Source organism: Pseudoalteromonas piscicida (assembly GCF_002208135.1).
Taxonomy (GTDB): Bacteria; Pseudomonadota; Gammaproteobacteria; order Enterobacterales; family Alteromonadaceae; genus Pseudoalteromonas; species Pseudoalteromonas piscicida_A.
This window is the reverse complement of record NZ_CP021646.1, coordinates 355,001-412,671: the sequence shown is the minus strand read 5'-3', so window position 1 is coordinate 412,671 and position 57,671 is coordinate 355,001. Positions and strand designations below refer to the sequence as shown.

General features: G+C 43.3%; 56 protein-coding genes, 2 rRNA genes and 4 pseudogenes (2 of these 62 running past the window's edge). 15 read left to right on the top strand and 47 right to left on the bottom strand.

What is annotated here, in order from left to right; all coding sequences use genetic code 11:
- Positions 1–86, bottom strand: partial view of a DUF5610 domain-containing protein gene (locus B1L02_RS01955; RefSeq protein WP_088529715.1) — the start only. Its footprint begins 1,042 nt before the window's first position; only the first 86 of its 1,128 coding nucleotides appear in the window; its start codon is at positions 84–86; its stop codon lies off the left edge, out of view.
- A 164-nt stretch (positions 87–250) separates the two neighbouring features.
- Here B1L02_RS01955 and trmA point away from each other — a divergent pair, with 164 nt between their 5' ends.
- Positions 251–1,345, top strand: a complete 1,095-nt coding sequence (gene trmA / locus B1L02_RS01950; RefSeq protein ID WP_088529714.1) for a tRNA (uridine(54)-C5)-methyltransferase TrmA — start codon at positions 251–253, stop codon at positions 1,343–1,345.
- Positions 1,346–1,355: 10 nt separating this feature from the next.
- Here trmA and B1L02_RS01945 read toward each other — a convergent pair.
- From B1L02_RS01945 to ccoG, 5 genes and pseudogenes are all read right to left on the bottom strand, one after another.
- A pseudogene (locus B1L02_RS01945) lies at positions 1,356–1,813 on the bottom strand (DUF523 domain-containing protein).
- A 48-nt stretch (positions 1,814–1,861) separates the two neighbouring features.
- Positions 1,862–2,491 (bottom strand): thiol:disulfide interchange protein DsbA/DsbL, encoded by a 630-nt coding sequence (locus B1L02_RS01940; protein WP_088529713.1) that lies wholly within the window; start codon positions 2,489–2,491, stop codon positions 1,862–1,864.
- Between the two features lie 18 nt (positions 2,492–2,509).
- Positions 2,510–3,133 carry a thiol:disulfide interchange protein DsbA/DsbL gene (locus B1L02_RS01935; RefSeq protein ID WP_088529712.1) on the bottom strand — a complete coding sequence of 208 codons (624 nt, stop codon included), beginning with the start codon at positions 3,131–3,133 and terminating at the stop codon, positions 2,510–2,512.
- 16 nt (positions 3,134–3,149) lie between these two features.
- Entirely contained in the window at positions 3,150–4,124 is a 975-nt protein-coding gene (locus tag B1L02_RS01930) for a serine/threonine protein kinase (protein ID WP_088529711.1), read from the bottom strand.
- A gap of 49 nt (positions 4,125–4,173) precedes the next feature.
- Positions 4,174–5,631 carry a cytochrome c oxidase accessory protein CcoG gene (ccoG, locus tag B1L02_RS01925; RefSeq protein ID WP_088529710.1) on the bottom strand — a complete coding sequence of 486 codons (1,458 nt, stop codon included), beginning with the start codon at positions 5,629–5,631 and terminating at the stop codon, positions 4,174–4,176.
- Between the two features lie 249 nt (positions 5,632–5,880).
- On the opposite strand from ccoG, the gene B1L02_RS01920 reads away from it, so the two are divergent.
- Together B1L02_RS01920 and B1L02_RS01915 are read left to right on the top strand one after the other, a co-directional pair.
- A complete protein-coding gene (locus tag B1L02_RS01920; protein WP_223191984.1) occupies positions 5,881–6,240 on the top strand; it encodes a hypothetical protein in 360 nt (119 codons plus the stop codon).
- Entirely contained in the window at positions 6,240–6,443 is a 204-nt protein-coding gene (locus B1L02_RS01915) for a hypothetical protein (RefSeq protein ID WP_088529708.1), read from the top strand. Before B1L02_RS01920 ends, B1L02_RS01915 begins: the two co-directional genes overlap by 1 nt.
- Positions 6,444–6,445: 2 nt before the next feature.
- Here the strand turns inward: B1L02_RS01915 and B1L02_RS01910 are convergent, their stop codons facing one another.
- The 13 genes from B1L02_RS01910 to gspC form a co-directional block, all read right to left on the bottom strand.
- Complete coding sequence (locus tag B1L02_RS01910; RefSeq protein WP_088529707.1) at positions 6,446–7,015, bottom strand: UPF0149 family protein; 570 nt, start codon at positions 7,013–7,015, stop codon at positions 6,446–6,448.
- A gap of 147 nt (positions 7,016–7,162) precedes the next feature.
- Entirely contained in the window at positions 7,163–7,921 is a 759-nt protein-coding gene (locus B1L02_RS01905) for a type II secretion system protein N (protein ID WP_010378525.1), read from the bottom strand.
- A 2-nt stretch (positions 7,922–7,923) separates the two neighbouring features.
- Positions 7,924–8,397, bottom strand: coding sequence for a type II secretion system protein GspM (gene gspM / locus B1L02_RS01900; RefSeq protein ID WP_088529706.1), 474 nt, complete (start codon positions 8,395–8,397; stop codon positions 7,924–7,926).
- A complete protein-coding gene (gene gspL / locus B1L02_RS01895) occupies positions 8,394–9,599 on the bottom strand; it encodes a type II secretion system protein GspL (protein WP_088529705.1) in 1,206 nt (401 codons plus the stop codon). Before gspL ends, gspM begins: the two co-directional genes overlap by 4 nt.
- Positions 9,596–10,597, bottom strand: coding sequence for a type II secretion system minor pseudopilin GspK (gene gspK / locus B1L02_RS01890; RefSeq protein ID WP_088529704.1), 1,002 nt, complete (start codon positions 10,595–10,597; stop codon positions 9,596–9,598). The genes gspL and gspK overlap by 4 nt, the downstream gene beginning before the upstream one ends.
- Positions 10,594–11,232: a type II secretion system minor pseudopilin GspJ gene (gene gspJ, locus B1L02_RS01885; protein WP_010378515.1), complete on the bottom strand. Its 639-nt coding sequence runs from the start codon at positions 11,230–11,232 to the stop codon at positions 10,594–10,596. The genes gspK and gspJ overlap by 4 nt, the downstream gene beginning before the upstream one ends.
- Positions 11,232–11,609: a type II secretion system minor pseudopilin GspI gene (gene gspI, locus B1L02_RS01880; protein ID WP_010378513.1), complete on the bottom strand. Its 378-nt coding sequence runs from the start codon at positions 11,607–11,609 to the stop codon at positions 11,232–11,234. Before gspI ends, gspJ begins: the two co-directional genes overlap by 1 nt.
- The gene (locus B1L02_RS01875; protein WP_010604370.1) at positions 11,606–12,199 is read right to left on the bottom strand and encodes a prepilin-type N-terminal cleavage/methylation domain-containing protein; all 594 of its coding nucleotides are present in this window, start codon (positions 12,197–12,199) and stop codon (positions 11,606–11,608) included. The genes gspI and B1L02_RS01875 overlap by 4 nt, the downstream gene beginning before the upstream one ends.
- A 3-nt stretch (positions 12,200–12,202) precedes the next feature.
- A complete protein-coding gene (gspG, locus tag B1L02_RS01870; protein ID WP_026001105.1) occupies positions 12,203–12,628 on the bottom strand; it encodes a type II secretion system major pseudopilin GspG in 426 nt (141 codons plus the stop codon).
- Between the two features lie 64 nt (positions 12,629–12,692).
- Complete coding sequence (gene gspF / locus B1L02_RS01865; RefSeq protein ID WP_088529703.1) at positions 12,693–13,919, bottom strand: type II secretion system inner membrane protein GspF; 1,227 nt, start codon at positions 13,917–13,919, stop codon at positions 12,693–12,695.
- Positions 13,919–15,427, bottom strand: coding sequence for a type II secretion system ATPase GspE (gspE, locus tag B1L02_RS01860; RefSeq protein WP_174694569.1), 1,509 nt, complete (start codon positions 15,425–15,427; stop codon positions 13,919–13,921). Before gspE ends, gspF begins: the two co-directional genes overlap by 1 nt.
- Before the next feature lie 70 nt (positions 15,428–15,497).
- Positions 15,498–17,564 carry a type II secretion system secretin GspD gene (gene gspD / locus B1L02_RS01855; RefSeq protein ID WP_088529701.1) on the bottom strand — a complete coding sequence of 689 codons (2,067 nt, stop codon included), beginning with the start codon at positions 17,562–17,564 and terminating at the stop codon, positions 15,498–15,500.
- Between the two features lie 27 nt (positions 17,565–17,591).
- Positions 17,592–18,479 carry a type II secretion system protein GspC gene (gene gspC / locus B1L02_RS01850; protein WP_088529700.1) on the bottom strand — a complete coding sequence of 296 codons (888 nt, stop codon included), beginning with the start codon at positions 18,477–18,479 and terminating at the stop codon, positions 17,592–17,594.
- 276 nt (positions 18,480–18,755) lie between these two features.
- Between gspC and hslR the strand changes: the two genes are divergently transcribed.
- The 4 genes from hslR (at position 18,756) to B1L02_RS01830 (ending at position 22,180) form a co-directional block, all read left to right on the top strand.
- The gene (gene hslR / locus B1L02_RS01845) at positions 18,756–19,166 is read left to right on the top strand and encodes a ribosome-associated heat shock protein Hsp15 (protein WP_010378496.1); all 411 of its coding nucleotides are present in this window, start codon (positions 18,756–18,758) and stop codon (positions 19,164–19,166) included.
- 11 nt (positions 19,167–19,177) lie between these two features.
- Positions 19,178–20,023, top strand: coding sequence for an Hsp33 family molecular chaperone HslO (gene hslO / locus B1L02_RS01840; RefSeq protein ID WP_088529699.1), 846 nt, complete (start codon positions 19,178–19,180; stop codon positions 20,021–20,023).
- A gap of 263 nt (positions 20,024–20,286) precedes the next feature.
- On the top strand, positions 20,287–21,825 hold the full coding sequence (locus tag B1L02_RS01835; protein ID WP_010378491.1) for a phosphoenolpyruvate carboxykinase: 1,539 nt from the start codon (positions 20,287–20,289) through the stop codon (positions 21,823–21,825).
- Positions 21,826–21,985: 160 nt separating this feature from the next.
- The gene (locus B1L02_RS01830) at positions 21,986–22,180 is read left to right on the top strand and encodes a hypothetical protein (protein ID WP_010378488.1); all 195 of its coding nucleotides are present in this window, start codon (positions 21,986–21,988) and stop codon (positions 22,178–22,180) included.
- Positions 22,181–22,221: 41 nt separating this feature from the next.
- On the opposite strand, the gene B1L02_RS01825 is transcribed toward B1L02_RS01830, so the two are convergent.
- From B1L02_RS01825 to ompR, 3 genes are read right to left on the bottom strand one after another with little or no spacing between them, the layout of a single operon-like run.
- A complete protein-coding gene (locus B1L02_RS01825; RefSeq protein ID WP_223191983.1) occupies positions 22,222–22,950 on the bottom strand; it encodes a hypothetical protein in 729 nt (242 codons plus the stop codon).
- A 24-nt stretch (positions 22,951–22,974) separates the two neighbouring features.
- Positions 22,975–24,288 carry a two-component system sensor histidine kinase EnvZ gene (envZ, locus tag B1L02_RS01820; protein ID WP_088529697.1) on the bottom strand — a complete coding sequence of 438 codons (1,314 nt, stop codon included), beginning with the start codon at positions 24,286–24,288 and terminating at the stop codon, positions 22,975–22,977.
- 5 nt (positions 24,289–24,293) lie between these two features.
- Positions 24,294–25,013 carry a two-component system response regulator OmpR gene (gene ompR / locus B1L02_RS01815; protein WP_010378483.1) on the bottom strand — a complete coding sequence of 240 codons (720 nt, stop codon included), beginning with the start codon at positions 25,011–25,013 and terminating at the stop codon, positions 24,294–24,296.
- 214 nt (positions 25,014–25,227) lie between these two features.
- On the opposite strand from ompR, the gene greB reads away from it, so the two are divergent.
- Positions 25,228–25,713, top strand: coding sequence for a transcription elongation factor GreB (gene greB / locus B1L02_RS01810; RefSeq protein WP_088529696.1), 486 nt, complete (start codon positions 25,228–25,230; stop codon positions 25,711–25,713).
- An 82-nt stretch (positions 25,714–25,795) separates the two neighbouring features.
- Positions 25,796–28,108: a Tex family protein gene (locus B1L02_RS01805; protein WP_088529695.1), complete on the top strand. Its 2,313-nt coding sequence runs from the start codon at positions 25,796–25,798 to the stop codon at positions 28,106–28,108.
- A gap of 317 nt (positions 28,109–28,425) precedes the next feature.
- Here the strand turns inward: B1L02_RS01805 and B1L02_RS01800 are convergent, their stop codons facing one another.
- The 3 genes from B1L02_RS01800 to bioH all read right to left on the bottom strand — a co-directional run bounded on the left by B1L02_RS01800 (position 28,426) and on the right by bioH (position 30,454).
- Positions 28,426–29,310: a putative metalloprotease CJM1_0395 family protein gene (locus tag B1L02_RS01800; protein WP_010604361.1), complete on the bottom strand. Its 885-nt coding sequence runs from the start codon at positions 29,308–29,310 to the stop codon at positions 28,426–28,428.
- Positions 29,310–29,618 (bottom strand): hypothetical protein, encoded by a 309-nt coding sequence (locus tag B1L02_RS01795; RefSeq protein WP_010378475.1) that lies wholly within the window; start codon positions 29,616–29,618, stop codon positions 29,310–29,312. The genes B1L02_RS01800 and B1L02_RS01795 overlap by 1 nt, the downstream gene beginning before the upstream one ends.
- Before the next feature lie 104 nt (positions 29,619–29,722).
- Positions 29,723–30,454 (bottom strand): pimeloyl-ACP methyl ester esterase BioH, encoded by a 732-nt coding sequence (gene bioH / locus B1L02_RS01790; protein ID WP_088529694.1) that lies wholly within the window; start codon positions 30,452–30,454, stop codon positions 29,723–29,725.
- Between the two features lie 57 nt (positions 30,455–30,511).
- On the opposite strand from bioH, the gene B1L02_RS01785 reads away from it, so the two are divergent.
- Entirely contained in the window at positions 30,512–31,183 is a 672-nt protein-coding gene (locus B1L02_RS01785; RefSeq protein WP_088529693.1) for a ComF family protein, read from the top strand.
- Between the two features lie 88 nt (positions 31,184–31,271).
- Here the strand turns inward: B1L02_RS01785 and B1L02_RS01780 are convergent, their stop codons facing one another.
- Positions 31,272–33,797 carry a M14 metallopeptidase family protein gene (locus B1L02_RS01780; RefSeq protein WP_088529692.1) on the bottom strand — a complete coding sequence of 842 codons (2,526 nt, stop codon included), beginning with the start codon at positions 33,795–33,797 and terminating at the stop codon, positions 31,272–31,274.
- A 145-nt stretch (positions 33,798–33,942) separates the two neighbouring features.
- Here B1L02_RS01780 and nfuA point away from each other — a divergent pair, with 145 nt between their 5' ends.
- Both nfuA and B1L02_RS01770 read left to right on the top strand, forming a co-directional pair.
- Positions 33,943–34,518, top strand: coding sequence for a Fe-S biogenesis protein NfuA (gene nfuA / locus B1L02_RS01775; protein ID WP_010378467.1), 576 nt, complete (start codon positions 33,943–33,945; stop codon positions 34,516–34,518).
- Positions 34,518–34,796 carry a hypothetical protein gene (locus B1L02_RS01770; RefSeq protein WP_088529691.1) on the top strand — a complete coding sequence of 93 codons (279 nt, stop codon included), beginning with the start codon at positions 34,518–34,520 and terminating at the stop codon, positions 34,794–34,796. Before nfuA ends, B1L02_RS01770 begins: the two co-directional genes overlap by 1 nt.
- A 10-nt stretch (positions 34,797–34,806) precedes the next feature.
- Here the strand turns inward: B1L02_RS01770 and B1L02_RS01765 are convergent.
- Positions 34,807–36,073 (bottom strand): annotated as a pseudogene (locus B1L02_RS01765) (MATE family efflux transporter).
- Positions 36,074–36,100: 27 nt separating this feature from the next.
- Between B1L02_RS01765 and B1L02_RS01760 the strand changes: the two are divergent.
- On the top strand, positions 36,101–37,144 hold the full coding sequence (locus B1L02_RS01760; RefSeq protein ID WP_088529690.1) for a polysaccharide deacetylase family protein: 1,044 nt from the start codon (positions 36,101–36,103) through the stop codon (positions 37,142–37,144).
- A gap of 202 nt (positions 37,145–37,346) precedes the next feature.
- Here B1L02_RS01760 and B1L02_RS01755 read toward each other — a convergent pair whose 3' ends face one another.
- The 13 genes and pseudogenes from B1L02_RS01755 to B1L02_RS01695 all read right to left on the bottom strand — a co-directional run bounded on the left by B1L02_RS01755 (position 37,347) and on the right by B1L02_RS01695 (position 49,692).
- Positions 37,347–38,375: a protein-glutamate methylesterase/protein-glutamine glutaminase gene (locus tag B1L02_RS01755; protein WP_088529689.1), complete on the bottom strand. Its 1,029-nt coding sequence runs from the start codon at positions 38,373–38,375 to the stop codon at positions 37,347–37,349.
- A 9-nt stretch (positions 38,376–38,384) separates the two neighbouring features.
- Positions 38,385–38,999, bottom strand: a complete 615-nt coding sequence (gene cheD, locus B1L02_RS01750) for a chemoreceptor glutamine deamidase CheD (RefSeq protein WP_088529688.1) — start codon at positions 38,997–38,999, stop codon at positions 38,385–38,387.
- Positions 38,986–39,816 carry a CheR family methyltransferase gene (locus B1L02_RS01745; RefSeq protein WP_088529687.1) on the bottom strand — a complete coding sequence of 277 codons (831 nt, stop codon included), beginning with the start codon at positions 39,814–39,816 and terminating at the stop codon, positions 38,986–38,988. Before B1L02_RS01745 ends, cheD begins: the two co-directional genes overlap by 14 nt.
- A gap of 52 nt (positions 39,817–39,868) precedes the next feature.
- On the bottom strand, positions 39,869–42,556 hold the full coding sequence (locus tag B1L02_RS01740) for a methyl-accepting chemotaxis protein (RefSeq protein ID WP_088529686.1): 2,688 nt from the start codon (positions 42,554–42,556) through the stop codon (positions 39,869–39,871).
- Between the two features lies 1 nt (position 42,557).
- Positions 42,558–43,079, bottom strand: coding sequence for a chemotaxis protein CheW (locus B1L02_RS01735; protein ID WP_088529685.1), 522 nt, complete (start codon positions 43,077–43,079; stop codon positions 42,558–42,560).
- Positions 43,076–45,166, bottom strand: a complete 2,091-nt coding sequence (locus B1L02_RS01730) for a chemotaxis protein CheA (protein ID WP_088529684.1) — start codon at positions 45,164–45,166, stop codon at positions 43,076–43,078. Before B1L02_RS01730 ends, B1L02_RS01735 begins: the two co-directional genes overlap by 4 nt.
- 18 nt (positions 45,167–45,184) lie before the next feature.
- The gene (locus B1L02_RS01725; protein ID WP_010378447.1) at positions 45,185–45,547 is read right to left on the bottom strand and encodes a response regulator; all 363 of its coding nucleotides are present in this window, start codon (positions 45,545–45,547) and stop codon (positions 45,185–45,187) included.
- Positions 45,548–45,556: 9 nt separating this feature from the next.
- The gene (locus B1L02_RS01720) at positions 45,557–45,829 is read right to left on the bottom strand and encodes an STAS domain-containing protein (protein ID WP_088529683.1); all 273 of its coding nucleotides are present in this window, start codon (positions 45,827–45,829) and stop codon (positions 45,557–45,559) included.
- A 155-nt stretch (positions 45,830–45,984) separates the two neighbouring features.
- Complete coding sequence (locus tag B1L02_RS01715; RefSeq protein ID WP_088529682.1) at positions 45,985–46,578, bottom strand: SCO family protein; 594 nt, start codon at positions 46,576–46,578, stop codon at positions 45,985–45,987.
- On the bottom strand, positions 46,575–47,474 hold the full coding sequence (cyoE, locus tag B1L02_RS01710; RefSeq protein WP_088529681.1) for a heme o synthase: 900 nt from the start codon (positions 47,472–47,474) through the stop codon (positions 46,575–46,577). Before cyoE ends, B1L02_RS01715 begins: the two co-directional genes overlap by 4 nt.
- Positions 47,458–48,470 (bottom strand): annotated as a pseudogene (locus B1L02_RS01705) (COX15/CtaA family protein). The gene cyoE and the pseudogene B1L02_RS01705 overlap by 17 nt, the downstream one beginning before the upstream one ends.
- Positions 48,471–48,479: 9 nt before the next feature.
- Positions 48,480–48,971: a transmembrane cytochrome oxidase associated protein gene (locus B1L02_RS01700; protein ID WP_088529680.1), complete on the bottom strand. Its 492-nt coding sequence runs from the start codon at positions 48,969–48,971 to the stop codon at positions 48,480–48,482.
- Positions 48,964–49,692 carry an SURF1 family protein gene (locus tag B1L02_RS01695; protein WP_088529679.1) on the bottom strand — a complete coding sequence of 243 codons (729 nt, stop codon included), beginning with the start codon at positions 49,690–49,692 and terminating at the stop codon, positions 48,964–48,966. Before B1L02_RS01695 ends, B1L02_RS01700 begins: the two co-directional genes overlap by 8 nt.
- A gap of 12 nt (positions 49,693–49,704) precedes the next feature.
- Here B1L02_RS01695 and B1L02_RS01690 point away from each other — a divergent pair, with 12 nt between their 5' ends.
- A complete protein-coding gene (locus B1L02_RS01690; protein WP_088529678.1) occupies positions 49,705–50,001 on the top strand; it encodes a DUF2909 family protein in 297 nt (98 codons plus the stop codon).
- On the opposite strand, the gene B1L02_RS01685 is transcribed toward B1L02_RS01690, so the two are convergent.
- The 5 genes from B1L02_RS01685 to lexA all read right to left on the bottom strand — a co-directional run bounded on the left by B1L02_RS01685 (position 49,907) and on the right by lexA (position 55,041).
- Complete coding sequence (locus tag B1L02_RS01685) at positions 49,907–50,782, bottom strand: cytochrome c oxidase subunit 3 (protein ID WP_088529677.1); 876 nt, start codon at positions 50,780–50,782, stop codon at positions 49,907–49,909. The two genes, B1L02_RS01690 and B1L02_RS01685, sit on opposite strands and share 95 nt — an antisense overlap.
- Positions 50,772–51,350 (bottom strand): cytochrome c oxidase assembly protein, encoded by a 579-nt coding sequence (locus tag B1L02_RS01680; protein WP_088529676.1) that lies wholly within the window; start codon positions 51,348–51,350, stop codon positions 50,772–50,774. Before B1L02_RS01680 ends, B1L02_RS01685 begins: the two co-directional genes overlap by 11 nt.
- The gene (gene ctaD / locus B1L02_RS01675) at positions 51,350–52,924 is read right to left on the bottom strand and encodes a cytochrome c oxidase subunit I (protein ID WP_088529675.1); all 1,575 of its coding nucleotides are present in this window, start codon (positions 52,922–52,924) and stop codon (positions 51,350–51,352) included. The genes B1L02_RS01680 and ctaD overlap by 1 nt, the downstream gene beginning before the upstream one ends.
- A complete protein-coding gene (coxB, locus tag B1L02_RS01670; RefSeq protein ID WP_088529674.1) occupies positions 52,924–54,066 on the bottom strand; it encodes a cytochrome c oxidase subunit II in 1,143 nt (380 codons plus the stop codon). Before coxB ends, ctaD begins: the two co-directional genes overlap by 1 nt.
- Positions 54,067–54,426: 360 nt before the next feature.
- A complete protein-coding gene (lexA, locus tag B1L02_RS01665) occupies positions 54,427–55,041 on the bottom strand; it encodes a transcriptional repressor LexA (protein WP_088529673.1) in 615 nt (204 codons plus the stop codon).
- A gap of 245 nt (positions 55,042–55,286) precedes the next feature.
- On the opposite strand from lexA, the pseudogene B1L02_RS01660 reads away from it, so the two are divergent.
- Positions 55,287–55,478: pseudogene (locus B1L02_RS01660) on the top strand (transposase); the annotation flags it as partial.
- A 262-nt stretch (positions 55,479–55,740) separates the two neighbouring features.
- Here the strand turns inward: B1L02_RS01660 and rrf are convergent.
- A 5S ribosomal RNA gene (rrf, locus tag B1L02_RS01655) occupies positions 55,741–55,854 on the bottom strand.
- Positions 55,855–56,044: 190 nt separating this feature from the next.
- Positions 56,045–57,671, bottom strand: a 23S ribosomal RNA gene (locus B1L02_RS01650) (it continues 1,257 nt past the right edge of the window).

The window sequence follows — 57,671 nt, the reverse complement described above, 5'->3', positions numbered from 1 at the left end:
TGGATATTTGGTCCTATCCCTTTGCTCTTTCCAGGCTTATGCTGCATCGCTGGATTGAGCAACTGATTTAATTGCCCGATTTTCATGGTATGCCCTCCAATATACTAGTTAGATTATCGGCATATTTGCGCAAAGCTAAAGTATAATGATTAAAAAAACAGCAAACCAGACACATCAGTGATGCTAGACTGGACAAATTAGCAACGCTCCCTAAAATAGCGCCTCTTAATTCAACATAGATGGTTTTAGCATGGCAGTAATAAAAATTGATGATTCAGCATACGAGCAACAGTTAGCAGACAAAGCTGAGCGTATCACAACACAATTTGCACAGTTTAATGCACCAGCACTTGAAGTGTATGACTCTGCGACTCGCCACTACCGCCAACGCTGTGAATTTAGAGTATGGCATGACGGCGAAGATCTGTTCCACATCATGTTTGACCAACAAACAAAAGAAAAGATCCGTGTTGATAGCTTTGATCCTGGTGCGCCACTAGTCAATGAAATGATGCAGGTGATGATCCATCAGCTGAAAGGCAACGAAATACTGCGTCGTAAACTATTTCAGATCGACTATCTCACCACATTGAGCGGTGAAGTACTGATCAGCTTGCTTTATCACAAACAATTAGATGAGGCTTGGCAAACTGCCATGCAGACATTAAGAACCGAGTTGCAGCAAACCTACAAAGTTGATTTTATAGGTCGTGCTAGAAAACAAAAAGTTGTATTTGGCAACGACTATGTAACTGAAAAACTGAGCGTTAACGGTAAAGAATATATTTATCAGCAGGTTGAGAACAGCTTTACGCAACCGAATGCGGAAGTGAATCAAAAAATGTTAGCTTGGGCGCAGTCCATCAGTGAACCGCTAAGCAACGATCTACTTGAGCTTTACTGTGGTAACGGTAACTTTTCAATTGCGTTGGCAGGCTCATTCAATAAAGTACTTGCCACTGAGATCTCTAAATCATCGGTAAAGTCTGCTCAATTTAATATTGCAGCGAACAAAGTCGAGAACTTAGATATTATTCGCATGTCGAGTGAAGAGTTTACACAAGCCATGAAAGGGCAGAAGTTTTCTCGATTAGATGGTATCGATTTACAATCCTATGATTGCCAAACGATTCTTGTCGATCCGCCTCGTGCTGGTATGGATGAACTGACCTGTCGCCTAGTCAGCAACTACGACAATATTATTTATATCTCATGTAATCCAGAAACGTTAGAACGTGATTTAGCCTTGTTGTGTGAAACACATAAAATCGCACGTATGGCGATTTTCGATCAATTCCCCTATACCCATCATATTGAATCTGGCGTTTACTTAGTGAGAAAGTGATTGATAACGATTAACGACTGGCTGCCATCGCTGTAATAAGTGCTGGCAGTTGAGTTTCGCTAAAGACTTGAATACCGGATTGCTGCAATAAAGACGCCGTCAGCCCCTGCCCTACTATTTTTTTACCTGTATGACTACCATCGTAAATCAGATTGCTGCCGCAAGACGGACTGGACTCCTTTAACAACGCAAACTTTATATCGTGCTGAAGGCAAGCCGCAAGCGCTTTTTTAGCACCGAGTTCAAACGCCGCGGTAAAATCCCCCCTTGTTTACTCAAAACTTTACCATCTATTATTTCAGCCGATGGACGAGGTGTTGGTAAACCACCTGATACTTCAGGGCATAGCGGTAAGACCCAATTTTTTTGCCGCCAATACTGTAATGTATTGTCTTGAAGGCTTTGTGAAGAGGCGTCATACCTCACCGGATAACCTAATAAACAACTAGAAACTAAAATCTTAAACATAAAAAAGCCCCGCAACAATTGCAGGGCTAGTCTAATACAAATCAGCGTTTATTGCTTTGCTAAATAATTTACCAGCGCAGCAATTTGGTCAGCTTTGGTTGTTCCTGATTCACGTAACAACAACTTGTATTTACCATTCACGATAAACGTTGGCACGCCTGTAAGTGCACCTTTGTCTGACAGTGTTTTTTGCATACGCTGCATTTTCGATGTTTTAGTACGGACGGCAAAGCTTGCGTACAATTTATCGAACTTTTCAGCTTCTACGCCTTGCGCGATAAAGATATCCTTTACGTCAGCAAGCTCATTGATTTTTGCACGCTTGCCATGAATATGGTTAAACATGGCTGCAATTATCTTGTCTTTTTGTGGTAGTACTTCAGCAGTCGCAAGCGCTTGCGCCAACATCTGTTGGATCTCAGGCTCCCTTGGTCCAACAAAATCTATATGACTCTTTTTAAATTTAACGCCCTCGTCCAGTTTTGGTTTAACATCAACGATTAAGTTTTCCATCGCGTTACAGGCTGGACAATAAAAAGAAAAATACTCCATCACCTCAGGCTTTTTCGTACCACGCTCCGCAATAACTTCATAATGTACACCCTCTTCATATGGTGCAGCCTGAGCTAAAAGAGGAAACATTAGTGCAACCGCTAAGCCTTTTAATACTTTCAACATACTAACTTTCTCCAGTCCTTATTTTTTTAATAGATATGCGATCAATTCATCAAGCTGTTCTTGACTCTTGATACCTTTCATCTCGATTCTGTACTTGTCATTTACGATAAAAGTTGGAACACCCGTAAGTGCCCCTGCTTCAGAAAACTTTTCTTGTGCTTTAAGCATGTTATTTTCGGCACTAATCACTGGTATGCTCGTTACAGCCTGGTCAAACTTTTCAGCAGATATACCATTCAACTCCATTAACGTTTTTAAATCTTTAATGTCTAACAGTTTGTTTCTTTCAACATGAATAGCATTAAAAATCTTTTCAGCGATAACATCCGCTTTGCCTGCTTGTTCAGCAATAATATAGGCATAACTAAGATTACTCTGAGTTTCTGTAGGGATACCACGCAAAAAGTTTACATGGCTTTTTTCAAAGTGAGCTCCCTCAGGTAAGTTCTTTTCAATCGCCTTTGCAATTGGCTCAAAGCGGAAACAATGAGGGCAGTAAAAAGAGAAAAACTCGGTAACCTTCTGTGACTTGCTCTGTTCGGTCGCTAAGGTTGTATAATGCTCTCCTTCGGTAAAGTCTGAAGCCATCGCAGCAATGGGCAAAAGTAGTGCGACTAATGCGATTCTTAATTTTTTTAGCATGTTACTCTCTCTAATTTTAAGGAAATAGGCTCAAACTTGGTTCATCTAGTGCGGCAAACTGCTCTTTTAAGGCTAGGATCTGTTGTTCCCAGTATTTGTCTGTCGCAAACCAAGAAAAGTTCCGTTCAAATGCAGGATCCTGCCAGCGCTGTGCCAACCAAGCCATATAATTCACCATTCTCATGGCGCGTAATGGCTCAATTAATGCGAGCTCTTTTGAATCAAACGGCATAAATTCTTCGTAACCCGTAAGCAGGGTATCTAACTGTACCAACTGCTCGTTGCGGTCTCCATTTAACATCATCCACAAGTCTTGTATTGCAGGGCCTTGCTGACAATCGTCAAGATCCACCAACATCAATTGATCTCTGGACCACAACAGATTCCCAGCATGGCAATCACCATGAAGCCGAAGCGTTTTCGCAACTCGATACTTTGATGCTGCTTTGTTAATAACTTGCTCAAGAATAGTAACAAATGGAGTATGCAAATGACTAGGCACTAACTGGCTTTTTAGCAGTGCTTGTTGCGCATCAACAAAAAAACGCTGGGTATTGAGTTCTGGTCTATATTCGAATGCTCGCTCAGCTGACAGACAATGCAGGCGTCCAAGGTAGCGGCCTAAAATTTCCAAGTGGTCTAGATTGTCTAGCTCGAACTGGCGTCCACCTACACTTGGAAACAAAGTATACCGATAACCTTCATGAAAATGCAGGCTACGTCCAGTAATAAGTAAAGGTGCTACAACAGGCACTTCAGCTTCTTTCGCTGCCAGCGCGAACTCATGTTCTTCGAGAATTTGTTCATCCGTCCAACGCGCTGGGCGGTAAAACTTCACCACATAACGCTTGCCATCCTCAGCACCAAATTGATAAACACGGTTTTCATAGCTGTTTAAAGCTAATAACCCCGTTGTTGGATATATCTCAAGTGCCTCAATCGCATCTAAAATAAGATCCGGTGTCAGCGCGTTAAAACTAAAATCGTTCATAATGTTTATAAAAAAGCGAGGTTTAATACCTCGCTTTTACCTTACTTTATTATCTTCCCTTGAAGAAATTGGTTGGCTGTGCCAGCCGCTCTTCAGGATCGTCTTGGTTAATAAGCACGAACTCAAATTCAGTTACTGGCTTTTTCAAATCATACGGATCAATCACAACAGAGAGTGGCACATCTAATGTCGTGCCTGCAGCTAAGTGCACCTCTTGCTTACCAATCACTTGATAATTACTGAGACCCGTTATTGCAATAGAAAATCTCTGCTCAACTTGCGCTTTGTTTATCACTTTCAAGGTATAGGTGTTTTCTACCAACCCTTCAATATTGACACGATAAAGCTGATTTCTATCACGAATAATATCAAGATCCATCGGCTTACGCATCGCAATGTTTGCAACTAATGCGCCTGTGATGACAACCAGAATCATTAAATAACCGATTAATTTACCACGTACTGGTTTGGTCTTTTCGCTAGATGATTCTAAATTGCGCTCTGTGGTATAAGCAATCAATCCACGCGGGTAGTTCATCTTGTCCATTACACCATCACAGGCATCAATACACGCACCACAGTTGATGCACTCATATTGCAAGCCATTACGAATATCTATACCGGTAGGACACACCTGAACGCACAGGTTGCAATCGATACAATCACCTAGACCTAGCTCTTTTGGATCTTGTTTGCGCCCTCGAGGACCTCGACTCTCCCCTCGTTCGCTATCATAGGCAACGGTAAACGTATCCTTATCAAACATGGCTGATTGGAAGCGGGAGTAAGGACAGATGTGTAAACACATAATTTCTCTCATCCAACCCGCATTACCATAAGTACAAATGGTAAACACGATGATGCTAATGACAGAATAGAAGCCAGCTGAAAAAGTAAGTAAATCAGGGATCAATGAGCGGATTGGGGTAAAGTAACCAACAAAAGTGATTGCGGTATAGAGTGAAAAGAGTATCCAGCTGCCGTGTTTTGCCGTTTTTCGCCAAAACTTGTCAAAATCCATTGGTCTCTGATCTAGTTTTTTCCGTTGGTTTGCCGTTCCTTCAAACTTTTCTTCAAACCAAATAAAGATAAACGTCCAAACAGTTTGCGGGCAGGTGTAGCCGCACCATACCCGGCCATAGAAGGTGGTTACCAAGAACAGAGCAAATGCAGCTATCATCAGAATAAACGCAAAGATAGTCAGATCTTGTGGCCATAGCGTCATGCCGAAAATATTAAACTTCTGCGCAAAAATATCGAATAACACCGCCTGATGACCGTGAAAATTCAACCAAGGTAATGCCATAAATGCCAACATACCAATGAAGCCGATACGCCTTCTTAGCAATTGATGTAGACCTGACACCGCTCGGACATATATGCGATTGCGAGGGTTAAACCGATCGGGAGTAGAGCTATTGAGCGATTTCCCTTCAGTGCCACCTGTTGGCTTTTGAATTTTTACTTCAGACGGTATGTTTTTAACCTTGATTCTTTCGTTCTCCATAGAAGCTCCTTAGTGCTTTGGAACGAGATGCACTTGCTACAGTGACCTTGAAAAATACAGGCTAAACTATTGCAGTGTGCCCCATGACATAGTTTAGCGCTTACTATTATACGCTTTGAAACTCTATGATTAATAGTAAGTTGAGCTAAAACCCACCATAAATGATGAGAGATTTGTTGCGACCTGACAGACAAGTTTATTACACTAGGGCCAAGATTTTTGTTAGCTAGATCAAATCAGTGTCAGATTATGAAAAAATTCTTAGTATTAGCCATTATAGTCGTTGCTCTGTTTACTGTGGATCATCCATTGATTAAAGAGCCAAGGGACAGATTACTCGGTCAAGGCGTTGAAGTGCTCAGCGAGTCCAGCAAAGTACAACGCAGCACGACTGCAAGAATTGCCAGAGCCAATGTCATAAAGGCAATTACCATGACAGATGACGAAAAACGCTACATTGACGAAGCCCTTGCTACGGATGAAAAAGTAAGGCTTTTCCATCTAAAATATTGTAAAGAAAACGACTATAACTTATATTTTTACGGCCCTGATCTCGTCAAAATCTGTGAAATTGCAGAGCAAGCCATTCATGAAGCGAAGGGATTATAATGGACTTTAGTCAATTAAATAAAAAGTCAGCAAAATCCTTTAATGATCAAAAAGCGCTCATCAAGAAGCTTAGTCAAGGACGTGTTGTCAACTGCCCAAGCTGTCAGCAACCCATTGTACTCAGCTTAAGCCAATCGACGTCAAATAAAGCTGTGGCACAATGCCAACAGGGTTGCACATTTATCGAGTTAGATCTCGCGTAAGATTATTCAAATAACCCACTATTAACGGCGGCAACTTCAACTAACTCAGCATAAGAAGCGGCGAACTCGTCAGCCAATTGCGCTTGAGTTAGTTGAAACTCAGTCAGTGACTGCCCTACCTTTTCACAATAAATCGTTAACTGTTGCTCGCCAAGTGCAAAAAGCCCCAGTTGCTCGGTGCTAACTTGCAAAGCCTGTTTAATATCATCAGCGAGCGGACTGGACATCAATTGCTCATAAAAGGGCGTCGCCGCCATTAAGAATCCTTCGGCCCAATTAATTTTCTGATCAAGTGGCGTTTCACCACTCCAAGGTAATTGAAATTCAGTTTCATATACCTGCTCAGAAATCTCATGATGCAAAGCCATCAATGCAAATGCAACGCTTTCATCCAGCTCGGGATCAGCATTAGTCAAAGCTTTAAGCCACTTTTCGACCTCTATACCGTTTGGGTCTATGCAGGTAGCGAATAAATATCCTTGTAAAAAAGCGATATCAATAGAAAGCTTGCGCGCAGAAAAGTAGTTTTCCAAATTCAGCTGATGCGCTGCAGTAAAAGAGAAATCGTGCATAGTGTAGCCTTGAACTTAGGCGCAGTAACAGCACCTACAAAAATACTTATTAATAACTAACCCGAGATTAGATTAATAGACCTGAACTAGGAATCACAATCCATTCTCCAGTTCAGGTTAACTAAGATCTGATATGACAGAAGTGTGTTATAAGTTTACAGGGTAACGACCTTCGCCATCCGGTCTACCCAAAAACTTAACAGCATCGTGTACTTCTTTTGGTAGACTTGCATCTGGCTTGACATTACCAGACACGCGAAACTGGAAATTGGCAGCTAGTGTCGCATCAGCCTGTAAGCCCAGACGATTTTCAGGGTCAACAACCACGGCAATATCTCCTGATTTACAATCGAGCTGACCACTAAGGTCGCCGATACTAAACCAACCATTCATGCCTTTCACATCAATATTTGGACTACTTATCTCACCATTTAGTCCTTCGCAGTACGGTGCACCACTTTGGTACTCCTTCACATTGACAATAACGCGCCCTTTGGCATCAACCGGCAATGGCAGAGTTACTTGATCCATAGCCTGCTCAACACTGAAACGAAGTGAGGCGTTATTTACCGTCACGGATTTACTGACTAAATTCGATGAGAAATTGGCTTTTCCTGAGATCTCATTTTTATCTCTCGCATTACCAAACTGTACATTGCCTGCCAACTCACCGAGTAGTAATGACGACGGTTCAAGCTCCCACTTAACCTGATTCAATTGAATGTTATTGAATCTCACACCGCTCACTTGACCATGCCAAACAGAACCATTTACTGCACCTAGCTGCAAATTAGCTGGCAATTGGCCTTTAAAAACTTGCAGCAACACCGCTGCAGGCATAGTAAAAGCACTAAAAATAATAAATGCGAGTAAAAATATAATGAGTAGAGATAGTGTTTTTTTCATAATTATTTCTCTAAAACCAAGCGACTAACACGCACAAAGCCAGGTAAGTTCCCTTGTGTAAGGTCTAGGTTTTCTACTTTTACTCCATGCTTATTTGTCAGTTCATCTATCCACGCAACGAGTTTATTAAATTCCACATCATCGATGGTTAAACGCAAGCTTTCGCCACTAGGCTGCATTTTGCTGATATCTATTTGAAAACGGCCACGGGTATTATTGACTACCTGACTAATATTACCGCCGCTAATCACCTGTGCAGGGCTGCTAGATTTCAGCTTATTCACGCTTTGACCAACCCAATTTACGAGTTCGTGATTACGTTTTAGCTTAGCTTCGGCATCGCTGACAGCCTGATTTAAAGGTTTGAATATACCCATTACCAGTACAAAAACGACAAAAATAACGCCGGCAACAATCAACAGTTTTTGTTCTTGCTCTTTTAGACCATGCCAATAGTTAATTACTTGCTGCTTCATACTGCACCTCGAATGCGAATTTCACCCACCACAAAGTCACCATCATTGTTCAAAGCGCCCTGTTCAACACTTACACCGCGTTGCTCTAAAATTGCTTTGACTTGACCAAATACCTGGAACTCTTTTGCACGCGCTCTAATTCTGAGTTCGTTCCTACGTTTGTCGTAACGCAGTGTTTCAGGAGCAAAAGCATCAACTTCTTCATAAATCGCCACAAAGTGATTAGTTAATTCGAGCAAACCGCCCTGCTCCGTGCCAGATAACGCATCAAGCTCATTTTGGAGCTGTTTTTTCAATAAGTGCGGACGTACTACTTTATTTGGAAATGCCTGTTGATACATAGCGACCGCTTGGGTTTCTAGCTGATTAGCTTGATAACTTATCACATACAGCTGAGTGCCTTTAATTGCGATAAAGCTCACTACTGCCACGCTCGCCGCTATTAGTCCACTGCGCCAGTCACGCCACCACTGCGGCTGCTTTTTCTTCGCAGCGAACCGACCTTGACGCAAATTAAAATCAATGTTTGATAGCGATTTCGCGAAGATGGCTAAAGGTAAATCGTAATCTTGTTGTTGCGCTGTAAGCGTTATCGTTTCTGAGAAATCGCTTGCCGGGCTAAAATGCGCCAGCTGCTTAACACCCGCAATGGTGAGGTACTCGTTGACCCAGCTAAGTTCAGCAGTGCCAACTTGCCAAGCATTGTGTTTGAATAGCCATTGCTGACCTAACTGCACGGCACTAGTCATCTCTTCATGAAGCGGCAAACATAGAGCATCCGGTAGCGCTTTACTTACACTGATCCCTGCATCATCGAAGGCACTAAACCAGCTTTGTAGCCAACTGCTATCACAAATCGCAACATCTATAGTATGTGTGTCGGCTTTCATGCCCGGTTTACCAATCGCGATAAATAGCGCATCGATGTCGGTCGCAACATGTTCCTCAAGCATAAACGGTAAGGCTTGTTCTAGTTTTCTATTCCACTTTGCTGGTAGCTCAAGCGTGCGTAACTGCACCGCAGTTGCTGGTAGTAACAATACAACGGGTCTCGTTTGCGCCTTTTCAGCGAGACTACCAAGTTGTTCACTCCCTTCTAATTCACCACTGGCAATAATTTGTTGTTGTTCTGTTGACCACACTAACCAGTGTATTGTCGTCTGGTGTGACTGACCCACACGGATCAATAATTGTTCTGTCACTCTACGCCTCCAAATTTACGAGCAAGCACGTACGCTTTACCATCTTTTGTTTCTATAATTGATGTGAGAGAAAAGCGTCGCTCATCAAACACAGCTGTTGCTCGCAACTGAAAATAATTGCTGTTAATCGTAAAAATTTTGGAAGTCTTGTTAGGGTTTTTGACCCCTTGATTCGCGACTTCCGTGTAAAATTCATTGATATCTGTAAAACCTTTTTTTGGTCTCGCAGAAATAATAGCTTCAGCGCCTGATTTCGATAATCCAGGTATAAGTGCACTGAGTAAAAGCGCTTGCTCTGGCAATATCGTATTGACGTTTACCGCGAGCTCCTCACTTCCTGGGATCACGCAAACATAAGGCTTAATCTTTTCCATCACTAGCGGGTTAAAGCCCTTAATCACGCGTAGCTCACTAACAGACGCCATCAAATTATTAGCCGTTAAGTAAGGCGTCTGATTAGACATATACTCGTCTTCTTCTGCCCCAGAGCGGTAAGTAATGCTATCTTCATCAAGCCAATCGTATACACTATCAGCAAGGGCCTCCTCGCTTTCGTTACTCGGCAAATCCTCAATATTCTTCAAAAGTTCCAATAACGCAGCATGGGCTGGGTTTGTATTCTTTCCACCAATCTGCTGACCACCTTGGTTATTTCCATTTGTTTGTGACTTTGCTCTCAAGGCATTCAGGTTTAGGCATGCCTGTAAGTCTGTCACTTTACCGCTCAACGTACCATGGTCAACAGGGTAAGGCACTTCTTCACGCGCCCAAGGCTGGTCTAGATTTACGGTATCAGGGTCATCTTTCTTCGCTTGGATCAACGCTCTTTTCACTAACTCCTCAGCACCATAGCTATACCATTTGGCTTGCTGCTGAGTTTGAATATTCGAGGCCTTTTGTACCTGCACCATTAAACTACTCGCCATTTCAGCGGCAATTGTCGCTGCCAATGCAACGATGAAAAGTACGATGACAAGTGCTGCACCTTGCTGCTTCATGGCTGTTGCCCCTTATCATCAGCGACACCACTGCCTGGCGTTAAAAATAAACGGCTTATTGGATCCGAGTCTTTTCTTTGCAACGTCACTTTAACCGCTTTAGGTAACGATTTAGACTTCCAATCAGCTTGCCATTTTAGTTTGTCATCCAAAAATTCAAACTTTAACTCTTCTACATCTTCCAAGATGACCTGCGCGCGGGGCTCTGTTCCATCAAGCTGGTCAACATATACTCGATAAATACGCTCAAGCTTGTCATCGATAACCCGATAGCCCACGGCCTGCAGTTCAGAACGTGGCAATAAACTAATAGGGTTAGTCCAACCATCACGAACAAAAGCGATACCATCATATTGGCTCTCAAGCTCATAACGGCCATGGATGATATAAGTTGGGCTAAAATCCCCTGCTTCATTTCTGACTTCTCGCTTAGTGATCTGATTAAAATCCTGATCCATCAAGCGGAAAGTCGTTTGTAGACCTTCAATTTCGGCAATTTTTTCCGCTGAAGCCGCTTGGGCCTTCAACGTTGAATCTAAAATTTGATGAGTCGCTGTCACCACTACCGCTAAAATAGCCAGTGCTAACAATACTTCTATTAGCGTGAAACCACGCTGTGGTGTATGCACTGTCACTACTTACTCCGGTACATAAAAGTGGTGATGTCATACACTGAGTTTTTGAGTTCAGGCTCGCGGAAAACGTGCACGGTGAGCTTTACAAAGCTAGGATCTGCCGTTTGTTGGATATGCTGTTGCCAATACCAAGTGACCCCGGCCATTTCCTCTTCGCCTTTGTTACCATTCTTCCCATGCCAGTCATCGCCTTGCGCGCGCAAAAATACCAAGCGATTTTCTGCCACCCACGACGCATAGGTCTGCTCTTCAAGCGAGCTGATATGATTTATATGTTCGCTTGTTGCTTGCATTGCAGCAATACCAGCGACAGCACAAATACTTAGCGCAACCATGACTTCAAGTAAGGTAAAGCCTAAGCTTTTTTTAGCGCTCATTCTTCAGGTTCCCGCTTCAGCCCCACCGGCGCCATAAATTCGCCTTCGACAAAAAATATTGGCTCCTGCAGCTCTTTATTTTCCACACTTAATCTAAATGCGCTGACTTCACCGGAAGATAAAATAAGTACTTGCGGGATCTTGAGCTTTTTAAGTTCAAGTAAATTGTCGTCGTCACCGCCACTCATCAACTCTCGCCAATTTGCTTGCTCCAGTAAGTTATCTTGAGACCACGGCAGATCTTCTAAGATCAATTCCACTTTGTACTGCTCTGGCAGTTCAATTGGTTTGTAGATATCGTCCGCTTCGAAAGTTCGCCACTTCTCACCGTCAAAAACCAAAAACTCAATCACACCTTTATCTAAGTGAAAACCAAGTTCAACCTGATTTAGTACTGCAAATTCTGATGCAAGATTAATCGTCCCCTGCACACGCATAGCCATGGTTTCCAGCTCTTCCTCATCACTGTCACTGACGGTGTAAGTAATGAGGTTTACTGAAAAAGCAATGATCACCAAGACAATAAGGACTTCAAGTAAACTGAAGCCCTTTACCTTAGCTAATGCCGGTTTATGCAGAGGTGCTAACATAGATTAACGTTCGTCTTCCGTATCCCAGTTACCGATATCATCATCAGTTCCAACTTCGCCATCCGGACCCATTGAAAAGATATCGATTTGGCTCATTTCGCCTGGGCTGACTAATTGGTAAGGATTGCCCCATGGATCTTCTGGAAGCTTAGAAATAAAGCCACCTTCAGGGAAACGTTTTGGTACCGGGTCAATATTGGTTTGCGTTACCAACGCTTCCAAGCCTTGCTCTGTGGTTGGGTAACGTTTGTTTTTTAACTTGTACATCTTCATTGCGTCTTCAATTTGACGAATATCTAGACGTGCCTTTTCTTTTGCAGCTTCTTCTTGTTGACCCATCACGTTAGGTGCAACGATAGATAAGATCATACCGATGATAACAAGTACCACCATCACTTCTAGTAGTGAGAAACCTGATTGTTTTTTCACAATGTTTACCTCAATGCTGTTATTGATGACCATGCAAAAACATGCGATGGCCTTTCCTTTTTGACTACAATCCTACGGCTTTGTTCATCGCCATAATGGGCTGAAGAATCGCCATAACTATAAACAGTACAATAATTGCCATCGTCGCTATCATCGCAGGTTCTAGCAACTTCAGCGAGACATTTACCATACTTTCAAATTCTCTTTCTTGGTTATTCGCTGCACGCTCAAGCATCTGTTCTAATTCACCCGACTTTTCACCGCTGGCAATCATGTGCAGCATCATAGGTGGGAACATTTTGGTCTGTTGCAACGACGCTCTAAGGCTTGCACCTTCACTCACCCGAGTCGCCGCTTCTGCAACGGAGGCTTTGATTTTTTCGTTCTCAAGTACTTGGCCTGATATTTTCATACCCTCAAGTAGCGGAACAGAACTCGATGAGAGAATACTTAAGGTACGCGCAAATCGTGCAGTATTCACACTGCGAGTTACCTTTCCAAGACCCGGTAAACTCAGCAGCTTGCTATCGTACCAAAAGCGGACCTTAGGTTTTTGTAATGCTTTTTTAATCGCGTAGGTGCCAATGACAACCACTGCCAACGTAATCATCCAGTAGTTTTGTACAAAATTACTGGCAGCCATAACCCACTCAGTTGTCCAAGGCAGTGCTTGCTTGGATTTCTCAAAGGTCTTCAAGATCTTTGGTACTACCGTCCCCAATAGAATGGAAACAATCGCGATAGCAAAGATGACCAAAATAATGGGATACACCATCGCTTGCGTAATTTGGCTACGCATATGTTGACGCTGCTCAGTGTAATCGGCCAAGCGATTTAGTACTTCATCTAAGTGCCCTGACTTTTCTCCAGCAGCAACCATTGAGCGGTACAAGTGATCAAATACGTGAGGAAACTCCGACATACCATCTGCCAGTGTGTAACCTTCAACGACTTTTGATCTTACCGCCATCAGCATACGCTTTAATCTTGGCTTTTCACATTGCTCAGCTACAGCCATCACCGCAGCTTCAACAGGTAAAGAAGATTGGATCAAGGTCGCCAACTGGCGCGTGATCAAGGCAAGGTCTGATACCGAGGGACGGTAGCCTTTAAAAAGCGTAAAACCACCACTACTTTGGTTTTTATCTTTCTCAGCAGCAGGCAAAACCTCAAGTGGCATCATGGCTTTTTCTCTCAGCATTTGCCTAACTTGCTTCGCCGTATCCGCCTCTAAAATTCCTTTCTTCTCTTTGCCTTTACCATCTAAGGCGCGGTATTCAAACGCTGCCATTAGCCTTCCTCACGCGTTACACGCATTACTTCTTCTAAGGTTGTTTGACCAGCAAGTACTCGCGAACAGCCATCTTGTCGGATGCTTGGCGTACGCTTACGAATATATTTCTCTACCGCTTGCTCACCCTTACCATTATGAATAAGTTCACGGATAGGCTCATCAACAATGAGAAGCTCATGAATACCTGTACGGCCTTTATAGCCATTAAAATTACATTCTTCACACCCAACCGCGCGGAAGATTTGCGTGCCACTGTCTTTGGCAACCCCCAGCAGCTCACACTCTCTCTCATCAGCTACATGCGCTTCTTTGCATTTAGGACAAAGCGTTCTTACCAGTCGTTGTGAAAGTACACCAAGTAGAGATGAACTTAAAAGGAATGGCTCAACCCCCATATCTTCCATACGAGTGATAGCACCTGCTGCGGTGTTAGTGTGCAGTGTGGATAATACCAAGTGGCCAGTCAAAGACGCTTGGACACCAATTTGCGCGGTCTCCAAATCTCGGATTTCACCTACCATCACCACATCAGGATCTTGACGTAGAATTGCACGTAAGCCTCGAGCGAATGTCATATCCACTTTTGGATTTACTTGCGTTTGACCAATGCCCGGGATCTCATATTCAATCGGATCTTCAACCGTTAAGATATTGCGGTCCTTAGAGTTGATTTGTGTCATGCCCGCATACAAGGTTGTACTCTTGCCCGAACCTGTTGGACCGGTAACCAATATGATACCGTGAGGCTTAGCAATGAGCTCTGCAAACGCATCGCGGTTTGCTTGAGTCATGCCCAAATCTTCAAGGTTTAATCTCGCGTTATTTTTGTCTAGTAGACGTAGCACCACTCTCTCACCAAAGCTTGATGGCATCGTTGATACACGCACATCCACGGCTCGTCCTGCGATCCGCAAACTGATACGGCCATCTTGCGGTACACGTTTTTCTGCGATGTCGAGTTTAGCCATTACTTTGATACGAGACACTAATAATGAAGACAACTTACGGTTTGGCTTCAATACTTCTTTCAGTACACCATCAACCCTAAAGCGAATAACCAGTTCTTGCTCAAAAGTTTCGATATGGATATCCGATGCACCTTCTTTTATCGCTTCACTTAACATGGCGTTAATGAGCTTGATGATAGGCGCATCATCATCCGCAGCTAGCAGGTCTTCGGTTTGTGGCAATTCTTCAGCAAGCGAGAACAAATCCATCTCGTTGCCGATATCTTCCATCATCTGTTGTGTTTCAGAGCTGTCTCTTTGATAAGACGCTTCAAGCATATGCTCAAAGCGGTCTTCATCTAGCGCCTCAAGATGTAATGTTTTACCTGCAACGCGGCGTACTTCCATCAGCGTTTCAAGATCAAGCGTGCCTTTATGAAAGAGCTTAGCCTGATCGCCATCTGGACTGAGTAACACCCCTTTTCGACGTGCAAACGAAAATGGCAAACGCAATGTAATAGCAGGTACGTGTGGCATTTCAGCCACTTCTTCGATCATTGGCTCAGCACTTTGCAGCTGAGCGGCCAACTCTTCAGCCTCTGCTCCTAAATCTGGCGTGACTTTTTCATCAATCATTTTCACGCTCTTTTCTATTTTGCTCTTTCAAGAACTCTTCATACGTCGGTGGCAAAGTAAGCTTGTCATCCCACTTAGGAAGGATTGGCGTGTCTTCAAACGGCATTAACTCGATGCCATCCTCTCTTTGCTTATACTGCTCACCACGAATAAAGTTATATTTTGAATGGCTAATGTCGTTCATACTGCGGCTATCACGTACAATAGTCGGACGAATGAATACTAATAAGTTACGTTTTTCCTTTTTAGTCCCTGTTGATCTAAATAGGTGACCTAATATTGGAATGTCACCTAATAGCGGTACTTTAGAAACACTTTCTTGAACGGTTTCATCAATCAGACCACCTAAGATAACCATGCCACCATCATCAGCGATAACTGTGGTATTGATAGCACGTTTAGCCACTCGAATATCCACCGACGTTGCACCTTTAACACTGGATACTTCTTGTTCAATCGTCAGTTGAACCGCAGTGCCGTCGTTAATCTGAGGGGTTACTTTTAATTTGATACCCACTTCTTGACGGTCTACGGTTTGGAAAGGGTTTGAATTATTGTCGTTTGCAGTAGAACCGGTGACGATTGGCACTTCTTCACCGACGATCATGGACGCTTCTTCGTTATCCATAGTCGTAACCGACGGCGTAGCTAGAATATTTGAGTTGGTATCCGTGGTTACCGCTTGAATGATTGCACCCCAGTCATTCTTCACAATACCAGCCGCCAGACCATTGATATTTTTCAGTAGGCCCGCCAAACCGCTATAGTCTCCACGCTCGGTAGTCGTGGTATTAGATACATCATTATCATCTGTTCCAACGATTGTCCCTTTAATCTCTCTATCACGTGCTTGTTGTGCTGCAACAGCTAGTGAACCGATCGGAACGGTGTTGCCATCATTAAACTGCAGCATCCCGCCTTTTTCAGAGATCCACTGTAAGCCAAGGTTAATACCATCGGCTTCAGAAACCTCAACAACGATTGCTTCAACCAATACTTGAGCTCGACGAATATCTAACTTTTTAATCACCTGAGTTAAAGATCGCATCGTGTCTGGTTGTGCGGTAATCACCAGCGAGTTTGAGTCTTCGTGCGCCTCAATACTGGTTTCATTTTTGCTACTACTGCGAGTTCTTGCTTGCTGACCTGCGGCTTGTTCTTCTTCAATCGATTTACTCACGCCTTGAAGAACCTTAACCAGATCTTCCGCTTTTGCGTAATTTAGATAGAAAACCTGAGTATTGCCTTGCGATTGTAGTTCATCATCTAAACGCTTGATGAGTTCAGCCGCGCGGCTACGTGCCTGTGACTCGCCACTAACAATGACGCTGTTAGTGCGGGTATCTGACACAATTTTCGGAATAAGGAAGTCTGGTACACCACCTTTCCCTGAGTCTTGGAAAATCTTTTCAACGACTTTAACAACATCTTCAGCAGTGGCATGCTTCAGCTTAACGATATCAACACGCTTATCGCCTGCTTGGTCAACCGTTTTGATAATATCAACAAGACGATTCACCGAGGACGCATGGCCGGTTAGCATCATCACGTTTGCTGAATTTAGATTGGTTACGTGACCACCATCTTTTTGGTCACTGAATTGACGAATAAGTGGACCAAGCTCTTGCACGCTAACGTTCTTCACCCGTACAACGCGTGTTACCATTACGTCACCATTTCCTAGCTCTTCACCAGATACCAAAGGCACGTTCGACTTTTTACCATCAGAACTACGAACTACCTTAAGCACACCGCTATCCATTTCAATAACTGAATAACCATATACTTCAAGCACGTTTAAAAAGAACTGATAATACAGCTTTTCATCCATCAGCTCATAACTGCGAACATTGATATTACCGCGCACGTTAGGGTCTATGATGATAGTTTTATTCAGCTTATCACTAACGATATTAATGAATTCATTAATATCGGTACCTTTGAAGTTCGCGGCATATTCAACCGCAGAAACAGAAAGTGAAATACCAGCAGCAATCAAGAGCGTTGCATACTTAGCTAACCCTTTTTTGGTTTTTGTGAGGTGTAGCTTTTTACCCATTATTCTAAAACTCCAAAATTAGTAACTTTACAGGCTAAACTGCACATCCATCACCTGACCGTCTCGCTCGATCGTGATGTTTGCATCTGTGCTCGTTCTAAGTTCATTAATAGCTGACATAGCCTGTTTCATATCCGTGAGCTGAAACCCATTAATCGCGATTGCTAAATCATTCGCTTGTAAACCGACTTGTTTAAATAGCTCAGGATCTTTGCCTGGTGTAAGGCGATAACCGATTAGTTCTCCATTGCGGCGCTCTGGTGAAATTTTAATATAATCAAACAACTTACCGGGCTCGTTTATTAATTCCTGGCGACGATTTGCAAGTTCATTTCGAGGTGGGGTTGGTGAAGTTGCGTTGTTGACGATTTTCTTTGGCTTTGTTGGCATCGCCACAGTGCGACTAAACTCTATACCATCTAACATCAGCGTTTCAAAACGCCCACTAACATCTAAAATCACACGATCAGGTAATACCCGAGCAAGCTTTGCACGAGTGCCTGTGATTGGCGCGTCAACAGAATAGGTCTCTTGACGCCCCTGAGATTCAATAATAGCAAGGCCTGCACCATCATCTTGGCTGACAGCCACGATACCAGTTAACCTAACGTTAAGCGTTGTTTCCGGTGCATCAGAAACCACAGGTTGCGGCTTGGTATCAGGCTTAGCATTGGCCTCACCAAACAAGTTTTGTGAGACAATTCCTTGGCTTGTAATACCACCGCTACTTGATTGACTATACAGTTGTGATGCTGGGAGTAAGGGTTGTGTTTGTGGCACAGGCCATAACAACCAAAATAATTGCGAAAAGAGAAACGCAACGTAAACAACCGACAGGACAACAATGATACGACTCAATTTTGCATGAGGCAAACCAAGCCAAAACTTCTGAAGCTGTTGTAACTGTAATTCCATATAATACTTTTCTTATTCTCTTGAACGCCCCAGTGTACCGCCTCGAAATTTTTTCAACAAGCGTGCATTTGTTAAACTTTTAATTAAATAGGTACACCGTAGGCCAATTAACTGAATCTAAACTTAACCTTGGAACATAGACACACATATTAGTTCATTTTTTAGGTAAAGTGCGATTAACTCACAAGTTTAGTGCCTTTCATCTACTTTGTTTGCATAACGAAATATGCTAAATTTGTTAGGTTAAATTTCACACTAGCAAATAGTTAACGAATTGTGACAAAACTCCAACAGGAAAACAACCAATCTGAACAGAAAGTTCGTATTGATAAGTGGTTATGGGCTGCTCGCTTCTACAAAACGCGAGCGCTTGCTCGCGATATGGTCCAAGGTGGCAAAGTACATTACAACGGTCAGCGCTGTAAACCAAGTAAAACGGTTGAAGTCGGCGCAGTAGTGAAATTAGCCCAAGGATATGAAGAGAAAGAAGTAACCATACTCAAAATCATGGAAAAGCGACAAGCGGCTCCTATCGCTCAAACTCTTTATGAAGAGTCTGAAGCAAGTATTGAAAAACGAACGCAAAACGCGTTGGCGCGCCAAAACAATAGCTTGTTTGCGCCTCGTCCTGCCACTAAGCCGGACAAGAAACAACGCCGTGAATTACTTAAATTGAAATCAAACTAGGATTTTCATTGATGCAGACTGATTTACTTCATCGTTATATTTTCGACAAGCTGGACGTACGTGGTGAGCTTGTACAAATAGAACAGACTTTTACTGACATCATTAGCGGTCACAACTACCCAGAGCCTGTGCAACAGCTATTAGGCGAGTTATTGGTTGCAACAAGTTTGCTTACCGCTACGTTAAAATTTGAAGGTGACATTGCGGTTCAGCTTCAAGGTGATGGTCCAGTGAAATATGCGGTGATCAATGGTAATCACAAACAACAGATGCGCGGCGTGGCAAGGCTGCAATCTGAGGTTTCAGGATCATCGGTACCTGAGCTAATGGGCAAAGGGTATATGGTTATCACCATTACACCGACAAAAGGCGAACGCTATCAAGGCATAGTTCCGCTTTCTAAAGCATCACTTGCCGAATGTTTAGAAGAATACTTCGAACAATCTGAGCAATTGAAAACCCGTTTATGGTTCGCAACAAGCCTAGTCGGCGATAAAGTGAAAGCGGCAGGTCTGTTTTTACAAGTACTGCCCGTCAATAAAGAAAAGTCTGTTGCCGATTTCCAACATCTTGAAGCACTAAGCGACACGATTAAAGATGAAGAGCTACTAGATTTAGACGCCAATACCGTATTAACAAGACTGTATCACGAAGACAATCCTCAACTTTTTGAACCACAAGCTATCTCGTTTGTATGTGGATGTAGCCGTGAAAAAACCGAGAACGCGCTGGCAAATGTCGGACTAGAAGCCTTGATGGAAGACTTGCAAAAACACGGCGAAGTCAATATTAGCTGTCATTACTGCTTGAAAAACTACGTTTTTAACGAGCAAGATATTAAATCGTTATTTAATTAAGTTGCGCTTTAGCCCTTAATTACAAAATGAAACCGCCATTTTTGGCGGTTTTTTTATGTCTATTGGGTGATACCGGTGTCATAAAACATATAAAAGTTATGACACCGGTATCATTGAAATTATTCAAGTTTTTTGACGTTTTTATGTAGTTTTAAGCACTCTAAAGGCTCGAATATCTCAATTTCATCTGTTACTATAAATTTAGCTAAGGGCAAGAGTACCCCAGAGCTATCCCGTTCAACTCTCACTTTTTAGGTATAAACATGACTTCAAGCGCTACTCGTTTTGTCGATTTAACCGCAGCTGAACTTGTCGAACACGCTATCCGTCGTGGCGAGGGCACTTTAGCCGCAAATGGAGCTTTTGTTGCAAAAACTGGGCGTCGTACTGGTCGTTCACCAAACGACCGTTTCATCGTAAAAGAATCAAGCACAGAAAATGACATCCAATGGGGTAACGTAAACCGCCCATTCGAAGGTGCTAAGTTTGATGCTTTATGGGCTCGCGTAGAAGCGCACGTTCTTGAAAATGACCACTTCGTCTCTCACTTAGAAGTCGGTGCGGATCCAGAGCACTATTTACCAGTCGTTGTAACGACTGAAACTGCTTGGCATCACATTTTCGCTAAAAACATGTTTATCGAACCTAACTCTTATAACAAAACTGATTTACCTGAATGGCAGGTGATGAACGTACCTTCTTTTGTTTGTGATCCTGAGCGTGATGGCACAAACAGCGATGGCACCGTTATCATTAACTTTGCACAGCGCAAAGTGCTTATCGCAGGTATGCATTACGCCGGTGAAATGAAGAAGTCGATGTTCTCTGTACAGAACTTCTTACTACCAGCAAAAGGTGTGCTACCTATGCACTGTAGTGCAAACGTTGGTGAAGCTGGTGATACAACGTTATTCTTTGGTTTATCAGGAACAGGTAAAACCACGCTTTCTGCGGATCCTAAGCGTTTTCTTATCGGTGATGATGAGCACGGTTGGGCACCTGGTAGCGTATTCAACATTGAAGGCGGTTGTTATGCGAAATGTATCGACCTGTCACAAAAGAACGAGCCAGTTATTTGGGATGCAATCCGTTTTGGTACTATTTTAGAAAACGTCGTGCTAGATGAAACGCGTACTCCTGACTATACCGATTCAAGCTTAACGCAAAATACGCGTGCAGCTTACCCTCTTGAGCATGTTGAAAAGCGTAAAGTTGAAAACCGCGCGGGCGAGCCTCGTGCAGTTGTATTCTTAACGTGTGACGTGAGTGGCGTATTACCTCCAGTTTCAATCCTAAGCGAAGAAGCTGCGGCTTATCACTTCCTTAGTGGCTACACGGCGAAAGTAGGCTCAACTGAGATTGGTTCAACCTCTGATATCGAATCAACTTTCTCAACTTGTTTTGGTGCTCCTTTCTTCCCTCGTCCAGCAGGCGTGTACGCTGAGCTACTAATGAAACGTGTGCGTGAGTTTGGCGCGAAAGTCTACCTAGTAAACACAGGTTGGACTGGTGGTCCTTATGGCATTGGTAAGCGTTTTGACATTCCAACAACTCGCGCCGTGATTGATGCAATCGTAAACGATACATTAGAGGGCGTTGAGACACAGCACATTGAGGCACTAAATTTAGATGTACCAGTGGCAGTGGAAGGTGTTGATAGCAAGCTACTTAATCCAGTAAATACATGGCAAGATCAAGCTAAGTATGCGGAATATGCAGCTAAACTTGCGGCTGACTTCAAAGAAAACTTCGCTAAATACGATGTTTCTGAAGCAATCAAAGCGGCAGGTCCTCGCGGCTAATCTAAGAAAGATTCCTTTATCAAAAGCGCCCCTTGTTTGGGCGTTTTTTTGTGCCTCTTTTTATACACATGAATATCTTTCAATAAACCTAGTATTAACATTTAGGTACATGCGTGCTTATATATTGTTGGTTAATTAAACAACATGCATAAGGAAAACCATGAAATTACAATTAAAAAAGAAACAACTAAAATCGTTGCAAGCTAAAGATCTAAACAATCAGGCGACCAGAAAAATAGCTGCCGCGGGCGCGACTTTTGGCTCTAGAGTTGATTGTGGCAGTTGGCAGATTTGTGATACTCACCCTGCGATTTGTGAGTCAATGGGACTTTGTCGTTCAGTAGATATCTGCTAATAAAGCGATAACCAAGTCCTTTAATAGGGCGAAAATTCGCCCTATTCCAAAGTACTCCAAAGCTTATTTAGCACCAACTTTTTAAAGGTTAAAACAAATTGTTTCATCGTGATTGGAATGATAGCCACAAGCGCAATTCCCTTATCAAAGTCAGGATTAACACTACAGTAAAGTGAAATCTCAGTTTTGCTGCTTTCTCTAAAGCGTGCGATTTCAGCCTCGCTGTAATTGGTTTTACGCCCAACAACCTTCAAACATCTTAAGCCATTATGAGGGCTTACCAAGCCAACCGGGTTGATGGTGTCATAGAGCGTTGCTATCGCGCTATTTTGAGGCAAGTTATTTGGATAAACTTCGGCGATATTTTTTGCCATGGCCCTGAACATGGCGGGACTGAGCATGGTATCTGCATATAACAGTTTTCTACATGGGTTACGTATATAACGTTTTAATACCTCGATAAGAGAAAACCTAAAGGTACTATTTTTCCCTCTAAAGTCAGGCAAAAAAGCAGCTGAAGCGCCAACAATGCAAACATCCTTGTTGCTATCATCAAAGGTCAATAAGCAATAGCCGATAATGTCACCGCCTGATAAAAACAACCGGAGTCTGCGCTTTGTGCTTTCACCTTTTTCAAAGTACAGAGCAAAGTAATGCTCAACCTCTACCTTGGAAAAGCTTGTCGCTATCACTCGCTTCAATTGGTTTAAATACGGTGTATCTAACATTCCCTTTTGATAGCTTAAATCTCTATGCTTTATTGTGCTCAACTTGCTCGCCTACCCTATTGAAAATCATGCTTCCTCAAGCTTTCCCCGATAAGCAGGCAGTGAAACCTCCGCGATCAGACCACCACCATCTCGATTTCGTAGTCTTACTTTACCGCCGTGTGTGGTCACGATACGTTTGATAATGGCAAGCCCCAAGCCACTCCCCTCACTACCTCTAGCCTGATCTCCCTGTTTAAATGGTTCGAATACAGACTCTAACTCTGACTCAGGGATACCTGGCCCTCTGTCCATTACTTTTACGATAACAGCACGGTGCTTGGGGCTGTATTCTGTCGTCACCTCAATATCTTGTTCAGAATAACGGATCGCATTTTCAATCATATTAGTGAACACCCGCTTTAACGCGACGGCATTCATCATCACCGCAGGTAAGTATTCCTCTGCTTGCAAGTGAATTGGTCGCTGATGCTGCTGCTCTGCATGAACGACTTCTTCAATAACCGAGTTAACGTCATCTGCCGACATTTCTGCGCCGTTGTGATGACGGAGATATTCAATGAATTGGTCGATAATCGCATTCATGTCTTCAATATCGTCGATGATCCCCTCGCGCAGGTAGTCTTCTTCATCCGACATCATTTCAGTTGCTAGACGAATTCGGGTTAAGGGCGTACGTAAATCGTGTGACACACCAGCCATTAACAGTCGTCTATCACTTTCTAGGTCTGCGATCCCCTTAGACATTTTATTAAATGCCCGAGTCACCTCTATGACTTCAGTAGACCCTTCTTCGACAAGACGTGTTGAAAAGTCCCCGACGCCTACTCGACTAGCTGCAATTTGTAGCGATTTTAGCGGTTTGTTGAGATGCCTAGCAAAAAGCCAACCCCCTAACACACTTAAAAAACCAATACTGGAGAGGTAAAAAACTAAAAACTCCATTTTTGTTTCACTGAGTCCGCTAAGCGGTACCCTTACCCAATACCCAGGCGCTTGCGGTGCTTCGACCCAATAAACAACCGGATCTCCTTGGCTTATCCTGACACGCGCAGAGCCGTTAAGTTGCTCTGACATACTACGAGAAAGCAATGTATATTCTTTGGCCTGCCCCAACCCATTTACATAGGCCTCTCTTTGCGTCATGACCTCAATACCCGTTATCTCGAAAAATTTGCGAGATACACTGTTATTAACTTCAACACCATTCTCCCAATCAATGAAGACCGTTTTAACCTGCTTAGCAAGCATCAGATTCACTTGCTCAAAGGTTGGTTTGAAGACGTATAAGGTAACAGTAATGTAAGATACGACTTGATTTATCAATAGCAAAGCGCCTACAAAGAAGACGGTTTGCCCAAATGCACTACGAGGTAACATACTGACTACTTCACGCCGTCAGGCACAAATACGTACCCAAGACCCCACACAGTTTGTATATAGCGAGGATTAGACGCGTCATCTTCAATCATACGACGCAAGCGCGAAACCTGAACGTCAATGCTGCGCTCAAGTGCACTATAATCACGCCCTCTAGCAAGATTCATTAACTTATCTCGACTAAGCGGCTCTCGAGGGTGGCTCACCAGCGCTTTAAGTACCGCAAACTCACCTGAGGTAAGTGAAATCGTCGCTTCCCCATGTTGCATCTCTCGCGTCGCTAAATTAAGGGTAAAGTTACCAAAGCTCACTTCATTTTCTTCTGCAGCAGGTGCACCAGGTACTTCTTTAGCACGGCGACGAAGAATGGCTTTGATCCGCGCCAGCAGTTCTCTTGGGTTGAAGGGTTTTGGAATGTAATCATCTGCGCCAAGCTCAAGGCCAATAATACGGTCAACCTCATCACCTTTAGCCGTCAACATGACAATCGGGATCTCATTCTCTTTTTGTCTTAAACGACGACAGATGGAAAGGCCATCTTCTCCGGGAAGCATCAAGTCTAACACCATCAAGTGAAAGTTTTCGCGTTCAAGCAGTCTATCCATTTGTTCAGAATTGGCTGCGCTGCGGACGATAAATCCCTGCTCAACTAGATAACGTTCTAAAAGACTGCGCAAACGCATATCGTCGTCAACTACGAGCACTTTGGTGGTTTCATTTCCCATTTATATTTCTTCTATTTATTAATTTACTAAAGCTTGCTGATCTGCGACATTTCGTGCACAAATCATCATCCTGTTCATTTAACGCTCATGGCAATAATGGACCATGATATTATTATGCTTAAATATAATTGAATTTGGTGCTTTTCGACACCATACATTGATACTAGATTGTTACCGAACATTACAAGGGTTTTACCCAAAACACCTGAGAAACATGAAAACGAACTTGATCACGCCCGAAGGATACCGCCAACTGCAGCAAGAACATGATCATCTGTGGTTTGAGAAACGCCCAGAGATCACCAAAATTGTGAATTGGGCAGCGAGTTTAGGCGATCGCTCCGAAAATGCCGACTACACCTTCAATAAACGTTTATTGAGGCAAATAGATAGACGAGTGCGCTTTTTACGAAAGCGCATGCCCGAACTAAAAGTCGTCGAATACAGTCCCGAACAAGAAGGTAAAGTGTTTTTTGGCGCTTGGGTAGAAGTAGAGAGCGAAGAAGGCGAGATTCGCGCATTTCGTATTGTTGGACCAGATGAAATTTACGAACGTAATGACTACATCTCCATCGATGCGCCAATGGCTAGGGCCTTACTAAGCAAACAAGTCGATGATGAAATTACGGTCATCACACCGCACGGCCAAAGACTTTGGTATATCAACCAAATCGAATATCGCAGAAACACCGAACAATGATAATATTGAGCTAAATTTTGTTTGCCGAGATGAGTATTATCTAGGCAACACAGACCGACTAAGAAGAGTATAAGGATTTTGCATGAGCAATATCACACAACGTTTAGCAACTGAGCTTAACGCCAGAGAACAGCAGGTTAATGCTGCTATTAGTTTGCTAGACGAAGGGGCAACCGTTCCATTTATTGCACGTTACCGTAAAGAAGTAACGGGTGGCTTAGATGACACTCAACTGCGTTTGCTTGAGCAAAGGTTAAGTTACTTACGAGAGCTCGATGAACGTCGCGAGTTTATTTTAAAAACCATCGATGAGCAGGGTAAACTCACCTCAGAGTTAAGCGCAGAAATACAAGCTGCCGACAGCAAAACCGTGCTCGAAGATTTATATCTCCCATACAAACCAAAGCGCAGAACAAAAGGTCAGATCGCAATAGAAGCAGGTTTGGAACCCTTAGCTGACGCTTTATTTGCAGATCCCACGTTAGACCCAGAACAGCAAGCTACTCCTTACATTGATGAAAGCAAAGGCGTTGCAGACAGTAAAGCGGCTTTAGATGGCGCTAAGTTCATTCTTATGGAGCGTTTTGCAGAAGACGCTAAACTACTCGCTAAACTCCGTGCACACCTTAAAGACAACGCGCAAATTGAAGCAAGAGTCATTGCCGGTAAAGAAGAAGCAGGGAGTAAATACCGTGACTACTTTGAGCATAATGAGCTACTAAGTAAAATTCCATCACACCGAGCGCTGGCAATGCTAAGAGCACGTAACGAAGGCTTTTTGCAGCTATCTATCAACCCGGAACCAAGCGCAGAGGACGCCGCTCAATTTTGTGCACAGATCATTGCTGACCATTATAGCCTTGCGGTCTCAGGTAAAGCTGCCAGTGATTGGTTAATGGGTGTAGTACAGTGGGCATGGAAGATTAAAATAGCCCTGCACTTGGAAAATGAATTCTTAGGGTCAATGCGTGAAAAGTCAGAGCTAGACGCTATCGAAGTCTTCGCGAAAAACCTAAAAGATCTGCTGATGGCTGCGCCTGCGGGTGCAAAAGTGACAATGGGTATAGATCCGGGCCTTCGCACCGGATGCAAAATCGCCATTGTCGATGCCACAGGTAAACTGATTGCAACTAGCACAATCCACCCTCATGCGCCACAAAACCAGTGGGACAAGTCGCTGAAGACACTAGAGCAAATGTGTCGCCAATACAAAGTTGAGCTTATCGCTATCGGGAACGGAACGGCATCTCGCGAGACCGACAAACTTGCTGCAGAACTGCTAAAAAGCGCTACCGAATTAAAACTCAACAAAATCATGGTGAGTGAAGCTGGCGCATCGGTGTACTCTGCCTCTGAATTTGCCGCAAACGAATTTCCAGATCTTGATGTATCTCTACGCGGTGCAGTTTCTATCGCAAGAAGATTACAAGATCCGTTAGCAGAGCTTGTGAAAATCGAACCTAAATCAATCGGTGTTGGCCAATATCAGCATGATGTTTCTCAAAGCCAGTTAGGACAAACACTAACGGCAGTGGTCGAAGACTGCGTAAACTCAGTAGGTGTCGATGTGAACACTGCATCGATACCATTACTCACGCGCGTCTCGGGTTTGAATAAAACATTAGCCAGCAACATCGTAAAATACCGCGACGAAAATGGCTCTTTCACGGATCGCAAAGCGCTTAAAAAAGTTGAGCGATTAGGACCGAAAGCATTTGAACAAGCAGCTGGTTTCTTACGTATCGCCAATGGCGACGATCCTCTGGATGCATCAGCAGTGCACCCAGAAGCTTACCCTGTTGTCAAAGCGATTTGTAAAAAACAAAATCTAGAAGTGAATACCCTTATCGGTAATCGCGAAGTCTTGAATGGCCTTGTGGCAAATGACTATGTAGATGATAAGTTTGGAGTACCAACGGTCACTGATATTATCAAAGAGTTAGATAAGCCAGGCCGAGATCCTCGACCAGAATTTAAAACGGCGCAGTTTAAAGCTGGTGTTGAGACAATCACAGATCTTAAAGTCGGTATGATTTTAGAAGGTGTGGTCTCTAATGTTGCCAATTTTGGGGCTTTTGTGGATGTTGGTGTACATCAAGATGGACTTGTTCACATTTCAGCACTCACGGATAAGTTTATTTCCGATCCGCGTGAAGTCGTTAAAGCGGGAGATATCGTTAAGGTCAAAGTGATTGAGGTTGATGTGCCTCGTAAACGCATTAGCTTTACCATGCGCCTAAACGATGAAATATCTCAAGCTCCAGCGCAAAAACAAAACGCTAAGCCGCACAAAGGGAAACCAGCGTCTAAGTCTTCTAAGCCAAAGTCACGAGATGCAGGTAACGCCGCGATGGGTAATGCGTTTGCTGAAGCCTTCGCAAAGCTGAAGAAGTAATCTCAATAACCTGAACTTGGGATAAGAAGTAAGTTAATCCACTAAAATCACTAAGTTCAAAAGCGTAATATCGCTCTAGCTAGGAGTTATTTCTTAATACAAGGCAAATTTGTGCGTCAATAGCTGGCCTATTGCAAGCAAATTTAACGCAGTAGTAAGGGATAACAGCTGCTAGAGAACAAGTTGTTATCCCGAGTTCAGGTTCAACAATGCGATGAACAAAGAAAAGCGCGGCCTTGGTCGCGCTTTTCGTTTGTCGGGGGTTTTAACTCGTTTTCACTGCAATGGCCCGCGGAGGAGAAGGCCAATACCTACGGTTAAATTTGCACTGATAGCGATGCGGGTTGATTAGGCATCGCTACATGTTGATAAAAATTTGAGATCCTGAGCGATCTTGCTTGGATTTCAGGGTCGGCTTCAATTGGCATCGCAACAGCATAAGGATCTGCATCCTGCTTAAGCTTGGCTTGCTCTTCTTCACTCTCTGCTTTTGCCTGCTCACCACTCAAGCGGCGAGTTTGAATGTTTTGCACCCGCTTGCTATCACTTTGTTCTTCACCACTGATAGAAGCTTTTGCCAACTCAGCCTGCGCCGCCGAGAGTTTTTGAGTCGCATCTGCTGCGATGGCTCTGTCAGCGCCAGATGGTTCTGCTGGTGCTAACGCTGCCGCTCTCACCGTTTGCATTTTTTCAATCGTGCCCTGCGGATCACCTTCAAGCGGCGCAACGTCGATCATCACCTCACCGCCAATAGCGTAGTTATTACCATCAGGACCGCGCTGATATTCATAACTCGGTGATCCGGCATATTGCCCGCCTACTCTGGCATGAGCCTGCTCATGTAATCTTACTTCTCTATCTCGAGATTTTAATTCTTGAACGACCTGCTCATCTTGCTCTGTTTGTTGCTGCTCTTGTTCATTCTTTTCTTTTTCTTGGCCTTCGCCTTTTTCACCTTGCTCTTTGCCTTGAATGGTTTTGCTTTGCTCTGTTTTACCATCAGAACCGTAAACTTTTGCATCGTCTACGTTAGAAGAGCGGCCTTTTTCAGAGTCGGAAAGGTTGCGGTTTTCGGTAAATGAGGGATTAGTTGGTGCAGGTTTTGGGATCGCTTCACGCAGCTGGTTATCGCGTACAACCGTTTCGGTGTACACGTTGGCAGTGTTTAAATTCATCGCCGGTGGTGGCGTTACTATGTTCATTACACTTTAATATCAATCAACGTACCTAGCACTTCATCTGCAGTGCGAATAGTTTGCACATTGGCTTTCGCGTTAAACTCTTCAACTTTTAAGGCTACCACGGATTCGGTCAAGCTTGGGGTTTCGCTCACAGGAGCTGTCACAGCTTCACCGGCGCTGGCACCCTGCAACTGTCGCCCAGATGCACGTTCAGAATCGCTTTGTTGATCGATGGCAGCGCGGTTAATATCAGCACTTGCTTGGGCAATCCCCTGAGCAGCGCGGTTATAACCGTCGATTCCATTATTTAACACATCACCTATTGGCATATTCGCACCTAGATAAACCTTTTCTTACTGACTAATTATTGCGCAAAATATCAACAAAGAAAAGTAAAAGCGGCAATTTTTTGCCGCTTTATTGTTCCAAATATCTAAATAATTGATTTAAGGAGTGATAAAAAGGCTTCTTTATGAGAGATAAAAGGCGCATGAGAGGCTTTTGCAAGCGTATGAGCCTTAAAATTTGGATTGAGTACCTGCATTTTCTCTACAGCCGCTTGTGGCACAAGAGAGTCTAAACGGCCGAATATGCCTATTGTGGGGAGTTGCAGCCGTGAAAATTCATCACGTAAGTCCTGCGATTTCAATATCTCCAGTCCACCAGCTAGTGCTTTCGCCTCCGCTTCCGGCAGTGTGCCTAGTAGCGCTTTGAGTTGTTTGATGTCTTCTCTGGCATGTTCACTGCCCATCGCTTGAATCGCTAAAAACCTTTCTATCGTTTTTGCGCTATTGGTTTGCAGTTGAGTCTCAAAGTTGTTTAGCACCTTAGGGGCTATTCCGGGCCAATCAGCTTGCTCACAAAAAAATGGCGTTGAAGCGACCAAAATAACCTTGCTAACTTTGTCTGGAAAATGAGCAGCTAAATACAATGCAAATAAGCCCCCCAAAGACCAGCCTATCAGCACGCTTTGTGGCATCAGCTGCTCAGCAATAAGTAAAGCGTTACGCTCAAGAGAATAATCGCCCTCGGCGCTTGGTGTACCACCAAATCCAGGAAGATTAACCGCTTTAATCGGTGTTGTAGGTGCTAAAGCTTCCTCGCATAACTGCCACACCGCTTTGTTCATCCCCCAGCCATGGAGCAGCATAACTTCATTTTGCATTTATCTGTTCTCTATACCAAACTTGACGCCATGATAGCTAACCCGGGATGGAAAGCAATGATCCAACTTAATCGGTTATTACCTAAAAAGTGGTGTCAGCCTTGTGTATGTTGTGAACAACGCACAACAGAAGCCTTGCTTTGTCCACACTGCTTACAAGCCTGCTTAGACTTTATGGAACAAGAGATTAATCTACTTAATTACCCCAATATCCAACGCATGGTTAGCCTTGAAGAGTGCGATGGGTTAACCGTGGCGAGTTGGTACCGCACGCCGATAAACACATGGTTGCAAGGAGTAAAGTTTAACCATAGCAAAGCATATCAATGTGCCTTAAACCTGCTGGCTCAAACTCTATGGCAGCGCTTTAGTGAAGAAGATGTTTTCTCGGTAGACCTAGCTTGTTGCTTGCCACTGCACCGAAAACGTTTAATCCGACGAGGTTACAATCAAGTGGAGCAAATTTGGCAAGGGCTACCACTTGCCCCGACGATACTCGAAAGAGCAAAACATACTAAACCGCAATCTCAGCTGACCAAAGCTAAACGAAAACGTAATTTAAACAATGCATTTGTGCTAAACCAATCTGTTGAGGGAAAAAATATCGTATTACTTGAGGATGTGATCACAACGGGCGCGACTATGAATGCGGCGGCAAAAGTGTGTAAACAAAATGGTGCGAAAATGGTGTGGGCATTGAGTATCTGCCTCACACCGTTTGATGCTTAAAAACCTATTTTATGAGTGGTAGCACTTAAGTATCGAACCACAACAAACAGCTTAAAATTTAACTTCGAAAGATAGGCTAACCCTCACCTTATCTTATGCCTTGTGCAAAAAACAATGCGTTGTTCAGTAGTCGACTAGAGCCGAACCAAAAGCCACGAAATACCGGGTTGTCTGTCATTCCCACAGCTACGCCACGTCCAGACTTTGACGCAATCAAGACCGAAGAACCAGCTATCTGTTCAACATTAATATTGTCAGCATACCCCGCCAACAGAGGCTTTTTGGTATACGTCAATGACTCAATAAACGGCTTATTATCGCGATGCATAACCCAAGTACTATTTTTAAATACAGGTAATTCACGGTTCTCGAAGCCAAAAGACAAGGGGTGGCTCAAGTCTAAACGCGCGTCAAAAATCGCGCCTGCAATACGCTGCTTTGCCGACAAGCTATCCTGATCTGCAAACTTGAGATTTTTGCTGTCAAACAGTGCTCGCATTTCTTTGCTTGAAACCATTTCAGCATCCAGCAGCTGCTGTTCAATTAGCCACTGCGCACCACGCTTTTGGCCCCAAATCACACCGCCTTTAGTAACCCAGCTCAAGATCTTGGCTTTGCTCTTGTCACTTAAATCTCCATATTTACCATCAGCCAATAAAATGTGGGTATAGCGCGTAAGATCGAGTTTTTCGATGTGCTGCTTTTCCACAATTGAAGGAGCGAGCTTTAAATGCCTATCCAAATGATACCAAAGTTCACCCGCTTCATATTGACTTACACCCGGACCACCGATGATGAGTACTTCAGGCTTTTGCAGCTGTAGCATTTGCCTTGAGCCAAAATCTACACCGCTTTGTGTGAGTCCTGTAGTCACACTATACACAGGAAGTGAAAGCTCTCTAGCGATTGTTTCAAGCTCAGTAAACCAGCCTGCCTGCTGCTGAATACCACTTGCAATCACCAATGTCCCAGCCTGAAAGTCATGAGAGCCTGAGGTGGTTGATGCTGAAAATGGTGACATTGCAGCTGCCACTTTCACTCCTGCCTGTAGGAGGCGATTTGCTAATTGTGGCGCCAGGTAATGGTGCCACTCTATGGTGTAGGCGTAACTTCCGGCAACGGGAACTAACACATTTGATTCTGTGCTTGATTCATCTTGAAACTTTAAGCCCCAACCACTTTTCACTGAGTCAAAATTTAGATCGTAAGCATACGGCATAGTCCAACCAGAAACATCGTAGAACGTGTTGTCCTTAAAATGCGTCTGTGTGCTGAATAGTGCTTTTATCAAGCGATATTGCGGCTGGGCTAGCGGAATGTATAAGTCACCTTGCTGATATTCAGTACTATCTACTTCTTTGGCCTTAGAGAGGTATTTCACATCGATCTGGTGCTGTTTCAGCAAATCCACAAACGCTTGAAAGCGATAACTATCTTTGCCGCGTGCAACAACGTAGCCGTTGATTTCATCTTTATTGGCAAGCTCGTTCGCTTGTTGGTAAAACTGCTGTTGATAATCAAGCAAAGCGCGTCGATGCGTTGTACTAGCTTGGAAAGTCGAGAGACTCGTCGTGACCTGATTTTTAATCGTCTCAGGAAAACTCAACACACCATACTGAGTTTCTTGCGCATGCCCTCGGCTACTTGCTTGTTCGAACAAAATGCCAACGGCACCATTTGCATCGGGGTACGTAGAACCTTTACCATAATAAAAATCATCAAAGCTCTCTTGTGTAAAATATAATTCCCCTTGAGCATCAAGCGCTTTAGCATGGAATTTGCCAATCGCATCGGTCAGCTCTACGTTCTTCAATGGGGTGATTGGGTGGGTTCTTGTTGGGATCCCAGGTTGAAAGAAATAAGTGCTATTTGGGCCCATTTCATGGAAATCGGTCAATACGTTAGGCTTCCACTTATGGAACGCTTTGATCCGCGCTTTTGACTCAGGATGTTGTAGTAGTAACCAATCGCGATTGAGATCAAACCAATAGTGGTTAGTGCGACTAGAAGGCCAAGATTCATTATGCTCACGATGTGCAGGATCAGTTGATAGAGACATACTCTTATTGGCGTTTGCCCATGTAGCAAAACGTGATAAGCCATCAGGGTTCAAGGCTGGATCTAACAATATCACCGCATTATCAAGGAGCTGCGTAACAGACTCGCCCTGCGCCGCAGCTAAATAATATGCCATGAGTACCGCTGCATTGCTTCCTGAAGACTCATTACCGTGCACGCTATAACCCATCCACATCACAACAGGCTGACCTGAGCGGTTTTGGCCACTGCTCAATGACGCAATATGATCTTGTTGAATACGCGCCAAGTTTTGTTGGTTTTGTGGCGAGCTCACTTTTAGGAGTAACAAAGGACGTCGCTCATGGCTAAACCCGATAGTTTCGACACTCAACCTTGGGCTTTCACTTGCAAGGGTATGTAGATAATTAACGATTTGACCGTGGCGCAAATGCCACTGCCCAACTTCATATCCAAATGCTTGTTTTGGCGTAGTTATTGTAGGGTCAAACTTTACTTCATCGCCAAAATAATAGGCAATGGGCTTGGCCTGCAAGCTAAAGCTCAACAGCACGATAATACAGCTTATTAACCGCATGATAATGTCCTTTAATTCCGATTACTTTTCAAGCTAACAAGCGCACCGCCGATTGCCAAATTTTTACGCCGAACACTAGCGACAACACGACGAGGAGAGTATGATACGTATTAACCAAGTAATTTAGTCAAGTATAGAGCGAATTATGATACATATTTCAGATTCTGCCCAAAGCCATTTCGCGAAACTATTAGCCGATCAGGCTGAAGGCACAAATATTAGAGTTTTCGTGGTTAATCCAGGCACCTCTCAAGCTGAGTGTGGTGTGTCATATTGCCCAGCAGATGCCGTTGAGCAAAGCGATATCCGCTTACCGTTTAATGGTTTTGAAGCCATCGTTGATGAAGAAAGTGCACCATTTTTAGAAGAAGCCGATATCGACTTCGTTACCGATAAAATGGGGAGTCAGTTGACGCTTAAGGCACCAAATGCCAAAGCTAAACGATTACGTGACGATGCGAGCCTAGCTGAGCGCGTAGAGCACATGCTTGTGACAGAAGTAAATCCACAACTGGCCAACCATGGCGGACAAGTTAGCCTAGTAGAAATTACCGCTGATGGTATTGCAGTACTGCAATTCGGCGGCGGTTGTAACGGCTGTTCAATGATTGATGTTACGTTAAAAGAAGGCATCGAAAAAGAGATGATCGCTAAGTTTGAAGAAATCAACGGCGTACGTGACATCACAGAGCACGCGCGCGGCGAACACTCTTACTATTAATGAGCAAAACCCTCATTTATCGCTTAGGGTCTCACCCTAAGCGAAGTCTCAAATTTTTCCTTTTTGGCCTTGTTATTGTGTTACTCGCAGGTGCTTTTATCGCACTGGGTTATTATCAAGATCATCGCTTTCAAATCGTAGGTTTAGTGCTTTTACTTCCTGGTTTGTGCTGTGCCTTTTACGGTTATATTGGCATTTTTGCTAATCGCTTTTCTCAAGTGATAGAAGCCAGAGAAAAACGCCGCCAAGCCCTAAAAGATAACGACCCGTTTGCTTAAGGCAGCCCCATCATTCAAGTAGTGCAGCCCCTCTAGTGAGCTGATGATATTTATATGCCAAGGTCAATCCACGCAACCCCATAAAACAACTCATCGCAAGCCAGAGCGCATGATTACCAAGTGGCAATGCAATCAAAAACGGCAAGAAAAAACCGAATACCGCAGAAACTAACATGCTATTTCGCATTTCTTTAGCACGAGTAAGCCCAACAAAGATGCCGTCAAACAAAAAGCAACTCATGGCAATCAAAGGTAATAGTACCAACCAAGGTAAGTAAGTATCTGCCAATGTTATTACTTCGGGGATATTGGTTAATAAGCTAATGATCCAGCCACCAGCTAGATAAAAAATAGCACTGTATAAAAGCGCAAATGCAGCCCCCAAAACAAGCTCACCTTTACCCATAATTGCAATTGCCCCAACGAGCCTTGTCCTTTTGCTCTGCCGACTTTAGCCTCCGCAGCATAAGCGATACCATCCATCGCAAAGCTGACTAACATCAAAAAATTAAGTAATACAGCGTTGGCCGCCAACGTGACTTCACCAAGCCTTGCGCCATAGAAAGTCATGAAACTAAAGCATAGTTGTAAGATCAAGGAGCGAATAAAAATATCACGATTCAAGGTGAGTAAACTGAGCCACTGCGCACGCCCTGGTAGAGTGAATTTCAACACAATACCGTGACGCTTTGCGACCAATATACTCAAAAACAAGGATAAGCCTAATGCCGAATAGTCTGCAATGAGTGAAGCCCAAGCTGCACCTGCTACCCCCACTCAAATCCGACAACAAATAAAATGTCCAAGGCTATATTCACTATGTTTGTGAACAACACCAGATAAAATGGCCCTCGCCCGTAATGCATCCCAAGCATAAAGCCCAGCAACACAAGATTCAACATTGCTGCAGGCGCGCTAAATACACGGATTTGAAAATATAATTTTGCTTGCTCAAATACTTCACTAGAAGCATTTGAAAGCTGAGCAATTACTTGGATCAACAGAGGAGATAATACAATCAAACTCACAGCAAAGAGCAGCGCGATGAGCATACTGGTATATAGTGAACGTGTTAGCTTGTCATGGTCTTGTTGGCCGCTTGATTGAGCAATCACTCCTGTTGTACTCATTCGCAGAAAACTTGCAAGCCAAAATAATACCGAGATAGCGCTAGAGCCAAGCGCAATCCCAGCCAAAAAATGCGCATCCCCCATATGACCAATCACTGCCGTATCGACTAATCCTAACAGTGGCACCGTAATATTTGATAGTATCATCGGACCTGCAAGTAGTAAGAGGCTCAGATGTTGCGCTTTATGGCATTTAAGAAATTGATACAACATATTATTTTTGGTTTGGCCCTATTCTCAGCAAATAGTTGGAGTGCGGTTATCTTACAGTATCATCACGTGAGTGAGAAACTCCCAGCTGTCACGAGCGTGAGTGAAGCAACCTTTAAATCTCATCTTAACCACATTAAAGAACATGGTTTTTCGGTGATACCTTTACCACAGTTGCTAGATAGCCTGAAAGCAGGTAAGTCTCTACCAGCAAAAACGTTAGCTATCACCTTTGATGATGGCTATGAAAACAATATCACTGCGGCGGCCCCGATCCTGGAATCTTTTGGCTTTCCCTATACTATTTTCGTCAATCCTCAACTTATTGATGAGAAGAAAAGCTACGTCATGACGTGGGATGAACTTAGGGCATTAACAAAACGCGGGGCAATTATCGCAAATCATAGTGCTAAGCACGATTACCTCCATCTCAAACTAAAAAATGAAACAGCGGCGCAGTGGCGTGCGCGTGTTGAGCACGATATCACATGGTCACAGCAACGTATTAAAGAAGAAATTGGACACGATTACCCGTATCTCGCATACCCTTATGGTGAGTTTAATCATGAGTTACAAAAACTGGTAGCTGAACTTGGACTTATTGGTATTGGACAACACTCAGGGGCGGTTGGTGTTTCTTCAGATTTTACACGTATCGCTCGATTTCCCGCATCTGGGAATTACAGCAACTTAGAAACATTAAAAACTAAGCTCGAGACCAAAGCGTTTTCTCTACAAAAATTAGATTACATTGATAGCGTCACGAACAATAAAACACCTGTAATCACATTGCACTTTAACAATAAAGATTTTCATAGAAGTCAATTTGCATGCTACGTTTCAGGTGTTGGACAAGCTGATCTGAATTGGCTATCAGAAACCAGCGTACGTATTCAAACACCGAAAGCTCTACCCATAGGACGGTCACGATATAACTGTACCGCACCTTCAATCAAAGACGCAGGCCGCTACTACTGGTTTTCACAACCTTGGGTTATTGAACAATAACTGGCTTTGGGTAGGAGCAAATTAACTCGCTCTTACCCTACCTCCGTTATTCGACGTTTCTACTTTGCGGTGTAGTACTGCGTTGATACTATGGTGAAAGTGCAGCTAACTGCTTGTCATTGGCTGTTAATTATTGAGCACATTTCAGAGCTGGCATACTTTCTTAGATTAGATAGTGTCTTAATACAGTTTTGTTTCACCCTTACTTTTTAACCGCGCTCAGCATAGTTTCAGTGACTTTACTCAAAGGTACTAGGCTTTGCACAGCACCTAGCTCGTGCGCAGCTCTAGGCATTCCCCATACCACACAGCTAAGCTCATCTTGAGCAAATGTCTTGGCACCAGCGACTTTTAAAGCTAGCATCGCTTTTGCTCCATCACTTCCCATTCCCGTGAGCATAGCGGCACAAACATGCTTGCCCATTGGTACAAGGGAGTTAAATAGCACTTCAACTGAAGGTTTGTGACGGTTAACAGGCTCAGTATCATCTAATCGGCATACATATCCGGTCGCTGTGTGTGCTACCTTTAGATGCTTGTCTCCAGGTGCTATAAATACATGACCTGGTAATAAAACATCGCCGTTTTCCGCTTCTTTTACTGACACCGCACAGGTGCGATCCATTCTTTGTGCGAATGAGGTGCTGAAAACTGGTGGTATATGCTGAGTGATAACAACAGGAGGCGCGTGTGTTGGTAACCGCATAAGCACTTCTCTGATCGCTTCAGTTCCTCCCGTTGAGGCTCCTATCGCTAAAATAGTATTACGCGAAAATGTATAATTACGGCCAATTTCTAATTCTGTTTCCTGCTTTGGTGCTTTAAAAGCCCTCACTCTAGCGCCGGCCGCTACCCGAATCTTTTTAACCAGTAAATCAGAATAAGACATTAAGGTGTCAGCAACATTACTGGTGGGTTTAGAAATAAAATCAACCGCACCCAACTCCAATGCTTCTATCGTGGCGGGCGATCCCTCTTGAGTTAACGTTGAGATCATCACAACGGGCATAGGCCTTAAACGCATTAAATTTTTAAGAAAATTAATGCCATTCATTTTTGGCATTTCTATATCTAACGTTAATACGTCAGGTGAAGTTGATTTAATGAGTTCTCTGGCCTCATAAGGATCTTCTGCGGTGCCAACGACTTTAATACCATCCGCCTGACCTAATATTTCTTTTAACAACCCACGAATTAATGGCGAGTCGTCAACAATCAGAACTTTGATCATATTTCACACCTAAAATAGCTCAATATCCGTTTTATTGTCTTGAGCCTCAATGTCATGTAAGTAACGTACTTCACGTTGTTCAATTGTGTTATTGTGCATGGTTTGTAACTTTTTCACTTGCGCTTTACCACTTTGAGGATGGAAGATAACTTTTCTTGGCCAAGGACCACCTACATCCTGTGCAACTAAATTTAAACTTTCCTCCTCCACATAGGCTTGGGCAAACCGAATGTTACCTTCTCCGATATCAGTCATAGAGCTAATGATTTTTCCGCCGCCAAACAGTTTAATTTTTAAATTGCTTCTAGACGCCCCATTTTTGAGTACTTCATTTATCAGGTACTCCATCGCCCAGTTACCATAACGGCAGTTTAGATCATCCGCATGCACCTCTCTCAACGCCTTAGCTCCCGGTAACATAAAGTGATTCATACCACCTATCCCTAATTTCTCATCGTATACGCAAGCGGCTATACAGGAACCGAGTACAGTCGAAATCAGTTCGTCCTGCTTAGAAACATAAAACTCCCCTGGAAGTACTTTTGCAACGACTTTGGCACGCCCTGAATCCCAAAAGCGCTTTACATGCTCGAAGCCTCTGAGAACAGGTCTAAACTCTCTCATTCAATTGGCCTTTTTGATAAATGGTTTTACCTAGATTTTTAAATTCTAGATGCTCTTTTCCCATCGTTTCGGAATGCCCAATAAGTAAGTATCCATTGGGAACTAACATGTCATAATATTGCTCAAACAATTTATCTTTTGTTTCTTTATCAAAATAAATCAACACATTACGACAAAATATAACATCAAAGGGCCCTTTCATTGGCCATGGCTCTAGCAGATTCAGCCTTTTAAAGTGGATGAAAGACTGCAATTTAGGCTTCACTTTGTACATTGCTCCGTCAGCACTCCTAAGGAACCACCTTTTCAGCTTGTCTTCATCTAAACCCGTGACGTTATTTGCCGTATATTCTCCGAGACTCGCCTTACTCAATACGTTGGAATCTAGATCTGTTGCCAGCACTTTGACATCCCAGCCACTAGGAAAAGCATTAGCAATGGTCATAGCAATACTATAGGGCTCTTCACCTGTAGAGCAACCAGCAGACCAGATCCTAACTCTTCTATCGTGTTTATGCCTGGTAATAACTTCAGGGACTATTCTTTTTATTAAAAACTCGAAGTGATGATTTTCCCGAAAAAAAGAGGTTAAGTTAGTCGTAATTGCGTTAATGAAATGACTAAACTCAACATCTTGATTTTCTTCTAAAAAAGATAAGTACGCCTCAAACGATTTTAGCCCGTTTGCTCTGATGCGCCTTGCCAACCTAGAGTAAACCATCTCCCTTTTATGCGGCCCCAGTACTATGCCGCATGTGTTATAAACCCGAGCCGAAATTTCGGCAAAATCCTTATCGGTCAACAGAAACTCTCGCATCGTCGTACTCCTTCAGCCAATCCTCACTACGGAATTGAGCTATAACCAGACCCTAAAACTCTTCCCACTCTTCCGAGTCATCTGAAAACTGATTACTTCTCGTGTTTTGCTGCAGGGGCTTATTGGAGTTCATTGTTCGTTTAGGTAATCGCTTTTCAGGCGCCTCATAGCTCTTTGAAGACTCAGATATTTCTATGCTACGGTGCGAAGCTTCATCTAATGTGAAGAAGTTTAATAATCGTCTCATGTCATTTGCTTGCTCAGCCATCGATTCCCCAGCGGCCGATGCTTCTTCAACTAAGGCAGCATTTTGCTGCGTCATTTCATCCATTTGCGATACTGCTTTATTGACCTGTTCAATACCAGAACTCTGCTCAATCGAAGCCTCAGCTATGTCGGAAATCATGTTCGTTACCCGCTTAACAGACTCAACTATTTCTTTCAGTGTTTCGCCAGACTCATTAACTAGTAACGTACCATCTTCGACTTTACTTACACTGTCTCTGATCAGGTCTTTAATCTCCTTCGCTGCTGCTGCCGAACGCTGAGCTAGATTGCGTACTTCACCAGCTACCACGGCAAAGCCCCGCCCCTGCTCTCCAGCTCTAGCAGCTTCAACGGCTGCGTTTAGTGCCAATAGGTTTGTCTGGAAAGCTATTTCATCAATAACACCTATAATGTCCGCAATTTTCTTACTTGAGTCATTAATTTCAGACATGCTTTCAACTGCGCGCGTTACTACTTCACCGCCTTTGGTCGCCTTGTCACAAGTCTCTTCAGCCAACTCATTAGCTACTTTTGCGTTATCTGCATTTTGTCTAACTGTGCTCGTCATTTCTTCCATGCTAGAAGCGGTTTCTTCTAGTGAGGATGCTTGCTCTTCGGTTCGCTGACTCAAATCCGCGTTACCCTGAGAGATTTCATCAGCACCACTGGCAACCAAGTTTGCAGAAGTACGGATCCTGCCAAGCACTTCGGTCAGCTTCTCAGCAGTAGTATTTGCGTCTTTTTTCAGCTTTTCATAAGCCCCGCGATAATCACCTTCAATACGTCTAGTCAAATTGCCGGTCGCCAATGCGTCTAACATGTCTCCCATGTCTGTAACTGTTTCATCAACAGTCGACACTAAACTGTTTAATCCTTTGGTTAGTCTTAAATAGAAGCCATCTTTCCCATCTTCTGATAAACGAACACTAAGGTTACCAGCGTTAGCCGACTGAACTAGGCCATTCACCTCTTTCTCAATCGTGATTTCTTTAGTTCTATCTTCCCACTCCACAACGGTGCCTACGCGTTCATTGTTGCCATCAAATATCGGATTGGCGACTAGGCCAAAGGTTCTTCCACCAACAGTAATTTCCGTTTTATACTCAGTTTCGAGTCGAGAAAGCATAGTACGTTGATGACTTGGGTTACGGTGAAATACATCAATATTCGCGCCCATCAGATGGTTGCTATCAAAATTAGGTAAGTCACGTCTTAAATCGCTTTCGGCGTTTCTCATCATGCTTTTCACCGCGCGATTTAAGTAAACAATCTCGAACTGTTCATTTGCGATCATCGTATTCGTTGATACGTTGTCTAACGCTCTGCGAACGCGCAAGTTTTCCGCGGCAGCAGCTTTCTCTTTCTCTTCACGAACCAAACGTTCTGTCTTATCTTCCCACTCAACTACAGTACCTATTCGCTTTTTCTCATCATTAAATACTGGAGTCGCAATTAAACCAAATGTAAAGCCCGCAACTTTAATATCTGTACGATATACGTCACTCAGTTTTTCAAGCAGGTTTCTTTGATGACTCGGATTTGCATGAAATACATCAATGCATTGCCCAACAAGCGTATCTACATCAAAGTTTGGTAATGATTTTCTAAGCTGCGCTTGATTGTCTCTCAACATGCGCACAACCGAATCATTAACATAAATAATATTCAACCTTTCGTCCGCTAGCATTACGTTTGCCTGACAAACGTCCAGTGCACTCGATATACGAGCATTGTGGCTTGCCAAATCCGCCTGCTTTTTCTCTAGCGCTAACTCTCTAGTAAGGTCCTTCCACTCAACTAGAGTCGCGATCCTTTTGCCTTCATCATCGAAAACGGGCGTGGCGATAAGATCAAAGGTCAACCCCGCCACTTTGATTTGTGTGACATATGGACGGGTCAAATTAGCTAGGATGCCTCTCTGATGACTAGGGTTCTTATGAAATGTGTCAATATTTGCACCAATCAAGCTATCAACGTTAAAGCCAGATAATTCTTGCTGTAGTTTAGCCTGATTTTTACGCAGCATACTTGTCACAGAATCATTCAAATACACAATATTGAGTGAAGCATCTGCCAGCATAATGTTGGCCTGACAGACCTTTAAAGCTAGCAACAAACTATGGCTATGATCTTGACTATCTACTGCGTCACCGTTTAATAAATTAGCAACTGCTTTGTACAAAGATGATTGACGTGACGCATTACTTGCATTAAGCAAGCTTGCATCCTTATTCTCTATCGCGGGAACGATTTCCTCTACATCCTGCAACTTTGAAAGCAGTATGTTTACACTTTGTTTAAATAGTAAAATTGCCAGCACTATACTGACAGCAGCTATTACCATCGCCACATAGGCTTGTGTAGACATGTTAATATTTAACATTTGAACACTAATTGCCAAGCCCACAAATATTATGGCACCCGCAATCAGAACTCTATTATTGAGTTGACTTGCTAATGCTTGATCGCTCATGTTATCCCCCGACAACCAATTGCTCATTCTGCTTTACTTCAAGATCTAATATCTTCTTCAAATTTAAAAGTACGACCATTTTTTCACCAACATTGACAAGTCCTTGTACAAATTGACTATTTTCCGAGTCTTGAAAATCTGGCACATCCTTCGCTGTTTCTTCATTGATGCTGTATACATCAGACACAGCATCAACAACTAGCCCCATAATTTTTGTTGCCTCCTTTATTACAACAGAAACAACAATAACCACTGTTAGGGCTCCATATTCGATCTGTGGTAAGCCAAATCGAACCCTTAAATCTATGATTGGCACTATCGTGCCACGTAAATTAATTGCACCGTTCACATACTTAGGTGAATTTGGAATAGCCGTAACTTCTTCCCACCCTCTGATTTCCTGTACGGCTAAAATATCCATGCCGTACTCTTCGCCCGCCATCATAAAGGTGAGAAATTGTGTATCACCATCTCTGTCAGCAAGCATGACTTGTTCGTTAATCGAAGCTTTTTCAGTGATCACGACACCACCTCATCTAGCGCTTGTTCTACCAATAACTCTTGGGTTCCTGGACGCTTTAAGCCACTTAGTTTGATAAGGCCACTAATATCAACAATTAAAGAAACCCTGCCATCACCTAAAATTGTCGCACCTGAAATCCCATTCACTTTCTGATAGTTCGCTTCGAGACTTTTAATAACGACTTGCTGTTGAGCCAATAAATCATCCACCAGCAACCCAACTTTATGATTGTCACTCTCAACGACGACTAACAGCGTTTTATCTAATTCTTCTATTGCACCATCATGGTTAAAGAGTTGATATAGCCTTAGAATTGGTATGTATTCATCCCGCAACCTAAGCACCTCTAGGCCATTACCTACTTTGCTCACTTTCTTAATATCTATTTGTAGGGACTCAACAATAGAAATAAGTGGAATAATGTAGGTATGCTTAGCAACTTTAACCAATTGGCCATCAAGAATGGCAAGCGTTAAAGGCAATCTAATTGTAAAAGTTGAGCCAATCCCTTTTGCTGAAGTCACTTCAACGCTGCCGTTTAATGCTTGAATATTTCTTCGAACAACATCCATACCCACACCACGACCGGAGATATCACTCACCTCATCAGCTGTTGAAAATCCGGGTCTAAAAATAAGCTCATTAATCTCTTCAATAGTCAGCTCATCGTTTGCTTGAATTAGGCCGTTGGCAATTGCTTTACTTTTTATTTTTTCGGTATTCAAGCCCCTGCCATCATCCATGATTTCAATCACAATATTCCCACCTTGGTGGAAGGCATTTAGTGTCACCGTGCCAACGGGGTCTTTGCCTGCTTTTATTCTGTCTTCCGGTGTTTCTAAGCCGTGATCCAGAGAGTTTCTGACTAAATGAACCATAGGATCGGAAATTTTTTCCATCACGGTTTTATCTAATTCTGTTTGCTCTCCCAGCAATTTTAATTCTACCTGCTTATTCAACTTCTGTGACGTATCTCTTACTAAACGGGGAAAGCGGCTGAAGACGAAACTAATAGGTAGCATCCTGATACGCATTACATTTTCTTGTAAATCACGCGTATTGTGGGCTAATTGAGCGAGCCCTTCTTGCATTGCAGCAAGCGTATTCTCTGTCGGTTCTTGTTCGCCCAATTGAGTCAACATAGCTTGGGTAATAACCAACTCCCCTACCATATTGATAAGCGAATCCACTTTGTCAATCCCAACCCGAATCGAAGTCGATTCAGCCGGTTTCTTACTAGTCTCAGACTTGGCTTTTGCCTTTGCAGCTACAGGCGTTTTAGGAACATCAATATTTTGAATTTCGTTGTTTGAAGCTTCTTCGCTCTCACACTCTGGTTCTGATATTGCAGAAACACTCACCCCACCTTCAAACAAGCCACCACATAAAGTAATAGAAATTTCGGCATCATCCTCAACCCACTCGAATACTTCCTTAACTGCCGATTCAGGATGACTGGTTGTTAGGTATAAACGCCAGCTTAGGTAGCAATCCTCTGGATTGAAGTCATCTATTTCTGGTATTGCATCACAAAACGCATGAGTTTCTAAATCCCCCAATTCTGACAGCTCACTCAGCATATAAAGTGGCTCGTTACCGGTTTTAAATAAATGTGGGAGTGGTTTGAAGTCAATTTGATAAGTTTGAGATTCTTGCCCGTGAGGTGCGCTATCGACAGTGTCTGAGCTCACACTCTCTTTACCACCTAAAATCTCCTCGAATTTAACTTTCAATTCATTCGCATTGGAAAGATCTGGCTCTTCTTCAGCTTGTAATGCCGTTAGTAGGGCTCTTAAACAGTCAACTGATTGAAGCAATAGGTTGACATGTTCAGCGGTCAACTGCCGACGCCCATCCCTGATCTGATCGAGTAAGGTTTCCAATACATGCGTGAAGTTAGCGACAGAAGTAAAGCCAAATGTTCCACTGCCACCTTTTATGCTGTGTGCTGCGCGAAATATAGTATTGATCGTTTCTGAGTCTTCATGGCCTGGCTGCAAATTCAGCAACTCAGCTTCCATTATGTCTAGCCCTTCAAAGCTCTCTTCAAAAAAGACATCAAAAAATTGGCTCAAATCAATACTCATATCGACGCCTCTCTGTCTCTATCTTATGACTTTTTTCAATACCGCTAGTAGTTGTTCTGGGTTGAATGGCTTAACTATCCAACCTGTTGCTCCCGCCGCTTTACCTTCAGTTTTTTTATCTAACCCGGACTCAGTTGTCAGCATTAGTAAAGGGGTAAACTTATAGTTGGGTAAACTGCGCAGCTCTTTAATAAGCGTGATCCCATCCATTACAGGCATGTTTACATCAGAGATTACGGCATCGAACCCTTGTTGTTTGGCGATAGATAGCGCTTCACTGCCATCTTTCGCTTCTGTGACATCAAAACCTGCTTTTTTCAAAGTAAAGCCAACCATTTGGCGCATTGACGCCGAATCATCCACAGCTAAAATCTTTTTCATATTCACCTCTTAATTTTCAATACTATGGAATAAATAATGGGTTAATCCCAACTCATTGACCGCCTGCGCTAGAGCGTCGCTTTCACCATGCCATACAATTTTATGCTCTAACGAAAGTAGGTGCTTTTGTACGGCGCATAGCAGTTGTATAGATGCAGTGTCGGCCCTTTGCACTTCACTAACATCAATCGTGATGTCTGACGTTTCCATAGAGTCTTGGAAAATCTGATGATACAGGCTTTCCACGTGGTTAATCGCCATTTCAGGTGGAAGTTTCAACATGAGCTGAAGACTATCCTTGTAAAAATTAGTAATAAAATTAGCTTAGACCGTGATGGTAAAAATGCCACAAAGATTGATTAAAAATCCGCAAATAATTAAAGCGTTAGAGGTAAGATAGTGCAGCGACACTGGGATCAACCAGTGTCGATATAAGACTAATTGATGATCTTTTCTAGGTCGGCGAGAAGTAGTTTTTCATCGATTGTAGGGACAGCTCCAGCTGTATGTGTAGGTTTGAAAATAGCCTCAAGCTGACCTTTTGGGTTAATTAATGCTACAGATGCACTATGATCAACATAATACTCTTCTGTCTGTTCCTGATTTATCGCGTAGATTAAACCGAGATCTCTCACAAAAGGAAATAGAGCAGCGTGCTCAGCAGAAACCGCTTTAAAAGAAGGATCAAAGTGCTTGATGTAGGCCAAACGCTTCTCTTCAGTATCCCGGTTAGGATCAACCGAAACAAACCATACTTGCAGGTCACCTTTGTTTTTTATGGATTGATATACATGGGTTAATTTCAATAGCGTCATGGGACAAACATCGGGGCAACTCGTGTAACCCAAAAATAGTAAATTCCATTTATCGGTAAAGTCTTCGTTTGTGACTACCTCACCGTATTGATCCTTTAATTCAAATGTTTTAACGTCCTTAGGCTTAGGGTACCAAACCACTTTTTCTGATACATCTGGCGCAGGTCCACAACCAAACAAAATTAACATAGAGACAATTACGAGTAATTTTTTCATATAAATGCTTTATCCACAAAGAGTGCAATGAACACTATCAAAAGATGCCAGATAGAGAAATAAAATACCCTCATAGCATACTCTAAACTATTTGTTTTCATAAGCTTTGTGGCTTTGTAGATAAAAGCGACATTTGCCATGCCTGAGACAAGCAAGTAGATCCAACCAGACATTCCCACCAAGTAAGGTAGCAAACAGACTAAAGTCAAAATGATGGTATAAAATAGCACGCAGAGTTTTGTAAATTCGTTTCCATGCGTTACTGGTAACATAGGAACCTCAGCTTTTTCGTAATCTCGTTTACGAGCAATAGCCAATGCCCAGAAGTGAGGGGGCGTCCAAGCAAAGATGATCATTACTAACAACCAAGGCTCAGCACCAAGTTGACCTGTCTCGCTGACCCAACCTAACAGAGGAGGCATCGCTCCTGCTAATCCTCCTATGACTATGTTTTGGGGTGTTGCGCGCTTTAACAATAACGTATAAACCACTGCATAACCGAACAGCGCAGCTAGTGTAAGTAGCGCACATAATTGATTGGCGAAAATAGTTAAAAAAGCATAACCGGAAATTGCTAGGCCCGTTGCAAAAATTAGGGCTGATGATACAGAAACAGAGTCTGTCGCTAGCGGGCGATTCCGTGTTCGCGCCATCTTTTTATCTATTTCTCGATCCACGATATGATTTACAGCCGCTGCACTACTTGAAAGCAACCCAATGCCCATCAAACTCATAAATTGTGCCAATAGTGTTTTATCACTTTGCGGCGCTAACATCATGCCAACCCAAGCCGTAATTACCAACATGCATACTACTTTGAACTTACATATGCCAAAGTAGGCCTTGAATAGCGTAGTTGCTTTTTGGAGCTCTGATAAATTAGTTAATTGATACATTTCTTACCCCTATTTTTTGCGCCAAGCTAATAAAGAAGCACAATCTCACCATTGCTAATAACACCATGGCTGCCATAAAGTTGTGGAATAGTGTTAACAACAGAGGAAATTGGAAGTGTACTATTGCAGCCCCCACAAAAACTTGTACAGAAACCAAAGCTAATACGACCAGAGCAGAGTGTCGGAGTACTTGGTTTTGACCAGCTTTAAGTAGTGGCCAACATGCTGCAAGTAGCATTAAAACAGTAATAACTGCCCATACCCGATGAATAAAGTGAATGGATACTCTGGATTCGAATGGTAATACTCCAAACTCATAAGTCGCTGAAGCCTCTGGAAGAGCAAATAAACTCTGCCAAGAGAAAAGCTGAAGATTGTCACATAGTGGCAACCCAGTACAGTGTGGGGCAGCATAATTGGCGGCGAGCCATCCGCCAAGCGCTATTTGTATAATCAACACACCAAGGGCCACATAACATAAGCGGCTAATAAGCCTTGTTACGCTGGCAGCGATAGTGTTGTATTTAAGTCTTAAAACCAATAACACCAGCAAAGCAAGAATACTAAATCCCCCAGTAAATGTCCCATCACGATGACTGGCTGTAGATTCATCGTCACTGTCCACATCCCGAGCGCTCCCTGAAATAGCACAAGCATTAGCAGTAAGTAATAGTGACGATTAGGGCCGTCCAATTTTGTCTTGCTGAACAGTTTCACACACGCGAGTACTAAAATAAGTAATCCAAGAAAGCTGGCAAAATAACGATGGATCATCTCAATCCAGGCCTTTTCCGCTTCCACTTCTAAATGTGGAAAACTATCCTTTGCAGCAGAGATCTCATGGGTTTCATTTGGTACCGTCAAAAAGCCATAACACCCCGGCCAATCTGGGCACCCAAGACCCGCATCACTTAAACGTGTAAAGGCGCCAAGTGTTACTACAATTATCGCAACGAAACAGGCAAACATTGCGATCCTTATTCTTACCTTAGACATATTTACCTCCTAACTTGAGCGAGAGTAGTTCAATAGTTTCTTCAGATCACTCAGTAACCCTTTTTGCACACGTCGCATTTCTGCTAAGTTCGCTGCTGGTGCATACTTAAGTACAAACAACCCAGATTTATCAACCAAATAAAGATAGTTATCGTCTAAATGGTTGACATATATCGGCAAAGAAGTTGCGTGCTCAATGTCTTTCTCATTTTGCTCCTGTAACACCACAAGCGACACTTTCTGCTGGTTTTTCCCAAGTGCTAAATACAAATTGGGCAAGCTATCTAGTAGCAAAGAACATTGCGTATTGCACTGCTTCGGTCGCTGATAAACAATACTCCACTCGGTATCTAAAACTAGCTCTGACTGGCGAACCTCCTGACTTAAAAATTCACCGTGATTAGTCGTGCCATGAGGTATCCAGCCAACTTTCAGAGCGACAAACGCCAACAGCAAGGGTAATATGAATAGTCCTATAAACCACATCGCACTTTTAGACATTTTTATTTTCCTTTTTTGAAAGCTTCCAGCCAATAACCATCGCAGCGAAGGCTATAAGCAACCACTGTACCGCATAGGCCTCATGTTTCTGCGGTGACATTACTACAGGCTGATAATGAGGGTCTGTCCCAGCAAGTTTGTTTTGAGTCATGTAAGCGATTAAAGGTAAAAGAGGTTTATTTAATTCTGCAGATAAGTAATTAATATCAATGTACTGGATCACTGGTTGTCTTGTCACCTCGTCTGCAGCAGACTTTGCCAGGGTAAATCGCTTATTTGCACTAGATTTGATATAAACAGGTAGGGAAACAATGGCTGCAGGAGGTGAGAAAGCGGTAGGCACACGACTAGCTTGCTGTGGTACAAAGCCCAAATTAACAGCCAGATATTCGTCAGTTTCGGCAATTTTAAGAATACCAATTACATCAAAACCGACTCGGCCTTTTACAACTTGATTATCTAAATACCAAACCGCCCCGTCTACAAAGCTCCCTGTTATCGACACCTCAGCATTAACATATTGAGTGAGAGGCTGGGCCGTTACTTGCTGTTCATTAGTAACGTTTTGCGCTTTTTTATTCTCAATTTTTTGCTGCAGCACATGTTTTTGTTGTGCTCTTTGCCACTGCCAATAAGAAAGCGAGCCACATAAGAGTACAACGATTAACGCTGCCAATATGGGGGTTTTTGATCTACCCTTAAAAAGTGCACCTAAATCCACCGGACACCCCTTATGATTAAAATTATTATTGTTGTATTACTACTACTCGTTTTTTTAAATCTATTTAGGGCTATGCTAGTCATGCTCAAATCAGAGCAACAAGAATCAATGGCTAAGCTACTGCAAAAAAGAGTGTATGCTTCAATAGCTGTTGTACTTCTAATCTGCCTTGCCGCTCAATTTGGCTTTATAAAGCTTCACTCTTCACCCGTCGTTACAATACATAAACAAATACAAACAGACACAGCCAAACAACATCAACAAAATGCCAATACCAGGCCCCTGCCTGAAAAGCAAAGTGGTTCTTAGCGCTAAAATGACCCTTTAATACCCTGATCCATATAACAAAAAGAATGATTGCACCAAGTGTGACATGAAAGCCATGAAACCCTGTCAGTAGAAAGAATGTATTACCGTAAACCCCCGACTGAAGAGTTAATCCAAGATCTTGATAGGCGTGAATATACTCTTCCACTTGTAACGTTAAAAATGCAACACCAAGTAGTACCGTCAATCCCAAGAATGCCTTTACTTTCGCCCTTTGCTCTTTCTCCAACGCAACATGGGCAAAGCTAAGGGTTACTGATGATGCTAATAGAATAATCGTATTGATAAGCGGAAGTCCCTGCCAACCCATAGCTTGAGTCACAGTTCCATCCGGCGTTGTGAGCAGTGGCCATACAGCTTCAAATTGAGGCCATAAAACCTCATTGGTACTGGCATTATTACTTGCACCACCTAACCATGGCACAGCAATCATTCGTGCATAGAAAAGCGCTCCAAAGAAAGCGGCAAAAAACATAACCTCGGAAAAGATAAACCACCCCATTCCCTGTTTAAACGAGCGATCCATTTGGGCAGAATATAATCCGGTTTGAGATTCTTGAATAACATTCCTGAACCAACCAAAAACCATATATATCAGCACTGTAATACCCACGAGCAGTAGCATTACTCCACTATTACTGGTTGATTTAAGTTGAATAATCGTTAAGCCTGCGCCAACAGCGATAAAGAAAAGTGCAAAAGCCCCGACGATTGGCCATGGACTTTGCTCTGGCACGTAATATTTTTCTTGTTCATGGTTCATATTTGAACTCCTCTCGAGCGGCTAGCATATTCAGTCCATCACTGTCTTGTTTACTAACTCGCTCTGTAATATCAAACAACGTATATGAAAGCGTGAGTTCTTCAACATCACTTGGGAGCTCAGTATCTACATAGAACCTCAAGACAAACTCCACTTCTTCTTTGCCTTTCATTGGCTGCTGATCAAAACAGAAGCAGGCCATTTTGTGTAAATACTTTGCAGCTTTTCCAGGGGACACCGAAGGGATCGCTTGTAGCACACGCTCACTATCACTCAAGTTTTTTGCAATAAATTTTACATCGGTTAGCTTTCCGGGTTGGACACTAACCGAATGGTCGACTGCATCTACCTTAAATGGCGCCTGACTTTGACTATGCGTTGTAAAGCTCACCTCCACTTGTCGACTTTGTGCAACTGACTCGCTCTGCTTCGCGACTTCCATAGACGGCTTACCATTAAGGCCTGTTACATCACAAAAGACGTCGTATAGAGGAACCAATGCAAAGGCAAAAGCAAACATGCCTAGCGTCAACAAGATAAGCTTCTTAAGCAGGCGTCCATGTTGCATCACTTAATCTCCGGTGGTGTTGAAAAGGTATGGTAAGGAGCTGGAGATGGTATTTGCCACTCTAATCCCTCAGCCCCATCCCACACTTTTCCAGGAGCCTGCTCTCCACCTTTTATACATTTATAAACCACTGCAACAAACAACAGTTGAGAAAGACCGAAAGCAAACCCTCCGATACTAATGATCGCGTTGAAATCAGCGAACTGTAGCGCATAATCAGGGATCCGCCTTGGCATGCCAGCAAGACCAACAAAGTGCATTGGGAAAAACAACACGTTCACACTAACCAAGGAGAGCCAAAAGTGAAATTTAGCCAATTTGATATCAAACATGTGCCCCGTCCACTTTGGTAACCAATAATATGCGGCAGCCATTATTGAGAACACGGCCCCCGTAACTAACACATAATGGAAATGCGCGACAACAAAGTAAGTGTCGTGATATTGGAAATCCGCAGGTGTAATCGCTAACATCAAACCCGAAAATCCACCTATGGTGAAAAGTACGATAAAGGCAATGGCAAAAAGCATGGGTACTTCAAAGCTAATGGCACCTCGCCACATTGTAGCCACCCAATTAAAGACCTTAACGCCAGTAGGCACTGAAATGAGCATAGTTGCATACATAAAAAACAACTCACCAGCTAAAGGCATACCCGTTGTAAACATATGGTGAGCCCAAACGACGAACGACAGCAGTGCAATTGATGCGGTTGCATAAACCATCGATGCGTAGCCAAACAATTTCTTTCTTGAAAACGTCGGTACTATCGTAGAGATTATGCCGAAGGCAGGTAATATCATGATATACACTTCAGGGTGACCAAAGAACCAGAATATATGCTGGAACATAACTGGATCACCACCACCTGCTGCATCAAAAAAGCTCGTTCCAAAGAATTTATCGGTCAATACCATAGTCACAGCGCCAGCGAGTACGGGCATAACAGCAATAAGAAGAAATGCAGTTATCAACCAAGTCCAAACAAACAAAGGCAACTTCATCCATGTCATACCTGGAGCTCTAAGATTGACGATAGTCACGATAACATTGATAGCACCCATAATAGAGCTAATGCCCATTATGTGGACCGCAAAAACAAAAAATGCAGTGTTATCATTGCTGTACGTTGTAGATAGTGGCGCATAAAAAGTCCAACCGAAAGCGGGCCCACCACCTTCCAAAAACAATGACATCAGTAAAATTGCAAATGCAAAGGGTAGTATCCAAAAACTCCAGTTATTCATTCTCGGTAGCGCCATATCAGGAGCACCAATCATCATTGGGATCATCCAGTTGGCAAGACCAGTAAATGCGGGCATTACTGCGCCAAATACCATTATTAGTCCATGGACTGTCGTCATTTGATTAAAAAAATGCGGATCTACAAGCTGTAACCCAGGTTGGAAAAGCTCGGCTCGGATCACCATAGCCATAGCACCGCCAATTAAAAACATGGTTAGTGAGAACAATAAATACAGTGTTCCAATGTCTTTATGATTGGTAGTAAACAGCCAGCGCTTTAAGCCTTTTGGAGCTGTATGGTGTGAATGTTCTTCTACAATGGCACTCATTACTTACCCTCCTCTAATGCATCTATCTCACGCTGTATTTGGCTTGGCTGAATAACATCGCCCGTGTCATTACCCCAGCTATTTCTTTTATAGGTAATAACCCCAGCGATCTGCTTGATTGTTAATTGCTTTGCGAAGGATTGCATAGCAGTACCAGGTCGACCTAAAAGCAAAATATCTATATGATCTTTTATATCTCCAGTAACAACTTTACTCCCTTTCATTGCAGGGAAGACACCTGGTAGCCCAAGCCCCGTGGGTTGATGGCAAGCTGCACAGTAAGCCATGTAAGTTTGTTCGCCGACCTCCATCAACTCTTCTTTCGAAAGAGTTTGTTGGGCTACAGCTTGTGACTCAGCTTCCGCTTTTGCTTTTTCGGCTTTCGCGTCACTGAGCCACCTATCGAATTTATCAGGGCTTACAGCCTCAACGACAACTGGCATAAAGCCATGATCTTTGCCGCATAATTCGGCACATTGTCCCCTGTATATTCCTTCATCATTTACTTTAGTCCATGCCTCATTTATAAAGCCTGGATTGGCGTCCTTCTTCACCGCAAAATCGGGCACCCACCAAGAATGGATGACATCATCTGAGGTCATCAAAAAGCGAACTTTCCTATCGGTGGGAATAACTAAATGCTTATCAACTTCAAGTAGGTAATTTTCATTTTTTTCTTTAAGATCACTAATTTCATCTTTCGGAGTAGAGAGCAAAGAGTAGAACTCAACATCATGCCCCATATACTCATAGTGCCATTTCCACTGAGAGCCTGTGACCTTAATGGTCAGATCAGCTTTACTCGTGTCTTCCATTGCAATAAGCGTTTTTGTGGCTGGTATTGCCATACCAATGAGTATCAGGAAGGGAATTGCAGTCCAAAGTATTTCCACTTTGGTACTTTCATGAAATTGCGCTGCAACAACGCCTTTTGACTTTCTGTGTTTTATAAGCGCCCAAAACATAATCCCAAATACAATCACTCCTATGACACAACATATTAGAAATATGGTCATGTGAAGCTCATACACTTGATGACTAATGTCTGTAACACCTTGCCTCATATTGTAAGCGCTGTTAGCAAGTGAGGGCATGGCGATTAGCACTGCGATGAATGCTACAACTAATCGACAAATTTTCATTTGACGTCTCCTTCAAGACAACTCGTGGTTGTCTTTTGTTATTATTGGATGACTGTCATATTGTCTATTTGTACATAGACTTACTGCACGACTATTAACCAATTAGTCAAAAAACAACCAAAATGCAAGATTTTTGAGAAGACTAACTTTAGAAGCAAAACTGGGGATTATCGGGAGTAAAACGAAGAATGGTGAAAAATAGTATATAAAGATCAGAAAGCTAAAAATATTGCTAGATGAATAAAGTCACTATAATCACCTTACTTTCACACAGTTAGAAAAGTTAATTATTCCTTTCTAAACAAAATATAGTTTAAGCAAGCGCAACTTTATATTTAACGCTACGCTTGCTTTCATAAACTACATCCAGTCAGCGCTTCTAATCACACCTACGGCTAGCCCTTCAATGGAGAAATTTTGATGCTCAAGATCCACTTCAATCGCTTTAAACTCTTCGTTCTCAGCATGCAGAAAAACTTTCTTTCCTTTCTTTTCAAGGCGCTTGACAGTCACATCCTCTTCAACACGAGCAACTATCACTTGCCCATTTTCCGCCACTTGGGTTCTGTGAACCGCTAGTAGATCCCCATCCATAATGCCAATGTCCTTCATACTCATACCATTAACCCTCAAAAGGTAATCTGCATTAGGCTTAAAAAAGCTCGCATCCACATTACAGTGACTTTCTACATGTTGTTCCGCCAGTATGGGTTCGCCAGCTGCAACACGGCCGATAATAGGTAAGCCAAGTTGCTCAGATTCATCCTCTACAAGTCTGATGCCTCGGCTTGCTCCTGGAACCATTTCAATAACTCCCTTTTTCGCAAGCGCTTTTAGATGCTCTTCTGCTGCGTTTGCACTCTTAAAACCCAAAGCATCAGCTATTTCAGCGCGAGTTGGAGGCATGCCAGTATCTTTTATGAATACTTTTATTAATTCAAAGATTTGTTCTTGTCGTTTCGTTAGAGGACGCATTAACTGGTGTTCCATACAGTAGTTTATTTACTGTAAGTATATACAGCTCAAAAAAAATCGCAAATGTTTCTTTATTCGCCATATTTTAAGTGTATTTGTTGATAGCTAACGAAGATATTCTGAACACATGTACTCGCACTTGGAACGACTTTATTAGCGATACTCAACATGTTGTGATCGATATGTGCTCTAGAGAGTGCGGCTTCTAGTGGGAAAAACTTAAGATGGATTGGTATAATTGGTATTATTCACCAGAGCTGAACCCAATAGAGCAAGTATGGAGTTGGCTGCGTCAGCATCATTTAGCGAATCGTTGTTTCAAAGGTTATGAAGATATTGTTGAGAGTTGTAGTGAGGCTTGGAATGACTTTGTATCATGTACAAAACGAGTGGTTAAAATGTGTCAACGTGACTGGATAGAGGTGGGAAAAAGTTAAGATGGATTGGTATTATTCGCAGTTTTCGCGCAATTGGAGCTAAGTTTTCGCCCGCGGCATCATAAAAGTGTTTTGCAATATCTTTATACCGTACTCTCCCGTTAAGGGAGAGGAGTCCATACATCTCCTACCATGTTGCACTGTGCTGATGCTGTGGTAGGAGCGAGTTTACCTCGCGATGTGTTGATTGGCTTGCGAGGTTTTCTATACCCCAAACAGCAAAAAACCCGTCGCATCTCTGCAACGGGTTTCTCTTATTTGGCCCTGGCGATGTTCTACTTTCACATGGGTAATCCACACTATCATCGACGCTGTTTTGTTTCACTTCTGAGTTCGGCATGGGGTCAGGTGGTTCCAAAACGCTATAGTCACCAGGAAAACTGGGGGCAAATGTCTAATGACATCGTGCCTCGCACGAGCATTCCATTTGCGCAAGGTGAACCGATTTCGCGATACCCTGAGGTTGGTCACCTTGTTTAATTCTTAAATCCGGAAAAAGCTTATTAAATTCTTTTGTCTACTTTAGTCTATTAACTTCTGTCGCTTATAAACCACTTTGGCGTTGTATGGTTAAGCCTCACGGGTAATTAGTACGAGTTAGCTTAATGCCTCACAGCACTTCCACATCTCGCCTATCAACGTTGTAGTCTTCAACGGCCCTTCAGTTGACTCTAAGTCAAAGTGAGAACTCATCTCGAGGCTCGCTTCCCGCTTAGATGCTTTCAGCGGTTATCGATTCCGAACGTAGCTACCGGGCAATGCAATTGGCATCACAACCCGAACACCAGCGGTTCGTCCACTCCGGTCCTCTCGTACTAGGAGCAGCCCCTCTCAATTCTCAAACGCCCACGGCAGATAGGGACCGAACTGTCTCACGACGTTCTAAACCCAGCTCGCGTACCACTTTAAATGGCGAACAGCCATACCCTTGGGACCGACTTCAGCCCCAGGATGTGATGAGCCGACATCGAGGTGCCAAACACCGCCGTCGATATGAACTCTTGGGCGGTATCAGCCTGTTATCCCCGGAGTACCTTTTATCCGTTGAGCGATGGCCCTTCCATTCAGAACCACCGGATCACTATGACCTACTTTCGTACCTGCTCGACGTGTCTGTCTCGCAGTTAAGCTTGCTTCTACCATTACACTAACCGTACGATGTCCGACCGTACTTAGCAAACCTTCGTGCTCCTCCGTTACTCTTTGGGAGGAGACCGCCCCAGTCAAACTACCCACCAGGCACTGTCCTCAACCCCGATTCAGGGGCCTAAGTTAGAACATCAACACTACAAGGGTGGTATTTCAAGGTCGGCTCCACACAAACTAGCGTCTGCGCTTCAAAGCCTCCCACCTATCCTACACATGTAGGGTCAATGTTCAGTGCCAAGCTGTAGTAAAGGTTCACGGGGTCTTTCCGTCTAGCCGCGGGTACACAGCATCTTCACTGCGATTTCAATTTCACTGAGTCTCGGGTGGAGACAGCGTGGCCATGGTTACACCATTCGTGCAGGTCGGAACTTACCCGACAAGGAATTTCGCTACCTTAGGACCGTTATAGTTACGGCCGCCGTTTACCGGGGCTTCGATCAAGAGCTTCGCCTAAGCTAACCCCATCAATTAACCTTCCGGCACCGGGCAGGTGTCACACCGTATACGTCATCTTACGATTTTGCACAGTGCTGTGTTTTTAATAAACAGTCCCAGCCACCTGGTCACTGCGGCTCTCGTTTGCTTACAGAGCAAGTCTTTCACAAACAAGAGCGTACCTTCTCCCGAAGTTACGGTACAATTTTGCCTAGTTCCTTCACCCGAGTTCTCTCAAGCGCCTTAGTATTCTCTACCTGACCACCTGTGTCGGTTTAGGGTACGATTCAGTATAAACTGAAGCTTAGAGGCTTTTCCTGGAAGTAGGGCATCAACAACTTCACCACCTTAGTGGCTCGTCTCGACTCTCAGCCTTAGCAACCCGGATTTTCCTAAGTCACCAGCCTACAGCCTTTCACATGGACAACCAACGCCATGCTTGCCTAGCCTGCTCCGTCCCCCCATCGCATTCATACCGAGTACGGGAATATTAACCCGTTTCCCATCGACTACGCTCTTCAGCCTCGCCTTAGGGGTCGACTCACCCTACCCTGATTAACATGGGATAGGAACCCTTGGTCTTCCGGCGGAGGAGTTTTTCACTCCTCT

Coding starts and splice junctions, on each gene's coding strand:
- trmA (WP_088529714.1), top strand. CDS start 251: ATGGCAGTAATAAAAATTGATGATTCAGCATACGAGCAACAGTTAGCA.
- B1L02_RS01940 (WP_088529713.1), bottom strand. CDS start 2,491: ATGTTGAAAGTATTAAAAGGCTTAGCGGTTGCACTAATGTTTCCTCTT.
- B1L02_RS01935 (WP_088529712.1), bottom strand. CDS start 3,133: ATGCTAAAAAAATTAAGAATCGCATTAGTCGCACTACTTTTGCCCATT.
- B1L02_RS01930 (WP_088529711.1), bottom strand. CDS start 4,124: ATGAACGATTTTAGTTTTAACGCGCTGACACCGGATCTTATTTTAGAT.
- ccoG (WP_088529710.1), bottom strand. CDS start 5,631: ATGGAGAACGAAAGAATCAAGGTTAAAAACATACCGTCTGAAGTAAAA.
- B1L02_RS01920 (WP_223191984.1), top strand. CDS start 5,881: ATGAAAAAATTCTTAGTATTAGCCATTATAGTCGTTGCTCTGTTTACT.
- B1L02_RS01915 (WP_088529708.1), top strand. CDS start 6,240: ATGGACTTTAGTCAATTAAATAAAAAGTCAGCAAAATCCTTTAATGAT.
- B1L02_RS01910 (WP_088529707.1), bottom strand. CDS start 7,015: ATGCACGATTTCTCTTTTACTGCAGCGCATCAGCTGAATTTGGAAAAC.
- B1L02_RS01905 (WP_010378525.1), bottom strand. CDS start 7,921: ATGAAAAAAACACTATCTCTACTCATTATATTTTTACTCGCATTTATT.
- gspM (WP_088529706.1), bottom strand. CDS start 8,397: ATGAAGCAGCAAGTAATTAACTATTGGCATGGTCTAAAAGAGCAAGAA.
- gspK (WP_088529704.1), bottom strand. CDS start 10,597: ATGAAGCAGCAAGGTGCAGCACTTGTCATCGTACTTTTCATCGTTGCA.
- gspI (WP_010378513.1), bottom strand. CDS start 11,609: ATGAGCGCTAAAAAAAGCTTAGGCTTTACCTTACTTGAAGTCATGGTT.
- B1L02_RS01875 (WP_010604370.1), bottom strand. CDS start 12,199: ATGTTAGCACCTCTGCATAAACCGGCATTAGCTAAGGTAAAGGGCTTC.
- gspF (WP_088529703.1), bottom strand. CDS start 13,919: ATGGCAGCGTTTGAATACCGCGCCTTAGATGGTAAAGGCAAAGAGAAG.
- gspE (WP_174694569.1), bottom strand. CDS start 15,427: ATGATCGAAGAAGTGGCTGAAATGCCACACGTACCTGCTATTACATTG.
- gspD (WP_088529701.1), bottom strand. CDS start 17,564: ATGGGTAAAAAGCTACACCTCACAAAAACCAAAAAAGGGTTAGCTAAG.
- gspC (WP_088529700.1), bottom strand. CDS start 18,479: ATGGAATTACAGTTACAACAGCTTCAGAAGTTTTGGCTTGGTTTGCCT.
- hslO (WP_088529699.1), top strand. CDS start 19,178: ATGCAGACTGATTTACTTCATCGTTATATTTTCGACAAGCTGGACGTA.
- B1L02_RS01835 (WP_010378491.1), top strand. CDS start 20,287: ATGACTTCAAGCGCTACTCGTTTTGTCGATTTAACCGCAGCTGAACTT.
- B1L02_RS01830 (WP_010378488.1), top strand. CDS start 21,986: ATGAAATTACAATTAAAAAAGAAACAACTAAAATCGTTGCAAGCTAAA.
- envZ (WP_088529697.1), bottom strand. CDS start 24,288: ATGTTACCTCGTAGTGCATTTGGGCAAACCGTCTTCTTTGTAGGCGCT.
- ompR (WP_010378483.1), bottom strand. CDS start 25,013: ATGGGAAATGAAACCACCAAAGTGCTCGTAGTTGACGACGATATGCGT.
- greB (WP_088529696.1), top strand. CDS start 25,228: ATGAAAACGAACTTGATCACGCCCGAAGGATACCGCCAACTGCAGCAA.
- B1L02_RS01805 (WP_088529695.1), top strand. CDS start 25,796: ATGAGCAATATCACACAACGTTTAGCAACTGAGCTTAACGCCAGAGAA.
- B1L02_RS01800 (WP_010604361.1), bottom strand. CDS start 29,310: ATGAACATAGTAACGCCACCACCGGCGATGAATTTAAACACTGCCAAC.
- B1L02_RS01795 (WP_010378475.1), bottom strand. CDS start 29,618: ATGCCAATAGGTGATGTGTTAAATAATGGAATCGACGGTTATAACCGC.
- bioH (WP_088529694.1), bottom strand. CDS start 30,454: ATGCAAAATGAAGTTATGCTGCTCCATGGCTGGGGGATGAACAAAGCG.
- B1L02_RS01785 (WP_088529693.1), top strand. CDS start 30,512: ATGATCCAACTTAATCGGTTATTACCTAAAAAGTGGTGTCAGCCTTGT.
- B1L02_RS01780 (WP_088529692.1), bottom strand. CDS start 33,797: ATGCGGTTAATAAGCTGTATTATCGTGCTGTTGAGCTTTAGCTTGCAG.
- nfuA (WP_010378467.1), top strand. CDS start 33,943: ATGATACATATTTCAGATTCTGCCCAAAGCCATTTCGCGAAACTATTA.
- B1L02_RS01770 (WP_088529691.1), top strand. CDS start 34,518: ATGAGCAAAACCCTCATTTATCGCTTAGGGTCTCACCCTAAGCGAAGT.
- B1L02_RS01760 (WP_088529690.1), top strand. CDS start 36,101: ATGTTGCGCTTTATGGCATTTAAGAAATTGATACAACATATTATTTTT.
- B1L02_RS01755 (WP_088529689.1), bottom strand. CDS start 38,375: ATGATCAAAGTTCTGATTGTTGACGACTCGCCATTAATTCGTGGGTTG.
- cheD (WP_088529688.1), bottom strand. CDS start 38,999: ATGAGAGAGTTTAGACCTGTTCTCAGAGGCTTCGAGCATGTAAAGCGC.
- B1L02_RS01745 (WP_088529687.1), bottom strand. CDS start 39,816: ATGCGAGAGTTTCTGTTGACCGATAAGGATTTTGCCGAAATTTCGGCT.
- B1L02_RS01740 (WP_088529686.1), bottom strand. CDS start 42,556: ATGAGCGATCAAGCATTAGCAAGTCAACTCAATAATAGAGTTCTGATT.
- B1L02_RS01730 (WP_088529684.1), bottom strand. CDS start 45,166: ATGAGTATTGATTTGAGCCAATTTTTTGATGTCTTTTTTGAAGAGAGC.
- B1L02_RS01725 (WP_010378447.1), bottom strand. CDS start 45,547: ATGAAAAAGATTTTAGCTGTGGATGATTCGGCGTCAATGCGCCAAATG.
- B1L02_RS01720 (WP_088529683.1), bottom strand. CDS start 45,829: ATGTTGAAACTTCCACCTGAAATGGCGATTAACCACGTGGAAAGCCTG.
- B1L02_RS01715 (WP_088529682.1), bottom strand. CDS start 46,578: ATGAAAAAATTACTCGTAATTGTCTCTATGTTAATTTTGTTTGGTTGT.
- cyoE (WP_088529681.1), bottom strand. CDS start 47,474: ATGTATCAATTAACTAATTTATCAGAGCTCCAAAAAGCAACTACGCTA.
- B1L02_RS01700 (WP_088529680.1), bottom strand. CDS start 48,971: ATGTCTAAAAGTGCGATGTGGTTTATAGGACTATTCATATTACCCTTG.
- B1L02_RS01690 (WP_088529678.1), top strand. CDS start 49,705: ATGATTAAAATTATTATTGTTGTATTACTACTACTCGTTTTTTTAAAT.
- B1L02_RS01685 (WP_088529677.1), bottom strand. CDS start 50,782: ATGAACCATGAACAAGAAAAATATTACGTGCCAGAGCAAAGTCCATGG.
- B1L02_RS01680 (WP_088529676.1), bottom strand. CDS start 51,350: ATGCAACATGGACGCCTGCTTAAGAAGCTTATCTTGTTGACGCTAGGC.
- ctaD (WP_088529675.1), bottom strand. CDS start 52,924: ATGAGTGCCATTGTAGAAGAACATTCACACCATACAGCTCCAAAAGGC.
- coxB (WP_088529674.1), bottom strand. CDS start 54,066: ATGAAAATTTGTCGATTAGTTGTAGCATTCATCGCAGTGCTAATCGCC.
- lexA (WP_088529673.1), bottom strand. CDS start 55,041: ATGCGTCCTCTAACGAAACGACAAGAACAAATCTTTGAATTAATAAAA.